Below are 57,671 nucleotides of genomic sequence, written 5' to 3' on the forward strand. Positions count from 1 at the left end.
AGGATTGCCTGCCGGTGTTACCGGAAATTTTGCTGCAGGGGGAGTATACACCATCAGTGGGACACCAACAGCATCGGGCACATTTAACTTTACCGTGACCACTACCGGGGGATGTGCTCCGGCTGCTACCATAAGCGGAAGCATCATAGTTAATCCAACACCAAATGCAGTAGCCACAAACCAATTACAAACTATCTGTACGGGAACAACAATAGCAACAATGACTTTCTCCGGCAGCGTAGCTTTAACAGCGTATAACTGGACCCGAAACAATACTGTGGCTGTAACCGGAATCTTGTCAAGCGGAACAGGAGACATCAGTGGTATTTTAACCAATACAACGACAACGCAACAAACAGTTACCTTCACAATTACACCCATAGCCAATGGATGTCCTGGAGTTCCTATTACAACTTCTGTAATTGTTGAGCCTTTATCACTTGGTGGTGCGGTTACTTATTCACTGCCCGCGGCAACACCTGTCGTAAACACTAACACGACTTGCCATGTAGCCAACGGAACACTTTATTTAAGTGGACACCGTGGCGCTATTTTAAGATGGGAATTTTCTACAACCGGTGGTTCAACCTGGACATCTATTGCTCACACCGGCAATACTTACAATTACAACAATGTGACACAATCCACTATATTCAGAGCTGTTGTTCAAAACAGTCCTTGCGGCATTACCTATTCTACATTGACCATGATTAATGTAATTCCGAATATCAAACCATCTCCCGTTGTCGCGACACCTGCAACAATTTGCGTAGGAGATTCTTCCATATTGACTTCACAAAGTGGATATGCAACCAGTGCCACTTTAGCTACAGGAGGAACATTCGCCAATGCTAACCCTACAGGATGGGAAGTTGATGGTTGCACCAACTGTTTAAGTTCAGGAGGCAGTAATACCGTAGCGACACCATGGAAACTTAGCGCCACAAACGGCGGAACGTATTCGGGAGTAAATTATACCTCATCAGGAAAATTTGCCATAGCACATGGAGAAGGAATGACTTCCTATATGTATACTCCTATTTTCAACACCTTTGGTTTAACTACCGCTACTCTCACCTTTAACCATGCCTATAAATTTTTAACCGGTGCCAAAGGAGAAATCCAAATTTCAGTCAATGGCGGAAGCACATACACTACTATACAAACATACACAGGAACCCTCACTCCTACAGACCCTTTTACAACTGCTGCCAATTCTGTAACCATCGACTTAAATCCTTATTTAGGACAAGGAAATCTAAGAATTCGTTTTTATTATTATGGCATAGATACCGTCCCTGGAAGTGCAAATGCCAGTTCATGGGCTGTAGATAATATTCAGATTCCGGATGCCCCAATGAACCTAAGTATTCAATGGGTTGACCCAATCACAGGAGTTACTGTAAGCAATAGCGGTACAATGACGGTTTCTCCCACAGTAACAACAACCTACGCTATAACTTCCTACCTTAATGGTTGTAACAGTTTTGGGACAAACGGAACGGCTTATGTTACAGTAACTGTGAATCCGAGACCAACATCGGTAATCAGTCAGAATCAGACCGTATGCCTTAGCGCTACGGCAACCTTCAGTGTTGCATTAACAGGATCGAGTCCGTGGAGGCTGACTTATTTTGATGGTACAACCTCAACTACCGTAAATAATATTCTAACAAGCCCTTACACATTCACTGTACCCAATATGACTGTTAATAAAACATATACTGTCACAGCATTAAACGATTCCAAATGTACTGCAATAGCAGGAGATATGACTGGCTCAGCCACTGTAACTGTTCTAAACGGAACAGCCGGACTATGGACAGGATTAATGAGTACAGACTGGTTTGATTGTATGAACTGGGCCGGCGGACTGCCATCCGCTACCATCGATGCCCAAATTCCAACGGGAGTAGCGAGGATGCCTGTTATTGACCCTTTAAGTCCATTTGCAGCTGCCTACAGCTTTATTGCTTCTGCCAGAGATGTGATCATCAATACGAATGCTTCCATCACGATGGCTATCAATTCCAATTTACATGTAAAAAGAGATTGGAGAAACAGCGGCAGTTTCATTCCCGGAACCGGAACCGTAACCTTTAACGGAGCAACCAACAATCAGGTTCATCTAATCAATTCAGGTATTAAACTAAATGAAAGGTTCTACAATTTAACGTTGAATTGCACAAACGGAGCAAAAGGAATAAATGTTGCCGATGCTTTTGAATTAACCGTTGCCAACAACCTGGTTCTGACAAGCGGAGATTTACGCTTAACCGGAGAAGCACAATTAGTTCAAAACGGCACGGCTCCAAATCCTGCTGGCGGAACAGGCATCCTCTTGCGCGACCAGCAGGGAACAAAAAGCAGCTATCATTACAATTTTTGGTCATCACCGGTTAGCGCCGACAATTTAAGCTATACCATAGGCGGCGTATTAAAAGACGGAACCAATGCGGCAATCACCCCTTTCAATAGGGACCCCATAAATTTTGGCTGGGGATATACCTTTTCAGACGGACCACTTACAAGTCCTATAAAAATAAGTAACCGCTGGTTGTACAAATATACCGCCGTCAGCACCAGTTACTGGTCCTGGCAGCTTATCGAGAGCACAGGAAGCGTTAAGGTTGGTGAAGGATTTACGATGAAGGGGGTTACAGGCTTAGAACCGGTTACCAATTACCAAAACTATGTTTTTACCGGAAAACCGAACAACGGAAATATCAACCTGACCATAGCTCCAAACCAGCTTTATTTGGTCGGAAATCCCTATTCGTCTGCCTTAGATGCGGATGAGTTCATAAAAGACAACATTCTGGACAACGGTAGAGCAGCTTCCAACGTGTTTAACGGTGCCTTATATTTTTGGGATCATTTCGGAGCGCAAACACATTATTTGGCACAGTATATCGGAGGATATGCGGTCTATAACTTAATAGGCGGTGTTTTAGCCATATCGAGTGACCCGATGATTAACAATAATATGTCTTCAGGCACAAAAATCCCGAGACGATACGTACCCGTAGGACAAGGATTTTTCATCAGAACAGACATCGCTGGGGCAACGGGAATGACTAACCCAATCGCTGGCGGAACCGTAATGTTCAAAAACAGTCAACGTGCCTTTAAAACAGAAAGTCCTGCAAATTCAGTATTCTTCAGATCCGAAAACAATACCGCGAATGCAGACATTGACAACCGACAAAAAATCAGATTAAGTTTTGAGGCTTCTTCGGGATTACGCCGTCATCTTTTGGTGGGCACCGACAACAATACCACCAACCAGTTTGATCTCGGATACGACGCTCCGATGTTAGATATGCATCCGGATGATATGTATTGGGAGTTCAGTAACAGTAAATTTGTGATTCAGGGAGTACCAGATTTTAATAACACACAAATTATTCCGCTTGGAATCAAGGTTTCGGCTGTCGGCACAACCAAAATTAAAATTGAGGAACTTGAAAACATTCCGACTTCAACAGAAATCTATCTGTTTGACAACACAACCGGAAGCTACCATGACATTAAAAATCAGGAGTTCATAACCAATTTGCCTATAGGAGAACATAGTAACCGATTCTCGATACGTTTTACCAGAGAAACATTAAGCTCGGAAGATGTGATTCTGAATAACGGAATTTTGGTTTTCGCCGATGATAATCATGTCCTGAACATCAAAAACAACCTCTTGGATGCCAATGTAGAACTTGTCCAACTCTACAATATTTTAGGGCAATCAATTGCGAAATGGAATGTAACCGATGAAGAACAGCGAAACATTAAAATTCCGATAGAACACATTCGAACCGGAACCTACATCGTAAAACTAAAAACGTCCAATGGTTCGCTTAGCAAACAACTAGTGATCCGATAACAACAAAAGCCTCGATTTCCGGGGCTTTCTTATTTAACAAACCTTTCAAAAAGCATTTGAAACAAAAAAGGTACCTTTGCGGCCCATCAAATGACAACCATGAAATTTCGTTTTTTATTCATTCTGATACTATTATCCGTAAATACAACTTTCGGGCAATTAAAAACCATTGTAGGTGATACTGATTATCCCTTTTGGATTCAGGTACCCGAAGCTGAAAAAACCGAAAAACAACCGGTTCTGATTTTCCTTCACGGTAAAAGTCTTTCCGGAACCGACATCAACCGGGTAAGACGCTACGGAGTTTTACGCGCCATAGATAAAGGCAGAACTATCCCAGCCATAGTAGTGGCTCCCCAATTGGCTTTCGGATCGTGGAATCCTGATAAAGTACTGCAGGTTTTAGAATATGTTCAGAAAAATTACAATACCGATACATCGCGTGTCTACGTATGCGGAATGAGTTTAGGTTCTTACGGCACCTTACACTTCGCGGGGAAACACGCTGATAAAATCACCGCAGCCGTAGCGATTTGCGGAGGTGGGAATGTAAACGATGCCTGTAAACTGGCAACCCTTCCGTTATGGATTCAGCATGGGAACAAGGATTATATTGTCCGCATGTCGGAATCGAAAAAAGTGGTGGATGCAATTAAGAAATGTGATCCCGATGCCGATGTCACTTTCACAATTATACCGGGAGGCAATCATGGAAACGTAGAACGACTGTTTCATGAAGATGCTTTGTATGACTGGCTTTTCAAACAAAAGAAAACACAAACCCAAAACGATTTCTAAATATCCTTACAAATGACGAATACCACTTTACTCTCTTCTCCTTTACAGGGATTTACCGATTTTCGTTTCCGAAACGCCTTTCATAAGTATTTCGGTGGGATTGACACTTTCTATTCACCCTACATCAAACTGAACGGAAAATTAGTCGTAAAAGGTTCCTACGAACGCGACATACTTGCGGAAAACAACAGCACGTTGCAGGTCATTCCGCAAATCATTACCAATGATGCAGAAGAGTTTTTATTTGTGGCCAACTATGTAAAACAATTAGGCTATAATGAACTGAACTGGAATTTAGGTTGCCCCTATCCGATGGTTGCCAAATGCGGTATGGGGTCCGGTTTAATCAGTAATACCGAACGCATCAATCATATTTTAGAGCGAGTTCATAATGAAACTGATATAATTGTTTCGATGAAAATGCGCATGGGTTATGAAAACCCTTCCGAAATTTTGGATGTGTTTCCGATTTTGGAAAAATACCCCATAAAAAACATCGCCATTCATGCCCGCATCGGAAAACAATTGTACAAAGGCGGCGTTGATCTGGATTCGTTTCAGAAATGTCTTGATGTTTCAAAACACAAATTGTATTATAATGGCGACATCACTTCAGTGGCTAAATTTAAAACCCTTCAGGAACGGTTTCCTTCCATTGATCATTTTATGATAGGCAGAGGTTTGATTGCCGATCCGTTTTTACCGAGCATGATTAAAAACGGAACAACCGAATACCCGAAAAACCGGTTTGAAATTTTTGAGGAATTCCACGACACAATTTACCGTGACTACGATGCTTATTTACAGGGGCCAACCCCCATTAAAATGAAAATGCTGGGCTTTTGGGAGTACTTTTCGGAATCGTTTTCCAACCCGCAAAAAACGTTGAAAAAGATTAAGAAAGCCGGTAACAGCAAGCATTATGAGGAAGCGGTTAAGGAGATTTTTAAATCGGAGAGATAAATACTGAATTTCTACGAGCTACGAAGAATCTTCTCCATTTTCCTTCCCTTCGCCAATTCATCCACCAACTTATCCAAATACCGAGCCTGTTTTGTTAACGGATTCTCGATTTCCTCTATGCGATACCCACAGATTACACCTGTTATAAGGCTAGCATTTGGGTTTAGCGAAGCGCGTTCGAAGAAGGTTTCAAAAGTCACGTTTTCGTTTATCAGTTCCTGCAGCTTGTTGGTATCGAATCCTGTTAACCATTCTATAACCTGATGTAATTCTTCTTTTGTTCTGCCTTTCTTTTCCACTTTTGCGATATACATCGGATAAACCGAGGCAAAGGTCATTTTTGCAATACGCTGATGGTGTGCGTCGGTAATGTTCATATTTTGTATTTTATTATTGCTCTTTACTTCTAAGTCGTGTAGCGGACAGTCCGTAAAGTGTCGTGATTGTAATTTTATCTAACATGGTCGGAACGCACTGGTTAGATTTTGTGGCATTTTGTTCCTTTTATTTACCCTGTCACAAAACCAAATATACAAAAAGGGCTTTAAGTTTTCACCTAAAGCCCCATATGCCCAATAACGCTGGCAGCAGCAGTTACTTATACCAAAATTCATATTCTTTTCCATAGGTGATCCAATCAACGCCCTTTTTTATTCCGTTTTTTTCTTCTTCAACCGAAATTAATTTTACAATGAATCGCGTTACATCACTGCTGGCATATTTCTTAATATCAATTTTAATTTTAGGACTGACTTCAAACTTGTCGTTTTTCAGTTCAATTTTTTTCTGATAACGTGGTGCGTTTTGGACGGTCTTGATTTGCTGCGATTTGGCCGTTCTGATTTCCAGACTCAACTTGCTGATTCTATATTTTACAGCTGCATTTTCATTTGAAATCTGTACCGTAATAACGTCTGATATTTTAACCGACATATCGTCCTTCTGTATTGGCGTTCCGTTCTTCAGTATTACCAATTTTGCTTCCTGTGCCTGAAGCGTAGCTACTTTTGTAAGTATCAGGAAGAATAAGGTGCAGAATAAATTTAGGTTTTTCATTTTTCGATTATTTTATTTAAAGAATTTCTTGAAGCGGAAATTAAATTTAAGAGACCGTCTTCAAGATCCGAATTGGAAGTGGGGGAACCTTTCTGTTTAAAATTATTGACAAGATCATAATATTTTTGAGCCTCATTACTCACTGCAGAATCCTGGACTAACAAAAACTTCCCGAAATAAATTTTTTCAAAATCCTTGTAGTCTCTGTAAAATGATTTTGTAGCTACACTATCCTTTTCATAATGTGCCAATACAGCACATTTTTCGGTAAATTCCTGGTAAATATCAAAGGTTGTATTGTACGTGTTTTTCCGTATTTCTTTATCATAATTACTATTATACTGAAAAGCACCTACGAATACTCCAACTGTCGTGAGTGCTGCAGGAACAAATCTTAAATAACTGCCGGATTGGTTACCTTCGATTGGTTTTTTAAAGTTCATTTCGTATGATTTAATTTCTTATGAATTATAAATCCGTGACAGTACATTTCGTCTTTTTTTTAAGCCATTTACGCTTCTACAGCCCTAACAGAAAAGCAGATAGCTTACTAAGCTACAAAATGTAAGAAAAGAACACAAATTAAGTTGTTAAAGATCATTTTTTCTCGTTATACGACTTTAAAAAAGATAAAGACGACTTTACTCTGTGGGTTATCGTTTACTTCATTTCTTGCGATTAATAAAATATTTTTTTTAAAATTACAAGTAAAAAACATTCCGATTACCTACTCTGCAACAAAAAAAGGCTGTCGTTTCCGACAGCCTTTTTCTATTATTTAAGAAGTTCTTTCAATTCCTCCAGACTCACTTTCTTCTGCTCGCCCGAAGCTAAATCTTTTAATGCATATTGGTTGTTCGCAATTTCATCACCGCCTACTATAACCGCGAACGGGATTCCGCGTTTGTCAGCATGTTGGAATTGTTTCCCGATTTTGGCATTGTCCGGATACATTTCCACTTTAATACCTTCTTTTCGCAATTGCGAGATGGTTTTCATTGAATACAACGCTTCTTCCTGACCGAAGTTTAAGAACAAGGCTTTTGATGTGGAAGTTACTGTTTCGGGGAACAGGTTCAGCTCTTCCAGAACCAGATAGATTCGGTCCAAGCCGAACGAGATTCCGACACCGCTCATATTTTTCAATCCGAAGATACCGGTTAAGTCGTCATAACGACCACCACCACCGATGGAACCCATCGCAACGCCTTTTGGTGCGCTGACTTCAAAAATGGCTCCGGTATAGTAATTCAGTCCACGGGCTAAGGTTACGTCCAGGTCCAATTCGGATTTATCCAAACCTAAAACCTTAATATTGTCGCAGATGAATTGCAGTTCCTCCACCCCTTTCATTCCTTCTGGAGAAGAAGAAAGCAGCGCGGAAAGTTTTTCTATTTTTTCAGCAATGGTTCCGGTGAAATTGAAAAGTGGTTGTACTTTTTCCAGTGCCGCTTCCGAAATCCCTTTTTCCACCATTTCTTTTTTCACGCCGTCTTCACCAATTTTATCCAGCTTATCCAAAGCTACGGTAAAGTCAATCAGTTTATCCGAAGCGCCAATCACCTCAGCGATTCCGGAAAGGATTTTTCGGTTGTTGATTTTGATGGTTACACCTTCCAACTCAAGAGCTGAAAATACGCTGTCATACAATTGTACCAACTCGACTTCTTGCCATAATGAGGTAGAACCCACCACATCGGCATCACACTGATAGAATTCTCTGAAACGCCCTTTTTGCGGTCGGTCAGCTCTCCAAACCGGCTGGATCTGGTAACGCTTGAACGGGAATTCGATTTCGTTCTGGTGTTGTACCACGTAACGCGCAAAGGGAACAGTTAAATCGTAACGCAATGCTTTTTCAGAAATTTTACCCGTAAACTTATTTAGTTCTACCAGTTCGTTAACAGAAATGGTTTCTGCAGAATTTGATTGAAGCACTTCTATCGATTCGGGCAATTCGATCTTATTTTTATTGAAAAAATAATTTCCCGAATTCAGAATCTTGAAAATCAAACGATCGCCTTCCTCACCGTATTTCCCCATTAAGGTTTCGGAGTTTTCGAACGTAGGTGTTTCAATGGGCTGAAACCCGAATTTTTCGAAATTGGATTTGATGATTGAAAAGATATAATTACGCTTCGCTACTTCAGCAGGCGAAAAATCACGGGTTCCTTTGGGTATGCTTGGTTTTTGAGCCATTTTTTTTAGACTTCTTAGAATGTTAGATTATTAGACTTTCTTAGATTGTTAAACTTTCTTAGACTCCTTAGATGGTTAGACTTCTTAGACCTCTCAGAACACAAACAATTCCAATAGTTTCTCTTTTAGCCCCGATTGCAGCAGCTACCTTGTAGTGCGGAAAGCGGGAACTTCGTATCCAGATAAGAAACTGTCGTTTCGCTCCAAAGACTTTGCAAATATCTTACTTTTTAAAGAATTTCGTAAATCTGTTTGGGGAAACTTGTAACAAATTCCCTATTTTGATGACAAATTGCTACTATGATTGGAATTGGTCTTTTTAAGGAAAACACAAAAATTGCGTTGGGCGCGATTAAAAGTCAGCTGCTGCGGACAATTTTAACGGTGATGATTATTGCCATCGGGATAACTGCTTTGGTGGGAATTCTGACGGTAGTTTCTGCATTGGAAAACACCATCATGAAGGATTTCGCTTCGATGGGTGCCAACACATTTTCCATCAGCCAATACGATTTTTCGGAACGAGTAAACCGTAACAATGCCGAACAGAAGATTAATCCGATTATCAGTTATCCGCAGGCAAAGGCGTTTCAGGACAAATACAGTTTCCCCTTCACCACCACTTCACTTTCTTTTACAGCGACTTCGAATGCTGAAGTGAAACACGAATCCCAAAAAACCGATCCCGAAATTACGGTGGTAGGTGTCGATGAAAATTTCCTTCCCAACAAAGGACTGGAAGCCACAAAAGGCCGAAACTTTACGGGTTTTGACGTTTCCAACAACAATTACGTTTGTATTTTGGGTTCCGATTTCGAGAAGGGACTTTTTAAGGATATGAATCCGATTGACAAAACGATTTCGATTCGCGGCGCCAAGTTTAAAGTGATTGGCGTGCTGAAAGAGAAAGGTTCCACCTTTGGTAACAATCAGGATTTAAGGGTTTTGATTCCGATTCAGATTGCGCGTTCGATATTTTCAGCGCCCAATATCAATTACGATATTAATGTAATGGTAAGTCGCAAAGAAACTTTACCCCTGGCATCCGACAATGCGACTATTGCCATGCGTAAAATCAGAAAACTGAGTCCGGTACAGGAAAATAATTTCGGAGTCGAGCGCAGTGACGATTTAATTCAGCGATTGCTTTCCAACACCGAAGTGCTTCGTATCAGTGCCTGGGTTATCGGTATTATTACAGTTTTCGGTTCTTCGATTGCACTGATGAACATCATGTTGGTTTCCGTTACCGAAAGGACACGCGAAATCGGCGTTAGAAAATCACTCGGCGCCAAAAGAAGTACGATTGCGTGGCAGTTTTTTACCGAAACACTGGTTATCGGTCAGATGGGCGGTATCCTGGGAATTATATTTGGAATATTAATCGGTTTCGGAATTGCCAAGGCGATTGAATTCAACTTTGTTATTCCGTGGATGGCGATTATGGCCGCTTTCATTACGACTTTTATCGTTGCTATCGTTTCCGGATTGTATCCTGCGATTAAGGCGTCTAAACTGGATCCTGTTGAGGCGTTGCGATATGAATAAGTAAGTCGCAGTTTACAATCACAGTCGCAGTTTCCTCGCTTGCCGAATACTGTGACTGCGACTAAAAACTACAACTGAAAACTCCCAAAATCATCCTGTCATTTCCGTAAACATCCTTACGTAATTCGACATTCTTAAAACCGTTCTTTTCGAGCAGTTCGATCATTTCCTTTCCAAGGTACTGATTGATTTCGAAATACAGTTGACCGTTTTCGGATAAGTTCTGCGTGGCCAGTTCGGTAATTTTACGGTAAAAAACCAACGCATCATTATCTTCTACGAATAATGCCAAATGCGGTTCGAAATCCAATACATTTTTTCTGATTTCTTTTTTTTCGAGATTTCTCACATACGGCGGATTCGAAACAATGATATCAAACGTCTGATGCAAATCTTCCGTTTCCAAAACACTTTGGTGCAGGAAAGTAACTTCCACGTTATTCCGCGCTGCATTTTTTTTAGCTACAGCCAACGCACTTTCGGAAACATCCATGGCAAAAACCTCCGCCTCGGGAAGATTTTTTGCTATGGATATGGCGATACAGCCGGTTCCGGTTCCAATATCCAAGATTTTGACTTTCGACTTTCGACTTTCGACTTTCGACTCTTTAATAATCCAATCAACCAACTCTTCGGTTTCGGGTCTGGGAATAAGCGTGTTTTCGTTGACATAGAACGGTAATCCGTGAAATTCGGTTTCACCCAAAATATACTGTATCGGACGATGTTCCTTCAGTTGTGCCACTACGTTTTCCCATTGCTGCAGCAATTCGGAACTTAATTCGAATGTGGGATTCAAAGCCAGATCCACCCTTTTCATATGGTGAAAATCTTCCAATATGATATAGAAAAAACTCTCTGTCTCATATTCGTCATATAAAGAAGCCAATTCCTGAGTAAATATATTTCGGTAGTCTTTTAAAAGCATAGTCTGTCGTTGTTCTTTCCTTATGTTGCACCAAACAACAGTACTTCGGAAAATAAAATTCAATTCAAAGATAACTTAAAAATTGCAGCTTTAAAATCCTGAAAAATTATACCCTTCTGAATTTTCGGTCAATCTCTCATAGCTATTCCCCCTACAATGGCTGTTTTTTATTAACAAGGATGGACTTCCGAATTTATTTTTTTTCAGGCCGATTTATTTTTCTCAAACATGATAAATATCATGATAAAAGACCTTTTTGTCTTCTACTTTTACACTATAAAATAAGTTAAACAAAAAACCCATAATCATGAAAACTAAATTAAAAATTGCTGCCGGCGTACTTGCCCTTTCAGCAATCACAGTAGGCTTGTTTTCTTTTGGAGACAGCTCTTCAGGTGACCCTACAAAAATTAAGGTCGAAGGGGAAATGGTAGCAGAACTGACTGCACCTCCATTTGTACCAAAACCTATTGGCAACCGTGCGGCAACAAAACTGATTGTCAACATGGAAATTAAAGAACAGGAAGGCGAAATGGCCGACGGAGTAAAATATACCTATTGGACATTCGGAGGATCGGTACCGGGAAGTTTCATCAGAACCCGAATTGGTGATGAAGTTCAATTTCACCTAAAAAACCACCCGGACAACAAATTACCGCACAACATTGATTTACACGCGGTAACAGGTCCCGGAGGAGGAGCTACTTCATCATTAGTGGCACCCGGACATGAAAAAGTATTCAACTTCAAATGTTTAAATCCAGGACTTTATGTTTACCATTGCGCAACAGCTCCGGTAGGAATGCACATTGCCAACGGAATGTACGGATTAATCCTTGTGGAACCTGAAGGAGGACTACCGCCGGTGGATAAAGAATATTACATCATGCAAGGTGATTTCTATACTAAAGGAGCTTATGGAGATCAGGGCACACAACCTTTTGATATGGAAAAAGCCATTAAAGAACAACCTGATTATGTAGTATTCAACGGGAAAGTCGGTTCGCTAACAGGTGATAAATCAATTACGGCCAAAAAAGGTGAAACGGTACGTATTTACATGGGTAATGGAGGTCCGAACTTAGTATCATCATTCCACGTAATTGGTGAAATCTTTGACAAAGTTCATATTGAAGGTGGAAACCTGATTAATAAAGATGTACAAACAACATTAGTACCTGCGGGCGGTTCAGCCATTGTAGAATTTAAAGTGGATGTACCGGGTACGTTTATACTTGTAGACCACTCTATCTTCAGAGCGTTCAATAAAGGGGCAATAGGAATGCTTAAAGTGGATGGGGAACAAGAGAAAACCATTTACTCAGGAACCGTTCAGGAAGGAATCTATTTACCGGAAGGCGGAACCATCCAAAACATGCCAAAAGAAAAAGGTGTTGCAAAATCAACGGTAGCGAAAACCGTTCCCGAACAAGTTAAAGCCGGTAAGGAAATTTACGGAAGAACTTGTTTTGCCTGCCACCAGTCAGAAGGACAAGGAATCCCGAACGCTTTCCCTCCACTGGCAAAATCAGATTATCTGAATGCTAATCCGAAAAAAGCCATCGATGCGGTATTGCACGGTTTGAGCGGTGAAATCACTGTTAACGGTAAAAAATACAACAGCGTAATGACCAGTCAAAACCTTACCGATGAAGAGATTGCCAATGTTCTTACCTACGTGTACGACAGCTGGGGCAATAACAAAACAAACGTAACCGCTCCGATGGTAAAAGCCCAAAGAGGAAAAGTGGTTGCAAAAGCAAAAGACATACACGAATAACAATAAATTTTTAAATACTTTTGATTATGAAAAAGATAATTTTAGGAGTTGCAGCAATCGCTTTAACTGTAGGACTATATAGTTTTACAACTCCTGTGAAAACGGAAAAAGTAACCAAAATTGCCATTAATGACCCCGCAAAAGGGAAAGAAGTATACGCAAAAACCTGTATCGCCTGCCATCAGGCAAACGGACAGGGAGTACCGAACGCCTTCCCTCCTCTGGCAAAATCAGACTACTTAAACAAGGATGCCAACCGCGCTATCAAAACAGTCCTTAACGGATTAAGCGGACCCATCACTGTGAACGGTAAAAAATTCAACGCGATGATGACACCACAGTCATTATCAGACCAGCAGGTAGCAGACGTATTAACTTATGTTTACAGCAGTTGGGGTAACAACGGAACGAAAGTTACTGCCGCAATGGTAAAAGCGCAAAGAGGTAAAAAATAATTAAAAACACGTTGACCATGATACTCAAATATAAATTAGTTTCGATTTTATATGCTGTTTTGTTTGTGGCAACATCTCTTACTGCACAGGAAAAAGGTATGGTTACCATAAAAAGGGGGACTTATGTTCCCCTTTATGGGACCTCCGATAAGAAACCAGTGGAAGTCAGAACATTCAAAATGGATGTATATCCGGTAACTAACGAAGAATTCTTAAACTTTCTGAAAAAAAATCCACAGTACAGCCGTTCAAAAATTAAAAGGCTATTTGCCGACAAAAGTTATTTATCCCACTGGAAAAGCGACTTTGATTTCGGAGTTGATAAAACCAACTCTCCGGCTACCAACATTTCATGGTTTGCAGCAAAAAAATACTGCGAATGTCAGGGAAAAAGACTACCGACAATGGATGAATGGGAATACGTAGCCATGGCGGATGAAAAACGCATTGATGCCCGAACAAAAGAAGAGTACAATAAATTCATCCTTTCCTGGTATGAAAAATCAAAAACCTACAACAATCCGATAGGAAAAACATTCAGAAACTATTGGGGCGTTTACGACATGCACGGTCTGGTATGGGAATGGACTTCCGATTTCAACAGCATTATGCTCTCCGGAGAATCACGAAAAGACAAGGACTCCGACAAAAACCTATTCTGCGGAAGCGGGTCTGTTAATGCATCCGATTTAATGAACTATGCTGCTTTTATGCGCTATGCTTTCAGAGGAAGCCTGAAGGCCAGTTACACCACACGGAACCTTGGTTTCCGATGTGTCAAAGATCTGCCGAAATAATTACCGCACTTAGGGTAAGACGCCTTTTTCTGAAGAAAAACTCAGACTTAAAAAAACGAAATCGCCATTAACAACAGGTTTGCGTAAGCAAGCAGCAATAAATAAAAGCGACCCTAGTTTGCGAATTGACGAAGCATACCATATGACCTTTAATAAATCAATTTCACATATATGAAAACGATAGTAATGGGATTATTTGTAATCCTGATCGGATTACAGAGTTGTAATTCCCAAAAGAAAAACGAGAATAAATCCGCAACCACAACAACCATTTCAGATTTATCCATCTACAACCTTCCATCTCAGTGGACCACTCAGAATGATAAAAACATTGAGATGAAAGATTTAAAAGGAAAAGTCCTGGTTATGGTGATGATTTATACCTCGTGCAAATCGGCTTGTCCCAGATTAGTCGCGGATATGCGCCACATCGAAGAACGAATCCCCGAAAACCTGAAAGACAAAGTACAACTGGTACTGGTTAGTATCGATCCTACTGTGGACACACCGAAACGCCTCAAAGCATTCTCCATAGAAAACAAAATGGACGGCAATCAATGGCTGTTCCTTCGCTCTTCCGAGGAAAACACCAGAGAATTCGCCGCTGTATTAGCCGTAAACTACAAGAAAATTTCGCCCATGGACTTCTCCCACTCCAACATTATCAGCGTTTTTAATGCTAATGGTGAGTTAGCATTCCAACAGGAAGGCCTGGGAGTAAGCTATGACGAAACCGTAAACAAAATTACTGAAGAAGCTGAAAAGCTAAATTAACCCTACTATGAAATCGCCACTAACAATGAGTTTGTTGCAAACAAATGAAATTCGCTGAACACCTATGAAACATATTAAATCAGTGAAGCAAACACCGAAAAACAAAAGGCGATACCATTTGTGACCTCAGACAAATAAACTTTACTTATATGAAATCACTACAAAAAATAGGCTTATCATTGTTTCTGATGATAGGCACAGGAGCCTTTGCTCAGGAATTAGATGCAAATTTGCAACTGAGACCTCGATATGAATACCGAAACGGATTTAAAGAACTGATGAAAGACGGTTCGCTGCCCACCTCATTCGTATCCCAACGATCCCGACTTAACTTTAACTTCAAACAGGAAAAATTAAAAGCGAAACTGACCTTTCAGAACATCAGAGTCTGGGGAGATGTGCCGACCACGACAACGGCCGACAAAAACGGAATCGCTCTTTTCGAAGCCTGGGCACAATACGACATCAATGCCAAATGGAGCGCAAGACTGGGCAGACAGGTCCTTTCATACGACAACCAAAGAATCATGGGTGAAATCGACTGGGCACAACAGGGACAAAGCCACGATGCGGCGCTGATCTCCTTTAAACAGCCAAACCATCAGCTGGATTTGGGTTTCGCTTTGAATTCGGATTCCGAAAAACTGTACCGCGAACTATACACTACCAGCTACAAACACATGCAACATGCCTGGTATCACACTAATTTTGACAATCTCGGAATGAGTTTACTTTTTCTGAATGTGGGTTTCCAATACCAGGAAGTGCCTGCTAATAATCTGCAGGTGGATAATATGCAGACATTCGGAACCTATCTGACCTACAAAAAAAATAAATTCGACGGTAATTTAGGCGTGTACGGACAAACCGGAAAAGGAAAGTTAGTTACCGAAAACACTTCGATTAGTGCTTTCTATGGCGGATTGATGGCAAACTATGCTTTCACCGATAAAGTTAAAGCCGGCCTGGGTTATGAATTCCTTTCCGGAAAAGATCAGGATGATACCGACAGCAAAATAAAATCATTCAACCCTATTTTCGGAACCAATCATGCCTTCAACGGTTACATGGATTATTTCTATGTGGGCAATTACAAAAACACGGTCGGATTACAGGATATTTTTGCCAAATTCACTTACACGAGCAATAAATGGCAATTCAATGCAATGCCGCATGCCTTTATGACAGCAGCCGATGTAATAGATCCGACGAACACTTCACAAAAAATGGATTGTTATCTGGGTACCGAAATCGATTTAACAGCGAGTTATACCCTTCAGAAAGACATAACCATTGCAGGCGGTTATTCCCAAATGTTCGGGACAGACACCCTGGAAGTGTTAAAAGCAGGCAACAAAGGCTACGACAATAACTGGGCCTGGGTTATGATTACTATCAATCCGAGAATATTCTCAACAGCAAAATAAATACGGTTAGTTAGGTTAATTGGTAAAAAAGCCTGAGTTACAATTGCGTGACTCAGGCTTTTTTTATTGACACTGTTCTGAAGATATAATCCGAAAAATACAGACTTTCCGGGATGACTTTTTATTCCCAGAAAATATCTTTCACGTTTTCAACAAAACGGTCTTCTTTATGGATTTCACTGATCTTTTCCAGTTGTTCGGAGGTGGCACTGTTTTGTATTTCCGGAAACAACACCCGTTCTTCAAACCGTATGTGCGCTTCAAGTTCTTCCTCGATTAACCCTAAATTCAACTCAATGTTTATGCTCTGATTAAAAAGTCGTCTCAGCCTTCTGTGATCGGTCAACGCTTTTCTGATCAGCTCATGATCTTTTTTCAAAACAGGAAAAACATACTCTTCCTCCAGTTCAAAATGAGGGAGCAGGTATTTCATGTAAAACCAATCGGTATATCTTTTCATTCGCACCGGTGATACATTTTTCGCAAATCCGGTTCTTATTTTCCAACACAATAGTAAACCGTGATGGTGTTCACGACTTAACGATTGCAGTTCTTTTACTCTTTTTAAAGGTTGTGTAGCTATCATTGTATTCTAATTTTAAATTCCTCCAAACCGAACAAACGAACCCAAAACAAGCATTACTACCCCGATAACCGTTACCGTGATTATATGAAAACTCATTTCAGACAGTTTATCCGCATTATTTTTTAATTTCGGGATTACCCGAAATTGGGCGCTCAATGCAAAAAGCACCGTAATTAAAAGCAAAGTCAGTTTTACGGAAACCACTTTCTCTACAGATGTTTCAAAATGAAACCAGTTTTCGATGCTTACCCCGTATTTATAAGCCATCATGACTCCCGTAATTACCAATAAAGCCAAAGCAGGCATTCCTACCGGTTCATATTTCTTTTCATATTCCAGAATGATGCGCTGATTTTTTTCCCGTAATGCTTTGGGCAAATAGGCAAACACAAGTAACAGATGCCCTCCTACCCATATTGCGGCGGAAAGTAAATGTACAATCAGTAAGAAGTGATGGTTCATTTTAAACTGTTTTTCAGGTTGGTATTACTAAAAATAATCATTATGATTCCAACAACCAACCAAATGCTGGATATAAACAGATTCTGATGATACATCGGTATTTCACCCCAACTGAAGAACAGATTCAGGCCTTGTCCAAACAACAGGAATTCGGTAAGCACAAAACCCATCAGAAAGATTTTGATACCGTATTCCGAAAACCGGTTTTTCCAACTTATGATGTTACCGTTCAGTAAAAATCCCAACAGAAAACCGGAAATAATGCCCAGCATAATCATGTGAATGAAGCCGATGACAAAGTTTCTGATCTGATGCGAAACCAAAGCCATCTCCGGAAAAATAACCACCAGTTGTATCAGTACTTTCAACCCTAATGAAAACAAAGCGAAGCCGAATACAATTTTTTCAATTTCTTTCAGCTTACCATAAAACTCCGAAAACTGCGGCCGTATCAGTAATGCTAATTTCGCAAAAGCTATCAGTTGAGCCACGACCCCGATTCCGTTAATCCACAATAATATCGGATTGGAAACAAACCAGCTTACCGGCAAGGCAAACGTGAGCAAAGTTCCCGCCATCAGCCATCTGTAAAATGAAAAGAAAGCACCATTTTCAGCCTTAAGTTTCATCTGTCGGAACAATAAAGCCAGAACGGCAATAATGAACCATCCGTTAAACTGAAAATGAAGGAAAAACTGAATGGCGATCTGATAAAAAGCGCTTGTTTTCCCTAACAAACCGACGGCCGGCCCTAAACACCAGATACCGCATGTGGACAGAATCATGAACAACAAAGCGGTTTTGAGCAGATAACGTTCGGCTAAAGATTCGATTCGCTGATGCTTCCACACCAATCGGACAAAATAATAACCGGAAAAAATATGAAGCGTGGAAAAAATGATGGAAAATACGGCATATCCCTGAAGCGGAAAAGCAATCATCATGCCGACAACTGCCAGCTCCGTAATCCAGAAAAGCCTGTTGAATTGTTTCCTTGTTACCTTATCATCAGGAATAAAAAAGTGGTAAATCAAAGCAAAAAGTGCCAGATAAACCCAACCCAGCATGGCAATATGGGAATGACCATGCAACAGGAACTGATAATTTATGCCTCCAACCGGAGCGACAAACTGAAGACGTAACAACAACCCCATTAGGGCAGCCGCCAAAAAGTTTCCAAAACAAACCAGTATCCATTTCTTAAGCATCATCATCCTCTAAAGATTACTTGTATATTTCTTGTGGTGAAAAAACTTCTTCCTATTTCACGCGATGATCGGGGCAAATCCCCAATGGTTTCCACATTATTCACAAAATGCTGAATGTAATATTCTCCGCTGTATTGTTTTCTTTCCAGATAGCTGATCATGGAACGAAGTTCGGTTTCATCAATCAGATCCGAATGAAAAGTGGTGCGTACTTCGAACGCAATTTGACTTTGCAATAATAAATGTAAGGATTTCTCAAACACTGAAAACAAATTGGATTGGGTAACCTGAATGTATTTTGCTTCGGAAGCTTTAAAATCCAATGCCACGTAATCAATCAACTCGCCTTCCATCATTTGTTTCAGAATTTCGGGATTGGATCCGTTTGTATCTACTTTAACAGCGAAACCCAATGCCTTAATCTGTTTCACGAAAGGAATCAGATTTTTATGCATCGTACATTCTCCTCCGCTAAGTACAACGGCATCCAATAAATTTTTTCTTGTCTTCAAAAAGGAAAGTACCTCATCAAACGAGATCTTTCCTTTCCCTAAAACAATTTCGGGATTGTAGCAATACAGACACCGCATATTGCAGCCTGCAAACCAAAGAATACAGGCCGATTTATGCGGATAATCCAGCAAGGTGAAAGGCGTTACGCTAAAAATAGCTTTAGCTGCATTTTCTTTCCGTAAAATGGGTACGTTGTTTGTGTTCACCTTTTTTACCGATATTAAAACTCTCTACGGGTCTGTGGTAACCCATTACGCGTGTATAAACCAAACATTTTGTTCTTAAATGCTGATTTTGTTCCAGGATTTCATTACTGTTTTTCATATAGTTCGCTTTTGTGGTTTTGAAGTAAGGCATCGTCGCATTTCGGACAATATTCGTGTTCACCGGTTAAATAGCCGTGAACAGGACATATGCTGAACACCGGAGTAACAGTGATATACGGCAATTTGAAATTGCTCAGCACTTTTTTCACGAACTGTTTACAGGCTTCCGAGGAACTGATTTTTTCGTTCATATACAGATGCAATACCGTTCCACCCGTGTACTGACACTGCAGATTGTCCTGCATCAATAGCGCTTCAAAAGGATCTTCGGTATAATTTACAGGGATTTGAGAACTGTTGGTGTAATAAATATTGTTACCTTCCCCTGCCTGCAAAATATCCGGAAAACGTTTTTTGTCTTCCTTGGCAAACCTGTATGTGGTTCCTTCCGCCGGAGTAGCTTCCAGATTGTATAAATTTCCGGTTTCTTCCTGAAATTCTTTCATCCGGTTGCGGATATGATCTAAGATTTCCATACAGAAACTTGTTCCGAAATTGGAGGTGATATCCTCTTTATCATTTGTAAAATTCCGGATCATTTCGTTCATTCCGTTCACACCGATAGTGGAAAAATGATTTCTGAAATGTGGCAGATACCGCTTCGTATATGGATACAAACCACGATCGTACATTTCCTGAATGAATTTTCGTTTTTTCTCCAAAGTCGATTTAGACAATTCCATCAATTTGTCTAACTGATGGTACAACGCTTCCTTATCATCTTTGAACAAATAGCCCAAACGTGCCATGTTGATGGTAACCACACCGATACTTCCTGTCATTTCCGCACTTCCGAAAAGTCCGTTGCCGCGTTTAAGCAGTTCTCTCAAATCGAGTTGCAAACGACAGCACATACTTCGAACCGCATTGGGTTTATAGGCATTCGGATTTTCAACCCGGTTGCCGTTTTCATCCAACAGATACTGACTTCCGATAAAATTCTGAAAATAGGAAGAACCTATTTTCGCTGTATTTTCGAAAAGTAAGTCGGTATTTTCACCGTTCCAGTCGAAATCTTCCGTGATGTTAACCGTCGGAATCGGGAAGGTAAACGGTTGTCCGTTCGCATCACCTTCCGTCATAACGGTGTAATATGCCTTATTAATCAGGTTCATTTCCTGCTGAAAATGTTCGTAACGCATTTCGGTTAAAGCAACAACGCCTCGCTCTTTGGCGCGGTTCAGAATACTTTCATCTGTAATTGTATTGAATAAATGCAAATCGTTTTTGGTCGGAATCTGTTCTTTCAAATCGGAAGGAACGACCCAATCAAGCGTGATATTTGTAAATGGTGATTGCCCCCAACGTGCCGGAACATTCAGATTGTATACAAAACTGCGCACCGCTTTGAGTACGTCGTCAAAAGACAGATTGTCCTTGAAAACATACGGCGCCAGATAGGTATCAAACGAACTGAACGCTTGAGCACCGGCCCATTCGCTTTGCAGGATTCCGAGAAAATTCGCCATCTGTCCCAGGGCCTCCCTGAAATGGGATGGCGCTTTGCTTTCCACACGACCGCGAACCCCGTTGAACCCGTCGTTCAGTAAAACCCGCAGGCTCCATCCGGCGCAATAACCGGTAAGGCAATCCAGATCGTGAATATGAACATCACCATTCCGGTGGGCATAGCCCTCTTCTTTGGAATAAACTTTATCTAACCAATAATTCGCTATGATTTTTCCGGCCACATTATTCACCAAACCGGCATTGGAATAGGATGTATTCGCATTGGCATTGATGCGCCAATCCGTCTGACCGATGTATTCTTCAATAGTTTGTGTGCTGTCAACATAGGTGGTATCATCATTTAGTCCCTCAACATGTTCGCGTTGCAGTTTTCGCGTATGACGGAACAACATAAAGGAACGCATCACCGAAAAATACTCTTTCTGAAAGAGCGTTTTTTCAATCATGTCCTGAATTTCTTCGACCGCCCATATTTCCTTGATCTCTATGGCAGTCATCACACTTTCGAAAACACTCACATCGAACGGAATGGCAACACTATTAAAACTTTTTGCAATGGCATCCTTAATTTTAAAACTCTCGAATGGTTTATAATCTCCATTTCTCTTGATGACAAATTTTTCCATAACGTCCGATGTTATTGTGTTTTACCTTAACAGTATAAATAATTAAATAGAAAGTGCTTTCTCTAATTCCTGAGCTTTTGGAAAAAGGATGTTGTTTTCCAGATGGATGTGTTTGTGCAGATCCTGTTCGAACTCCTGCAACATGGAGAATGTTACGCGGTACGTATTACAGGCATCGGCCGGCGGTGTGTAATTCGCTGTTAATTCCACAATTCTTCTGAAACGTTCTCCCTCAGCATCATGTTCATCTTTCATCATGGCGATTGGATTATCAACCGTCCCGAAAGGTGGTATTTCAATTACTTCGTTATTCATGGTAGCTTTCACCAATCTTTTTATAAAAGGGAACAATATGAATTCTTCTTTTTTCATGTGTTGCGCCAATTCACCGGCACATCCCTTAAATAAATCATGGATTTCAAAAAGTTCCGGATGGGAAGCACCATGCACTTTACATAATTTATCCAAAAACTGAAGCAGGGTTGGTGTTTTTTCCTCTACATAACGGTGATGTGTTTTTTCGATGTAGTCGATTAACAGATCCGTTGGCCAGGATTTAAAATCGATACCTCCGTCACCTTTAGTATCCATAACAGCCGAAATTTCATTTTTAATGATGGAAATATCCAATCCTTTCGTAGTACAGACTTCCTCTAAAGTTCTGTGTCCCTTACAACAAAAATCGATTCCGTATTTTGAAAAAACGGCAGCTGTTCTGAAATCTTCCGCCACATATTCTCCTATTGTCTCTTGTTCAATTGCATTCATAATCAATCCATTTTTAGTTTATTTCTAAGACAAATTTACATATATTTTTTTATAAAGGACAAAAATATCTTTTATTATTTTTTCAACATAAAAATTGGATAAAATATTTGGTACCAATACGATACGACAATGAAATTTTTATATTTTATAATAAAACGAAAGAAATAAATCTGAAAATGATATTTATCATATTCTGCTACTAAATCTAAAATGAAATTTGCATAATAAAAGATAAAATAGTCCTTTATCTAAATTAAATTGTTTAACTAACAAATACTAATCATTATGCTTTCAAAATCACAGGCCAGAGCATTCTTTTTAGGCGGAACGGTGGTCACGTTTCTGATTTTTATCGGATTAACCATTTATTCGTTCATGCCTGCTAATGATCAGTCAAATTATTCCAAAATTGACAAAAAAGTTATTAGAGGGAAGGAAATCTGGGAATCGAACAACTGTATGGGTTGCCATACACTCTTAGGAGAAGGTGGTTATTACGCCCCTGAACTGACAAAAGTAATTGACCGTCGCGGAGAAGGTTACGTAAAAGCAGTTTTAATGTCCCCTGTTCCTTGGGCACCAAAAGGAAGAAAAATGGTAAAATATAACATGAACGAAGCGGATGCCGAAGCTGTTATTGCCTTTTTAAAATGGAACGGAAAAATCGACTTAAACGGATTTGACAGAGTTGTATCACCATTATCTAAGGATAATAATTAAATTAAGATGTTATGAAATACAAATCACAAAAAGTAGCCTATTGGTTTTTCGGATTATGCATGCTGCTTTTAACATTACAGATAATCTATGGATTCATCATGGGTTTCGCCAGAATTGGCTTTGACGGACTACATGATTTTATACCGTTTAACACCGCAAGGGCAGTTCATACCAACTTATTGGTCGTTTGGCTATTAACCGGATTTATGGGTGCTGCCTATTACATTATTCCGGAAGAGGCACAACGCGAATTGGTCAGCGTAAAATTAGCCTATGTGCAGTTGATATCGCTAGCACTGGTTGGTGTTGCAGCAGTAGTTGGCTATCACTTCAATCATTGGGAAGGACGAAAATTTCTGGAAATTCCAAGAGAACTTGATTACCTGGTTGTGGTCAACGTACTGTTATTCCTCGGATTGATCCTGGCGACCTTATTCAAAGGAAAACAAAAAACCACGACTGCCATGGTACTGACGATGGGATTGGTTTTCGCCGCTTTACTGTATATTCCGGGAATGATCTGGTTTGACAGTCAGGTAATGGATTCCTTCTTCCGCTGGTGGGTAGTACATCTTTGGGTTGAAGGTGTTTGGGAACTTATCATGGGAGGTATTTTATCTTTCTTGCTGATCAAATTAACAGGCGTAGACCGTGAAGTGATCGAAAAATGGTTGTATGTGATTGTGGGTCTTACTTTTCTTTCCGGATTACTGGGAACCGGTCACCACTACTATTTCATCGGAGTAAACAAAATCTGGTTGGTCGTGGGAGGAATTTTCTCCGCACTTGAACCGTTAGCTTTCCTTGCCATGGCACTATTTGCCGTGAACATGTACCGAAAAGGTGAAAAAAGCCATCCGAACAAAATTGCACTTTACTGGACTATCGGAGCTTCTATCGTTTCTTTCATCGGAGCGGGACTGTTAGGTTTTGCGCACACTTTACCACAAACAAATTTATACACACACGGAACTTTAGTAACAGCAATGCACGGTCACTTGGCTTTCTGGGGCGCTTATGCGATGATTGTTTTGGCAATTATCAGTTATGCGTTACCGAATCTGACCGGACGTAAACGTTACGACAGCTCACATGGCCGAATGGCATTCTGGTTATCCAACATCGGAATGATTGGAATGACGGTAGCCTTTGGTGTTGCAGGTGTTGCTCAGGTATATCTGGAAAGAAAAATGAAAATGGATTTCATGGATGTTCAAAACGAAATCAGTATTCACTTCGTGGTACTTGTCATTTGTGCGACCATGTTTACCGTAGGGATCTCTCTTTTCATTTACGACTTCATTAAGTACGGAAAACCGAGTGATGAAGCCTTAGAGGAAAAGTCCAATAATGTGCTTTCAGGCAAAAGAATAAACAACATTCCTACTGCTAAAGCAGCTTACTCAGAAGAAACAAACTAATCTTTATACTACGTTTCATTCTTGCTAACGAAACTCGTTCTGACTGGTTACAGCAAATGTCACTGCCTGTAGGCACATGAATGAGTTTCGTTTTTTAAAAATATTAATTATGCTACAAACTATCCCATATTATCACGCCACCGGCAGAGAAGAAGAAGTATTTACCCATGCGTTTAAAAACAAAATTCCCTTCTTACTGAAAGGACCAACGGGAACAGGAAAATCGCGCTTCATCGAATACATGTCGCATCAGTTGGATCAACGGATTATCACCATCAGTTGTCATGAGGAAACCTCGGCTACCGATTTAATCGGGCGGTTTATCATCAAAGGTGCCGAAACCGTTTGGCTCGACGGACCGTTAACGACTGCCGTAAAAGAAGGCGCCATCATCTATCTGGACGAAGTCGCCGAAGCCCGACCGGATGTCATCGTGGCCATTCACTCACTTACCGATCACCGACGCGAACTGTTCATCGATAAATTAGGAGAAACCGTAAAAGCACACGACAATTTCATGTTGGTTGCTTCTTTCAATCCGGGATACCAACGCGGATTCAAAGAACTGAAACCCTCTACCCGTCAGCGTTTTATTGCCGTTTCCTTCGAATATCCCGAAACAAGAGTGGAAGTTGAAATTCTGGTAAAAGAAACGCAGGTAGACGCCGATATCGCCAAAAAACTGGTGAACATCGGAAACAAAATCCGAAACCTTACAGAATTAGGCTTAACCGAAACCGTTTCTACCCGTTTGTTAGTAGATGCCGCCAAATTAATCCACAGCGGATTACCCAAACGATTGTCGGTACACGTTGCAGTGGTGGAACCGTTAACCGACGATTTACAAACCTTGGAAGCGTTAAAAGATTTGTGCGATCTTATGATTTAGATGGCAGTCCCGATAGCTATCGGGAGCAGGTTGCAGATGACAAAAGGCAGATGGCTGAAAATTCAGGAGTAATGAAATTTGCCATCCGTAATCAAAAACAGATCCCTAAACACTGACCACTAACTACTAATCACTAACTACTAATTACTTAAGAAATGGGATTAGAATTAGACGAATTCCTCTACGGAAAAATCGTCAAATACTTCAAGAACAATAAAAAAACAGATGCCGAGACACTCAGTAAAACTGTTTTTCTGAATGATATCAAACCTCGGTTGACACTTTTAGCAAGCGCATTAACCGGAAAACCTATTGAAATTTTCCCGGCCGAACGCGAAGGCGGTTATAAAAACAACAACTTTTTCCTTCCCATCTCTTTTTCGGCTTTACGAACTTTTGAAGAGAATCTTTCCTTTTACCTTTTCAGGACACTTTACCTCAGCGAACAGAAAGCACTCGATTTAAATTGGACAATCGAAGAACCTTCATTGGAAGTTTCACAACAAAAAGCGTTGGAAACCGCTCCCGTAGTTTTGGAAAAAATCTTCAACGATTATCCGGTAACGAAAAAAATCCACGAAACGATTGCAACTTGTTTTCAGCAGAAAGCCACTGAAAAAAAACCGGCTGATTTTTCCTGGTTGTACGGAAAATGGATGAAAAACGAACCGGAAGTCAAAACTGACAATCAACTACACAATTTTTCAGACAAAGTAAAAAACGCTGTGGAAAAACAACCAAAAACTGTTATCAAAGCCACTGCCGTAGAAGAAGTCATCACCCTTGAAGTCGACAAAAAACAACAGGAAGATTATGTAATGACGCACAATTTTGAAAAAGTGGAAACAGTGGATGAATTCAGCGGTTCCTGGCGTGATTTTGACGGTTCAGATGAGTTGGAAGACCATCAGGATGCCTTGGAAGAATTGAGCATGAAATTTACCGTTCGGGTGGATGATATCGCCCATTCGGTCTATCAGGCGGAATTTATCGAAAACACCACCATTTCTGAAAGTGCTGAAACCGACGAAAAAGGCTTCCACTTAAAATATGACGAATGGGATTACAGCAAACGCGCCTACAAAGAAAATTACTGCAAGGTATATCCGAAAACACAACTGAAAACGGATACCGATTATTATAAAAACACTATTACCAAAAACGCTTCGACCTTAATGGGTTTGCGAAAAATGCTGACCAACGTAAACAACAAAATGCAGCAGCAACGCAGACAAACACAAGGAGAAGAATTCGACATCGACGCCATCACCGATTTGTTTGTTGACGTTCATTCCAAAAGAACACCATCCGAAAACATCTATATCTCCAACCGGAAAAAAGAAAAAGATTTATCCATTTTACTGCTGTTGGACATCAGTCTTTCGAGTGACAGTTATGCCGCAGGAAACCGTGTTTTGGATGTGGAAAAAGAAGTTTCGATTCTCTTCGGGGAAATCATGAACGAATTCAATATTAATTTTTCCATCGACAGTTTTTATTCCAAAACCCGAAATTATGCTTCTTATCTCACGCTGAAGGATTTTGACGAAAACTGGAATACCGCCAAACATAAAATCGGTGCCGTTTCCCCAAGCGGATATACCCGAATTGGCGCCGCTTTACGTCATGCCGGAGCCCGAATGGATACGCGAAAAACCAAAAACAAATGGATTATCCTGATTTCGGACGGAAAACCCAACGACTTCGACAAATACGAAGGGAAACACGGGATTAACGATGTAAAACAAGCCTTGAGGGAACTCAACGAACGAAATATCAACTCGTATGCTTTGGCGATTGAAGCCCAGGCGAAATATTATCTGCCGCAGATGTTCGGACAAAACCATTATCAGATCCTGACAACACCTGTGGAACTTTTACAGTCGTTGGTAAAACTATATGAAAAAATCAAACATCAAAAATAACACTATCATGAACGATACCCAAAATAACACCGCCATTCCTGAAGGGCACCCGGTTAACACCTATTTTCAGGAAACCGATATCATTCACAAATTGCTGGAAGAATTGGCTGTTACAAATCCGATGACGGAAACTCAGCGATTCTTCAATATTTTCAATGAATTACACACCATTGAAAAACGTTTCCAACGGAAAGAAAACCAATTGTTCCCTTATCTAGAAAAACGAGGTTGGAACGGGCCGTCACAAGGGATGTGGTCTTTTCACGATAATCTGAGAGATCAGTTCCGGATGTTGCGCAAAGACCTCGACAATAAAGACTATGACATCATTAAAACCAACACGCCTTATTTAATCAACGGTATTTACCGTCTGATGCAGGTGGAAGAAACCGTATTGTTTCCCAATGCCCTGGAAATTTTAACCGATACCGATTGGATTGAGATGCGTGCCGGCGAAGAGGAAATCGGCTGGATGTTACCAAAGGCTCCCCTTCCCTACCCTAAAGAGGAATACGTTCATCCGAGTCAGGATTTCACCCAAAGAGAAATGACTTTTTCACTTGAAAACACTACCCATTACGACGAAGGATACATGACCGTGGAACAGGTGAATTTACTTTTAAAGACCATGCCTCTGGATATCACTTATGTGGATGAAAACGACAAAGTGATTTTCTACAATCGCGGCGAAGAACGTGTCTTTCCGAGAAGTGCCGGTATTATCGGTCGGGAAGTACGCTTCTGTCATCCGCCTAAAAGTGTGGGAACCGTGTTGGAAATACTGGATAAATTCCGAAAAGGCGAACAAAACGAATCGTCATTCTGGATCAATTATAAAGAGCGTCTGATTTACATCCGCTATTTCGCGGTTCGTGATGCCGATAAAAATTACAAAGGCGTTATCGAAATGTCGCAGGACATCACGGACATTAAGAATATTGAAGGCGAAAAACGTCTGTTGGATTGGAAGTAACCCAAACCCTGTCATCATGAAAAATCCTAAAAAAATAAATCCTCTAGTTTCCTCCTGGCTTACAAAAATTGCCCTGGTGGCTCTGGCGGTATTCTTCCTGGAATTCAGCGAACGGATCGAAACCAATCCGGAAGTAAATTCTCCTGAAGATGCGCTTAACGAACTTATTTACGGAAACAACCGTTTTCTGGATGGTGAAATGATTTACACCGATTATCATCAGCAAATCCAAAAAACAAAAAACGGACAACATCCGCACAGTTTTATATTGAGCTGCATTGATTCGAGGGTTCCGCCTGAAATCATTTTAGATCAGGGAATCGGGAACTTATTTGTGGCAAGGGTAGCCGGAAACGTGGAAGACGATAATATTTTGGGAAGCATGGAATATGCCGTGGAAGTCAAACACACCAAACTGATAGTGGTTTTGGGACACAGTCACTGCGGTGCGGTTCAGGGCGCTATCGACAATGTCAAACTAGAACATTTAACCCAACTCACCGAACAAATCAAGCCGGCATTCAGCAAACACAATACGTATCCCATACCGGAACATATAGCGGAAGAAACATCCAAACGCAATGTACGATTGACCATGAAACACATTTATGAAAGTAGTGTCACCATAAAACACCTTGTCGATACAGGCGAAGTAAAAATTGTAGGTGCCTATTACGACATTCACACTGGAGAAGTCAACTTCTTTAAAAATTAAATCACATGAATACCCTTAAAATCAATTATAAAAACATCTACTATCCGCCGGGAGGCATTCTGATCTGGATCATTATTTTTCTGGAACTGATAACCTTCGGAATGGCATTAGTCGCGTTTGTTTATGACGGAACAAAAAACCACGAGATCTTCCATCAGTCCAGACTGCAACTGAACGCAACTTTGGGATTGGTCAACACTGTTTTCCTGCTTTCCAGTGGCTATTTTATGGCAAAAGCAGTTCATGAATTTGAGCACAAAAACATTTCTAAAGCCTCTTTATTCCTGAAAATTACCGCTTTGGGCGGATTGCTTTTTATTGTGGTGAAGTTCTTTGAATATTCGGCTAAAATCGAACACGGGTTAACACCGGACACCAATAGTTTTTACATGTATTACTGGCTATTGACGGCATTTCATCTGATTCACGTGATTGTAGGTTTGGTAATCATTCTCTGGACAAACTATTCCATGAAAAAAACGAATACCACCACCGAAGTTGAAGATGTAAAGACCTGTGGCGCCTTTTGGCACATGTGCGATTTAATTTGGCTGCTATTATTCCCCGTCTTGTACCTAATCTTTTAAAAAATGAAAATCTCAAAAGAATATACTTTCATTGCTTTACTGACCCTTACGTTTGTTTCAAGTATCGTAACGCTGAAAACAACAGAAGGCAAAACAGATGTCTATTTTTTACTTTTAATTCTTTGGGCTGTCAAATTTATTTTGGTGGCTTTTGAATTTATGGAATTAAGGAAAGCCAATGTTTTCTGGAAATTGACTCTGGGTTTTGTTTTGGCACTTATTATGACAATAATTCTACTGCTTTTGTGATTTTTTTTCAGAAACCTGATAAATGTCATATTAAAAAAAGACATTTTTATCTTATTTTGTAGTGTTAATTGAAATCTATATATAAGCCAATTTAAAAAGCTGTTAGGGCCGACCCAAATCGGATTTAGAGTACAAAAATTCAGAGAAATAGTTTTATAGTTAAGAAGTAAGCATTTCCAAAGTACTTCTCTGAAAATAAAAAATATGCTGTTTAGTCAGGCGGCATATCGACACTGTAAATCTCAGAAAACCAACACTACTGCAGTTGGGAAAACGGGTAAAATTGGCAGATTAAGCCCTGTTTATCAAAATGGGGCTTATTTTAATAAATTTCAAATAATTTTAGAATTTTACTTAGTTATTAATAACAAATCTGTCTTTTTTATGATTGCAATCATAAAATTTTAATATACGGATTCGTACATTTGAAGAAACCTTAAAATATTCAGAACATGAACAAGTTTTCAATTTTCGCCATCATTATCATCTTTTTCGCCTCATGTGGCGGAGATAAATCAAAAACAGAACAAGACAATTCACAACCTGTTACTGAAGAAACGGATGCCGCAGCTACAGATGCCGCAGCTACAGATCCTTCAACTTACGACCCAAAAAGAGGTGAAGGAAAATACTCTACTGTAGAATTGGGCGCTTCATTGGATCAGGCCCTGGCCACAAAAGGAGAAGAAGTTGCCGGTGTAAAGTGTACTTCATGCCACAAAATGACAGACGAAAAATTAGTCGGTCCGGGATGGAAAGGTGTAACCGAAAGAAGAAAACCGGAATGGATCATGAACTTTATCACCAATCCGGATCCGATGATTGATAAAGATCCTGAAGTACAGGCACAATTGGAGATATGTCTGGTAAGAATGCCAAACCAAGGTCTTTCCGATGATGAAGCCAGAAACATATTGGAATACATGCGCAAAAACGATGGCGTAAAATAAACTCAACACAATCCCAATCCGTTTCCGCAGATTGGGATATTTTTAATCTAATCTTGTGAAAAATGAAAAATAAATTTGTAAAAGCAGTTGCTGTAATTGCTTTAGGAAGCGCCTTTATGACTTCCTGTAAACCAAAAAGCTCCGGAGATGCCGTAAGTGGCGATGCCGCACAAAAAGCATATGTTGCCCCCGGTAAATACGATGAATTCTACAATTTCGTTTCCGGAGGTTTCAGTGGTCAGCTAAGCGTTTACGGACTTCCCAGCGGAAGATTGTTTCGTGTAATACCCGTTTTTTCGGTTGATCCGGAAAAAGGCTGGGGATACAGTGAGGAAACAAAGCCTATGCTTAACACTTCTCAGGGATTCGTACCATGGGATGATTTGCATCACACGGAAATGTCTCAAACCAATGGTGAGGTGGACGGACGCTGGGTATTTGGTAATGCGAACAACACGCCCCGTATTGCTCGTATCGATTTGAAAACATTCAAAACGGCTGAAATTATCGAATTACCAAACAGTGGCGGTAATCACTCCTCTCCTTTTATTACCGAAAACACGGAATATGTAGTAGCAGGAACGCGTTTCAGTGTACCGGCCGACTATTCAAACGGAGATGTGGCAATCAACACTTATAAAGAAAACTTTAAGGGACACATCAGTTTCGTTAAAGTTGGAAAAGAAGGTGAAATGGATTTGGCATTCCAAATCGTAACGCCGGGTGTCAACTTTGACCTTTCCCATGCCGGAAAAGGAAAATCACACGGATGGTTCTTCTTCTCCTGCTACAACACAGAACAGGCAAATACACTGTTAGAAGTTAATGCTTCCCAAAAAGACAAAGACTTTATCATGGCGGTGAACTGGAAAAAAGCCGAAGAATACATTAAAGCCGGCAAAGGAAAAAAACAGTCCGTAAAATATGCTCATAACAAATGGGATGAAAAAACACATACTGCAAAATCGGAAATCAAAACAGAAGTATTGGTTTTGGATTCTGCCGAGTTAAAAGACATTTGTTACATGATTCCGTGTCCGAAATCCCCTCACGGTTGTGATGTAGACCCAAGTGGTGAATACATTGTCGGTTCCGGGAAACTGGCTGCCTTAATTCCTGTATTCAGTTTTGACAAATTACAATCCGCAATCGCAAAAAAACAATTTGAAGGCGATTACGGCGGAATTCCTGTAGTAAAATATGAGGCTGCGCTTCACGGAGAGGTAAAAAAACCGGGATTAGGTCCGTTACACACCGAGTTTGACGGAAAAGGAAATGCCTATACAACCTTCTTCGTTTCTTCTGAAGTGGTGAAATGGGATATCAAATCGTTAAAAGTATTAGACCGCGTACCTACTTACTATTCTGTAGGACATCTTTGTATCCCGGGCGGAGACAGTAAAAAGCCTTTCGGAAAATACCTGATCGCATACAACAAAATCACAAAAGACAGATATCTGCCTACAGGACCGGAATTAGCACAAAGTGCCCAAATTTATGATATCAGCGGTGACAAAATGAAAATGATCCTGGATTTCCCTACCATTGGAGAACCTCATTATGCTCAGGCAGCACCAGCCGATCTGATTAGAAATAACGGACAGCTGAAGTTCTATAAAATTGGAGAAAACAATCACCCTTATGTTACCAAAGGAGAAAAAGAATCCAAAGTAGTAAGAGAAGGCAACAAAGTACACGTTTACATGACATCCATCCGATCCCACTTTGCTCCGGATAATATTGAAGGTATCAAACTGGGTGATGAAGTCTATTTCCACGTAACCAACCTTGAACAGGATTGGGATGTTCCGCACGGATTTGCAATTAAAGGTGCCGATAACGGAGAATTACTCATCATGCCGGGTGAAACTACAACGTTGAAATGGGTTCCTAAGAAAGTCGGAATGTATCCAATGTACTGTACCGATTTCTGTAGTGCCCTACACCAGGAAATGTCGGGTTATGTTCGCGTTTCCCCTGCCGGAAGCAATGTACCGATTACCTATAGTGTAGGTACGAATTTGCCGGCTACCAAATAACTTTAACATCAAAAAGGGGCAACAGATAATTGCCCCTTTTTTTAAATCATTCATCATGACATCAGCAAAAATTTCCTTGTTATCAAAAGTGCTGCTTTTGCTAATTACAGCTTTGTTTATAGGATCATTATTTGTTCCGATGTGGCAAATTGAATTGAATGCCCCTCAATATCCGGAAGGATTGGTTTTGAAATTGCATGCAAATAAAATAGGCGGAGATGTCGATATCATCAATGGGCTTAACCACTATATCGGAATGGCCACATTACACACGGAAAATTTTATCGAATTCAAAATACTGCCTTACATAATAGGCGGATTGGGAGCAATTTCCTTACTTATTATTTTCATTGCAAAACGAAAAGCAGTATTGTTTTTTTTCATAACTTACATCGCATTCGTAGTTCTGGCAGGTGTCGATTTTTACCGTTGGAATTATGAATACGGACACAATCTCGATCCGAATGCTGCCATAAAAGTACCGGGTATGGCTTATCAGCCACCGCTTTTGGGCTACAAACAATTGTTGAATTTCGGAGCTTATTCTATTCCTGACACCGGAGGCTGGATGCTTACCGCCGCGGGACTGTTACTGTTAACAGTTGTTATAAAGGAGTATGATTTGTTTAAGAAAAAAAAATAAATGCCATATATGAAAAGAGTCGTATTTGTTCTGCTTACAATATGCGTTTTGAATTCCTGTAATTCAAACGAACCAAAACCCATAAAACTAAATTCGGACAGTTGTGATAATTGTAAAATGACCATATCCAACGGTAAATTCGGAGCCGAATTAATTACAGAAAAAGGGCGACACTACAAATTTGATGATATTGCCTGTATGGTAAAATTCGCCAAATCGGGAACTACCGTTTCAACAAAGGCGTTCTATGTAAATGACTACCTTCAGGATAACACATTAATTGATGCCAAAAAAGCGTTCTATTTAAAAGACGGAAGCATCAATAGCCCCATGAGAGGAAACAGAGCTGCTTTTTCCACCCAACAGGAAGCGGAACAATACAAAACCAAACTAAATGCTGCTCCATCATCATGGGATGAAATTTTTAATTCATTTCAATGAAAATCATCTTACTAGCATATTTCCTTTCCCTTTCAGTATTGTGCGAGGCCAGAATTATATTGGTTGGAAAAAATCTGCCTTTAAAAACCATCAAAGCGGCTATTGCACAATCAACGGATGGGGACACCATCATTGTAAGCAACGGCATCTATAAGGAAGGGAGAATTTTAATCAACAAAAAAATTGTCCTGATAGGAAAAAATTTCCCGGTTCTCGACGGTCAAAACAAATCGGAAGTCCTGTCTGTAAACGCAGACAATGTTGTAGTTAAAGGTTTTAAAATCATCAATTCAGGACACGCCGCCTTGGAAGATCCTTGCGGAATCAGAGTTTATGATAAAAGCAATGTTATCATTGAAAACAATATCCTGGACAATAATTTCTTTGGCATATACATTCAGAACAGCAAGAACTGCATTATAAAGAACAACACGGTAAAAGCCTACGGTGAAGAAGAACAACTGATAGGAAACGGAATACATTGCTGGAAAAGTGAAAACCTGCAAATTATCGCCAACAAAATATCCGGTCATCGCGATGGGATTTATTTTGAATTTGTGACCAATTCGGTTATTTGGCGAAACGTTTCTTCTGGTAACGTTCGGTACGGATTGCATTTTATGTTTTCCAATGACGATGCTTATATAACGAATATTTTTAAAAATAATGGTGCAGGTGTTGCTGTTATGTTCACCAAAAACGTAAAAATGTTCAATAATTATTTTGAAGAAAACTGGGGTGATTCCGCCTATGGTTTGCTGCTGAAAGAGATTGCGGACAGCTATATTTTCAACAATCGTTTTTCAAGGAACACCTCTGGGATTTACATGGAAGGAACATCACGCATCAAAGTGGAAAAGAACGTTTTTAAATCTAACGGCTGGGGAATGAAAATTCAGGCAAGTTGCATGGACAATGAAATCGTCAACAACAATTACCTTAAAAACACTTTTGACATCAGTACCAACGGAAGTCTGGTTCTAAATACGTTCAACAGCAACTATTGGGACAAGTACGAAGGGTATGATTTGGACAAAAACGGTATCGGCGATGTTCCGTACCATCCGTTGAGTTTATTTGCGGTTTTAACCGAAACAAATCCGTCCGCCATGTTATTGTACCGAAGTTTCATGATTACGCTTTTAGATAAATCCGAAAAAGTACTACCCAGTATAACGCCGGATAATTTTGTAGATAATACGCCATTAATGAAGTCATTGCCCCTATGATAAACATCAACGATATAAATAAAAAATTCGGAAAGCTGGAAGTGCTTAAAAATGTAAATCTTTCTTGTAATAAAGGGGAATGCATCGCGCTTATAGGTCCGAATGGATGCGGAAAAACGACCCTCATAAAGTCTATTCTGGGAATGGTTCTTCCCGACAAAGGTGTGATTACATTTAACGGAAAATCCATTCATCGGGAATATCTGTACCGTGAAAAAATAGGATATATGCCGCAAATCGGACGTTATCCCGACAATATGAGCATCGGTCAGGTTATCGACATGATTAAACAAATCCGAAACACGAATCAGGAGTTAGATGAAGATCTTCTGAAAGCTTTTGAACTTGAAAAAATGGCCGACAAGAAAATGCGGACTTTATCCGGCGGAACCACGCAAAAAGTGAGTGCTACCCTGGCCTTCTTATTCAATCCCGATGTTTTGATTTTAGACGAACCTACTGCCGGACTTGATCCGTTGGCCGCCGAGATTCTGAAAGACAAAATCATAAAGGAAAAGGAAAAAGGAAAGCTGATTTTAATTACTTCACACCTGCTCAGTGAATTGGACGATTTAATTACCGAGCTTATTTTCATGCAGGAAGGAAAGGTACTTTTCCATAAAAAAATTGCCGAACTGAAAGAGGAAACCCACGAGCATAAAATCTCAAAAGCGATTGCTAAAATTTTAAAGAGAACTAAAGATGAACCGGATAATTAAAATCATTTTACTGGATATTATCAAAAACAAAATCGTATTGGCGTATACGTTTATTTTGGCAATACTGTCCTGGAGTTCGTTTGCTTTGGAAGACAATTCTGCAAAAGGGCTGCTTACCATCCTGAATGTGATTTTATTTACGGTGCCTTTAGTTTCCATACTTTTTTCAACCATTTATCTTTACAACAGTTCTGAATTTATTGAACTTTTATTGAGTCAGCCTGTTAAGCGATTGAAAATATGGCTCAGTTTATTCACCGGCTTATCCTCCTCCATGGTTTTTTCCTTTTTTGTGGGAGCGGGAATCCCTTTATTGATCAATTCTCCCGACAACGTTGGCTTTATGATGATAATTGTTGGCTGTTTGATTTCGGTCATTTTTGTGGCGCTGGCTTTTTTGAGTTCCATACTCACGCGCGACAAGGCAAAAGGTATCGGAATCGCTATCATGATTTGGCTGTACTTTGCACTACTGTTTGACGGCATTGTGCTGTTTTTGCTCTTCCAGTTTGCAGACTATCCCATTGAAAATGCAATGATAGGTATCACGGCTTTAAGTCCGATTGACCTGGCACGTATTCAAATATTACTGCATCTTGATGTTTCGGCCATGATGGGGTATACCGGAGCGATTTTTAAAGACTTTTTCGGAACCACAACAGGTTTGATAGTTTCGTTCCTTTTGTTGTGTTTGTGGGCAATTATTCCTTTTTTCATTTCGCTTAAAAAATTCAACCGGAAGGATTTATGATTGCTCAACAAGAATATCTGATTTCTGAAATTTTCTAACCCTTAAACTTTTGAAAATGAAAAAAGACATCAAGAATAGAAAAGACATAGAGAAACTGGTGGATGCTTTTTATGAAAAAGTAAAAACGGATACCGAAATAGGGTATTTATTTAACGATGTGGCACAGGTAAACTGGGATGATCATTTGCCAAAGATGTATGATTTTTGGGAAAACATCCTTTTTTGCAACGGAAATTATAACGGAAACCCAATGGTTGTACATAAAGAACTGCATCAGAAAAGCACAATGACGCAACACCATTTCCACCATTGGACAACCTTGTTTAAAGCTACTGTAGATGAATTATTTGCGGGCAAAAAGTCAGAAGAAATCAAAGAACGGGCTTTTAACATAGCCTATGCTTTGATGGCAAAAACACTTTATCAGTACTGAAACCGTTATCAGCCAAAAAATAAAAAAAGCGTTAATTTTAGAACTAACGCTTTTTTTTATTGGAAACAGATCCGATAAGGAAAACCGAATCAATTTTCTTTTAAAATTATTTTGGTAAAAGAACATCTCCGATTACATGGATTATTCCGTTAGAAGTTTCAATGGAAGCCACAATTTCAGAACCGTTCACATACGTTTTACCGTCTTTTTTTGTGATTTTAACTTTTTGAGGATTGACCATTTCGAATTCCTGACCATCCTGCATGTAGTCGGTTTTTAAAACCCCAACATAGGTGTGGTATTCCAAAATGGATTTCAGATCTTCTTTCTTCTCCGGTTTCAGCAATCCTTCCACTGTCCCGGCCGGCAATTTATCAAAAGCCGCATTGGTGGGAGCAAAAACGGTAAACGGACCGGCATTACTCAACGCATCGACTAATCCTGCCGCTTTAACGGCGGTTACCAAAGTAGAATGATCTTTACTTGCGGAAGCGGTTTGAACAATATTAGGACTTGAAGTCTCATCCACAACTCCGGATTGCCCTACGCTTTCTGTGGCCGTTGCAGACTCCGTAGCATCAGGAGCGGCTTCCTCGGTTTTTTTACATCCAAAGATTGCTAATGTACTCACCAATAAAAATATTTTAATTGATTTTTTCATAATGAACAGTTTTTAAATTTCAGATTATCTACCGCAATTTATAACCTATTTCACAATTATTTTATGAGTGCAATCATAAGAACATCAGTTTTTTAACTTTTTTTAAAAGAATCATACAACAAAAACCCACTACCCGTTACCAACACCAAGGCTACTCCAAAAAGAGACTCATTAACATAAGGAATCAGTGTATAACTGAAAGAAGCTATTCCCTGTACTGCCAATATAATTTCATTTAATAACACCCCGACTGAGAAAAGTAGCAATCCGAAGGTAGCTTTCCCAAATCGCGAAAAAAATGAGAACACATGAATGCGAAACAGTAAAAACAGCGAAATGACAGCCAATAAGACCAAATGCAGATAAGCAATTACGACCGGGCGGAAACCGAAAGCCAATTTGCTTACAAATGGTACAGTCGATCCCAGCTGGAGCAATAATTTTACACTTAATGCGAATCCGACAAAAAGCAAAACGTACCGCAGGGAAGGACTAAGTTTCATTATTTCATCCGACTTCTTTTTAAGGAGACCGTAAAGAAACCGAAACCAGGCATACACCTGAATTATGGCAGCGGCAACCGTCATCAAATAAAGCCAATCTGGTATTTCCAACCACAAAACTGATAAAAAATAAGCCGGTATACAGGAAATAAAAAACAGCCGGAACGAGGTTGAAAAAAAGACATCTTCCGATTTTTTAAGTTCAAAAAAATCAAAAAACAACCCCATACAAGCAAAGAAAAACCAACCGTTATACTGAAAATGAAGGAAATAATAAATCGAAACCAAATACTCTTTCTGATGGATGTTTTTTGTCGCCATCATGTAAGCCAGGGCAAAAGAGCCTAAAGAGGAAATCACGTTAAAAAAAAGAGCCGCTTTGAACCAATTCTTAAAAAGCCATGTATCATCCACTTTTTTTAAATCCCTGAAAAACAAAACCGCAAAATAATAGGATGTGACTATTGACAGCAGAGAAAAAACAGTGCTGATTAACCCATACCCCTGAACAATGAAAAAAACCAACATCCCATAGGAACAAATCAGATTTAAAATTATGGCTTTTTTATATCCTGACGCATTGAAACCTTCAAGTCTGTTTTGGAGCGTATACACCATCAATACCAGTAAGGTATGACTGATCCATCCGGTAAAAGCAAAATTGGAATGGGAAAGTTGAAGATTTTTTTGATCAAAATACGGAAACTCGAATCCGATTTTATAGCGCATTAACAGCCCCAGCAAGGCCACAAGTAACAGATTCAACAAGGAGAATCTCAGCCAAAATCTGATATCAATCTTCATCAATAATATATCTTATGATTAACGATTTCTATTTTATCGGAATCCTTCATTCGGGAAAAAACCCTGATAACGGTTTCAACGCGTAAACCTGTGAAATTGGCAATTTCCTGCCGTGTAAAAGGAACGAGCATCTTTTCATCGCTTCCGCATTTTTTTTGGGAATTTAAAAAAGCCACTATCCTAAACTCCGGTTTTTGATTGATGATATCTTTTGCCAGTTTCGTTTTCTGGTAAATCCGGTTGGCCAATAAATCCAGGAAATGCTTCTGAATAAACGGGTATTCTTCTAAAACCTTTAAAAAACTATCTTTTGGCAATTTGATTATTTTACAATCCCGGAAAGCTACAGCAGTGGCAGGATAATCCTTCCCAATAAGTAATGGGGGTTCCCCAAAACTTTGTCCGCACCAAAAATAGGCCTGTGTAAATTCTTTCCCTTTATCATTAACATTAAACATCCTGACGCATCCTTCCAGAATCTGGTAATAATAACCAGCCGCAGTATCTTCCTGAAAGATTACTTCATTTTTTTTGTACTCCTTTGTGATTGCTCCCCAGGAGTACAGTAAATCCAAGTCTATCTGCATACTTAACGAATGATTGAATTGTGATTATTCCCTTTTTCTGTTTACAGTTTACTTTAGATACTGCAAAACAAATTCCTTAAATTTACTAAAATTAGTACAAAAACAACCAAAAAAGACAAAATTGTTTCCACCGTTATCATGTCAAAATGTTTTACAGCCAAATACACTCTTACCGATTAATACATGATACTTATTTTCGGTAAATGGCAATCCGGGTTTTCCGGATCCGGCGTTCCGATTGGTCACGAAGATACTGATGATGCAATATCCAACCCGCAACGGCGCCAATGATGCTTCCGATAATGATATCCAAGAAACGCGTAGCAATCAATACGTTGGGGTCAATTTTCAATGCACTGCCAACATCAGCCAAAAAGATGGTCAGCGGAGTCATGAATACGATTGCCATGGCATACTGTCTTACGATTAATGTTTCCACGACAAACTGAAGCACCATGATACTGAAGCAAATCCAGAATAAATTCAAATCAAACTCAAGCAGTCCCCAGGTAAGTGAAAGACCGACAAAAGTTCCTAAAATTCGCTGAAAAGTTCTTCTCCAAACCTGCTGCAACGTAACCCCCTGAATTACCGCAGCACAAGAAATAGGTAACCAATATGGATTGTCCAGTTTTAACAACAGCCCCGTCAGTAAAGAAACCGACATGAAAAAACCGATGACAACGGCCTCAAAAATTGTGGCATAACTGCGCTGAACCACCACCACAAACTCCGATTTAAAAACAGCTCCTTTTGTTATCAGAATACTATAGATGAATGCAATCACACAAGCCAGCATGGTCCCCATCGCAATCAGCCCCACTTTAACGGGTATTCCTTCGGGATCAAAGGGCATGCAACTTGCTATGGAAGCAATCATGATAAAGAAAAAATTACCGGGAGGTTTTAACTGATAAAAACGGGAAACCCAATGCACGAAAGCAGCAAAAATCCCCAACACTATAGAAGAGAGATACGGATTGAAACTGAACAAAACCCCAATGGTAAACGCAAAAACAAATCCGAAGGAACAAGCCAGAATAGTGACCATACGCCGCGCCAACGAACTTGAGGGCAGGTACAAAAAAACCAATCCGCCTATACAAGCCGTTATTCCGTAAGTCGATTTACCCAGATAATAGCCAATAAATAAAGGGATCCCAACACAAAGTGACGCCAAAAACGGGACATGCCACGTCCGTTCGCTTTTTTTGAATTGGAAAAGTGATACGATTTCAGATTGAATTTGTTCGAGTGTAATCATGACTACTCAAAATTACTCTTTTAAGAAACAACACACTGATTAATCTTCAAAAAACCGCCACAATTCTTACTGCGCTGCAAAGACTGTTCTACAATCAGTAAGGCAACCTGAATCATGTTCCTCAACTCGCAGAGAGACGTCGTTATTTTATACTGGTTGTACTTTCCTTCCACTTCTTTTTGCAAAAGCAGCAACCTCTTCTTTGCCGAAACCAAATCGGCATCATTACGGACAATTCCCGCATTTTCACGCATCAGCAATTGAAGCTCTTCTTCAGTTTCTTTTACATAAGCGGGGTCAATTTCCCCTTTTTGTATCGGATTCCATTCTGAAAAATCATGACCTACTGTCAAAGAAATCAGCGAAGTTCCTGAGATATATCTGAAAATCCGATCCGAAAACACCAGTGCCTCCAAAAGCGAGTTGGAAGCCAAACGGTTCGCCCCATGCAATCCGGTTCGGGAACACTCCCCGCAGGCAAAAAGATGCCCGATGGAAGTCTTTCCGTTTTTATCCGCCACAATACCGCCACAAAGATAATGCTGGGCCGGAATCACGGGAATCCAGTCTTTGGCTACATCAATTCCGAGGCTTTTACAGTGACTGAATATCATCGGGAAATGTCGGTTAAAACCATCCGGATCCAGATGCGTGCAATCCAGATAGACGCATTTTTCCTGACTTTCCTTCAATTCTTTATAAATACTTTGCGACACGATATCGCGGGAGGCCAACTCTCCCCTTATATCATAATCAAACATAAATCGATGTCCGGTTTTGTTGCGCAAAAAAGCTCCAAAACCACGAACTGCTTCCGAAATCAGAAAAGTTTCCGCAGACAATTCATCATACAAAGCCGTTGGATGGAACTGGATAAACTCCATATCCTTAATTTTACCTTTGGCTCTGTGGACCATTGCGATTCCGTCTCCCGTTGCAATTTCAGGATTCGTCGTATGTCCATACACTTGCCCGATTCCTCCGGTCGCCAAAACCGTATAACCTGCTTTACAGACTTCAATGGTCCCGTCTTTTTCATTCAGCACATAAACCCCGTAGCATCGGTTGTTCTCTATAATCAAATCAAGCACGAAATGATATTCCAAAAGCGTAATATTCCGGGTTCGGTTCACCTGTTTTAAAATCGCGCGTTCGATTTCAAATCCGGTCTGATCTTTATGATGCACTACCCTGTTTTCGGAATGCCCTCCTTCTTTACCCAAATCGAAACCTCCATCGGTATTTTTATCAAATTTCGCACCCCAGGAAACCAATTCCTTAAAACGTCGCGGACCTTCAGTTACTACCATTTCCACAATTTCCTTGTCGCAGATTCCGTCACCGGCGATCAATGTATCCCGGATATGTTTGTCAAACGAATCTTCGATTTCATCAATGACTACAGCAACACCGCCCTGTGCATATTTCGTATTGGACTCTGCTTCTTCCGATTTTGTGATGACAACCACCCTTCTTTCCGGAAAATGATTGGCGATTTTAAGGGCGAAAGTCAGGCCGGCCACGCCCGAACCGATAATTAAATAATCTGCTCTCATCTTATTTTGATAATTCCAACATTCGTTCAATCGGGACTAATGCCTTTTCCCTGATCGTTTCAGGCACCTTGATTTCCGGAGCTTCTGCGACAAGACAATCGTATACTTTTTGTAACGTATTCAGTTTCATAAAGGCACATTCACTGCAGGCACAGGTATTATTTTCGTTTGACGGAGCCGGAATTAGTATTTTTTCCGGAACTTCTTGTTGCATTTTATACAATATTCCCGCTTCGGTGGCAATAATAAATTTTGACTTATCGCTTCGCTTCACATAGTCAATCATTCCCGCTGTCGAACCGATATATCCGGCGGTTTTTAATATATGTGTTTCCGATTCGGGATGCGCAATGATCTCAGCATCGGGATGTTGTTTGTGTAAAGCGATTAACTTATCCAGCGAAAAAGCTTCATGCACCACGCAGGAACCGTCCCACAACAGCATCTTTCGACCTGTTTTTTCAATAATATATTTGCCCAGATTTTTATCCGGCGCAAAAAGAATCGGCACGTCTTCCGGAATGGATTCCACAATTGCAACCGCATTGGAAGAGGTACAGACGATGTCACTCATCGCTTTAATTTCGGCAGAACAATTTACGTAGGTCACCACCATATGGTCCGCATGTTTCAAGGCAAAAGCACCGAAAAGTTCCGGCGGGCAGGATTCGGCCAGTGAACATCCGGCGTTCAGATCGGGGAGAATCACTTTTTTATTCGGATTAAGTATTTTAGCGGTTTCGGCCATGAAATGTACACCGGCAAAAAGAATGATATCCGCATCCGCTTTTGCGGCTTCCTGTGATAATCCGAGGCTGTCACCCACATAATCGGCTATTTCCTGAATATCGGCTTCCTGATAATAGTGCGCCAAAATCACCGCGTTCTTCTTCTTTTTTAATTCGATTATTTTTTCTTTAAGTTCTTTCATTTCTCAATTTCATTTAATCCCTTTGCGTTGCAGGTTGTTGTGATTGTTTTAAGTACAGGCAGTGTTATAAAAAGTAATCCGATAAAAATTCCGGTTCCGAAAAGTAAAAAAGCGATATAAACCCAATGCGACTGCGACTGCATTTCGGAAAACGGTGTTCCTTTCGAAAAATACATCCAATGGCTTCGCTTTACTCCGGCAACAAGCAGACTCAGCCAGAAAAGCAAAAGTGAAACATTGAAAATGCGGAATCCTTTTTTGGCTGATGAAAGATTGAAATCGGACTGGATCTGATTAACGATAAACAGTACCGAAGCCAATAAGATAGTCGTGTTAATACCGATGGTAGTACCCATAGAATGTGCCACGGTGATATGCGTTCCGTGTGTAAAAAAGTTAACGGCCGGTATGGAAAACAGCAACGCTAAAATCAGGTTCAGAAATACCCATACATCGGCCATAACCAAAAATTTATACGGCAACAGATTTTTGATTTTCGTTTCCTCCGGCAGGGATTTTTTCCATTCATAAATCATGTGGAACAGGATAATCCATTCGGTCATACTGATACCGTAAGCGACATAACGGACCCAAGGGGCAGTCGGAACGATATAAATATGGTGCGCCCATCCGAACATTAAATTGGTCAGTCCCAGAAAATAAAAAAAGAATGCTTTGGGGTTTCTTCCGATGCTGTCATCGCCCTTGATTTTTGCCATCACATAAATCGCCGTCCCGTAAACCAACATGTTCCACGAACCCACAAAAGAACCGCCCGCTTTCCATTGGATGGCTAGCGATTTTATGAAATTGTTTTTAATATCGGGGTGCAGCCACAGATACGCTTCACTTAAATGATAGGTCATAAAAAGGATTCCCGTGCCCCACATCCAGTAATAAACGGGCCAGTTCTTCACCTTGCCCACCATCGTTTTATAATAATTGAAACCGAACAGTAACCAACCGAACAATATCGGCAAAATAAGATACGGTGGAAACTCGAGATATTCCTTTCCGCCGAAATTCCCGGTGTAATAGCTGTAATAGATCATAATTCCGATTACCAGAAAAAGGAAATAATGGATTTTCGATAACCGATCGGAATACAAACGGGGCACATCCGAAATGGATAAATAATAATAGATCCCACCTATGGCGCAAAGAATAATCCAGGCAATAACACTCGTTACATGAAAGGGTCTAAGACTATTGAAAGGCAAAATCGCTTTTATGAAATCCGGAAAAACATATTGCAATCCGGACAGAATTCCGAAGACCATGCCTAGTAATAACGCCAGTAAAGCTGTTCCCAGGTATAATAAGGCTACTTTATTTTTCATCTTTATACTCGATATCAACCCATCCGTTCGATTTGATGGTCGCATTATAATTTGGATAATAGCCGGACTGGTCCACTTCTTTGAGAAATGTTACGAGAGCTTCTTTCTCTGCCTCTGAAAAATGAAATTTGGGCATCGTTTTTACACCACTGTTCAGAAAGGCCTTGATGTATTCCGGGCCTTTATTTTCTGCTGAAAAAACATTTGTCAGATCGGGACCGAGATACCCTCCCAAACCGTATAACTGATGACAGGAAAAACAATTATTCTGTTGCCAGAGTTCCTGTCCTTTCAATGCTGCAGGACTTAATCGAACTTCATAGCTCGAATCGTCATTGGTATAAATCGCAAAATTGTATAAACCAAAAACACTCACCAGAGCCGCCATGCAACCGATATAAACTTGTGTTTTCCTTTGTATCATAATATCTCAAACAATAGAAGACAAAAATATCCTTAATAAAAACAGCTAAGTATGATTTTTATCAGTTTTTAGTAAAATTAGAATCTTAATATTTGTAAATTAAATTCAACACAATGAAAAGCACACTCAAAACCAATAACTTACATACTTTCCACATACCTGTTATGGGATTGGCGTATACCATTGACAGTCCGATTCGCGTGGCACAATACGGAATTTCGTCGGTGATTTCCATCATGGATGATGACCTCATTGAAAAAATGAATGCCTTTTACAGTAAAAAGTTTGATTTGCCGTATCAGGAAATTTCACAGAAAATAAGCGATTACAGGGCAAAACGAATCACATCATACCTGAACACCGTTGATAAAATCGTAAAGGAAAAGTTTGAAAATTTCAAAACAGAACTTTCAGAAAGCAAAACAGCTCTTGAAAATTATATCAATATGCTTCCAAACAAATCTGAAATCAGGAAGGGATTGGAAAATTTCATTCAGGAAGGGTGCATCATCAAAGAAAATATAAAAAATTATCTGGAAAAAAATCTTTATCCTGGGGAAATTGACATCAATATCATGACCAAAGTGGACAAGGACAATTTTGAAAAAAACGTACAACTTCCCGTCGAGTTCAACGATGCCCATGCCGCTTTAAGAGGATTTGCCAACAGTACTTTAACTTCGTCCGTGGTATTATCAGCAGGAATGAATCCAAGGTTGTACAGCTACTTTGAAACTTTTCCCGACTTTTTCCCGGACCAAAATGCAGAACTCAGAAAAAAAATCATCCTAAAAGTAAGCGATTTCCGTTCGGCCATGATTCAGGGGAATTTTTTAGCAAAAAAAGGGCTGTGGGTTTCCGAATACCGTATCGAATCGGGATTAAATTGCGGAGGCCACGCTTTTGCTACGGAGGGGTATTTACTCGGACCGATTCTGGACGAATTCAAACAAAAGAAAGAAAGCCTGATCACTTCGGCTCATGAATTGTTGGTGAAAGCACTTCAAACGAAAAATCTACCAATACCAGAAACGCCGTTAGAGTTAAAAATAACCGTACAGGGCGGTGTGGGCACGGCTGAAGAACATGACTTTTTGCTTGAGCATTACAAGACGGATTCTGTTGGCTGGGGTTCCCCTTTCCTTTTGGTTCCTGAAGCAACCTCATCGGATAACGAAACCCGTGAATTGCTGGCAAAAGCCAAAGAAGAAGATCTTTATCTGAGTCATATTTCACCGTTGGGCATACCGTTTAATACCGTTAAAGGCACGACAAATGAGTTATTGAGAGAGAAACGCATCCTTGAAAACAAGCCAGGAAGTTCCTGTCCGAAAAAATATCTGGCGCTGAGCAAAGAGTACGGCGAAAAAGGAATTTGTACCGCATCCCGAAAATATCAGGAAATGAAACTTTCGGAACTGGAAACCGAAAGAGAAAATCTGCCTGAGGCCGAATTCATCAAAAAACAAAATACAATTACAGAGAAATCCTGTCTTTGCATCGGGTTGGCCAATGCCTCGCTATTGGAAAACGATATCAGAATTAAAGGCGAAACACAAGGCGTTGTGGTATGTCCTGGACCCAACATTGCCTATTTTAACCGTCAATATTCTTTATCGGAAATGGTACAGCACATTTACGGATACAAGTCGGTTTTAAACAACGTAACGCGTCCGAATATCTTCGTAAAGGAACTGTCATTGTACATGAATTACTTTAAAAATGAAGTACAGGAATCGTTGGGCAAAGAAAGTACAGCACAGCTAAAGAAACTGGAGAAATTCAGGGAGAATTTAATATCGGGAATTGATTATTACATGAACCTGTTTGCCCTCGGAAAGTATTTTGAGAACGATACCGAAACCATCCAGAACGAACTTTACAGCTTTAAAGCAGAACTCGAAACCATCGAAATCGGGGAATTGGTCTAATAAGGAGAATTGGTTTAATAAAAAGAAAAGAGGCTTGAAAATTCAGGCCTCTTGTGCTTTAGTATCTTAAAAAAGTATTGCCGGATTTAATACCCAACGCAAGTTCCTCCAAGGTGGTATCTTCGAGCATTGTGGCCAACTCACCCCGTATGGATTTGAATTTTTCGTGAACCGGACAGGGATGGTCTTCGGAACAATCGCTTAATCCCAAACCGCAACCTCTGAAAATAGAATCGCCGTCAATGGCCTCAACGATTTCAACCAGTTTGATTTCTTTCAAGCGGAATTTATCAATACTGAAACCTCCGCCAACACCTTTAGCCGAACTCACGATATTGCAATGCACCAACTTCTGCAATATTTTGGCCGTAAAAGCCACCGGGGAATCAATTTCCTCAGCGATTTCTTTTTGACCTACCCTGTTATTTTTTAAGGATTCAGAAGCAATAAAAATTGTAGCTCTGATTCCGTATTCGCATGCTTTAGAAAACATAGTCACTATTTTTGATTAAATGTTGAATAATCTGCCCGAAAAACACAAATTTTGGTTCTTATTCAAAAACGTACTACAAAGTAATCACTATATTTTCATTAAACCTCAAAAAAAAGAGAAAACTATCTTTTTTATAAAAACCTAACATTATACAAAACCATTTGCAAGCTACTTCAATCCTTTAATCATCCAGACCGGGCAGGACGAATGGCCCGTGCAACCCATTGGAGCATCGAGATACGTAAATCCGGATTTCAGGTATAATTTCTGGGCCGCTTCCATGTACGGCATGGTTTCCAGATAACATTGTTTGAATCCGAATGTCTTTGCTTTTTCAAGACAAATTTCCATCATCCTTGCACCTATTCCCAAGCCACGGGTTTCGGGAAGGAAATACATTTTCTGCAATTCGCATACATCGGGTGAACCATTGGCCAAAGGCGCGATTCCTGCACACCCGATAATTTCCCCATCTTTTTCCACCACAAAATAAGCCGATTTGGGTTCGGAATAGGTTTCAAACATGCGATCCAGTTGAGGGTCGGCATAAGCCGTTCCTACTTTCGGCACATTGAATTCTTCCAAAACGGTTCGGATTACTTGGGCAACCGATACATTGTCGGTTTTTTGGATTTCTCTGATTATCACTTCTTCCATTCTTCAGAAATAGCTTATTTTTGCACTGTGAATTTACATCAAACGCTCGTAAAAAAAAAGCAATATTCCAAATTAACAGATAGCGTTCCTGACGACCTTAGACAGAAACTATGAAGACGGAAGAAAAATACATAAAACGCTGCATCGAATTGGCCAAAAATGGTTTGGGAACGACTTACCCGAATCCGTTGGTGGGCAGTGTGATTGTGCATAATGGAAAAATCATTGGGGAAGGTTGGCACCAAAAGGCCGGAGAGCCTCATGCCGAAGTGAATGCCGTAAATTCGGTAAAAGATAAATCGTTGTTATCGAAAGCTACCATTTATGTGAGTCTGGAACCGTGTAGTCACTTCGGAAAAACGCCCCCATGTTGCGATCTGATTATCGCGAATAACATCCCGAATGTAGTTATCGGAACCGTCGATCCTTTTGCGAAAGTAGCTGGAAGCGGGATCAAAAAACTCATGGAAGCCGGAAAAAATGTTACCGTTGGCGTTTTGGAAGACGAATGTAATAAACTCAACAAACGTTTTTTTACGTTTCATCAGCAAAAAAGACCGTATATCATTCTGAAATGGGCGGAAACTGCAGACGGTTTTATTGCCCCGGATGCGATTTTTAGGCAAGGCCAGAACGACAACATAAAAAAACCGGTCTGGATCACCAATCAATACTCCAGGCAATTGGTTCATAAATGGCGCAGTCAGGAGCAGGCAATTCTGGTGGGAACACAGACCGTTTTGGATGACAATCCGAAATTGGATGTGCGCGACTGGGGCGGAAAAAATCCGATCCGGATCGTATTGGACAGAACAGGGAAAATTTCAGAGGCTTATTCCGTAAAAGACAACAAAACGAAGACAATTATCATAACAGAATCTCAAAATTTCAAGAATTCCGAGAATATTTTTTACGAAAATTGTACCTTTGATACTTCTTTAGCGTTCACTGTTGCCGACCTGCTTTTCCGACACGAAATCCAGTCGGTCATTATTGAAGGGGGAAGACAGACATTACAAACATTTATAGATGCCAACCTATGGGACGAAGCTTTGATTTTCAGAGGGAAAGCAACTTTTAAAAAAGGAATATCGGCTCCAAATTTTTCAGAAAACCTAATCAAAAAGCAAACTGTTTTGGATGACGAACTTTTAATTTTCAGGAATGTATGATCGATACAATTATTTTTGATTTTGGGAATATCTTTATCAATTTGAGCCAGGAAGCCCCTTTTGACCACATGCGAAAAATAGGTTTGGCATGTTGGAATGAAGATTTGGACAGCCTGAACAAGCGTTACGAAAAGGGAAAGATTGACGAGTTAGAGTTTTTTACCGGATTTCAACGCTATATTCCCAACAAGGAACTGGATGAAATACGCGAGGCATGGAACGGCATATTGCTTGATTTTCCTTTGTATCGCCTTGAATTTTTACAGCGCTTATCCAGAAAATACCGTTTGTTCCTGTTAAGCAATACCGACCGGACCCATATTGAAAAATTTGAGCACAAAGTAGGTATGACCTTTAGCCGTGAGTTCTATCTGTGTTTTGAAAAAGTGTATTTCTCATACGAAATCGGTTTACGAAAACCCGATCCGGAGGTTTTCAACTACATCATCAACCGACACGATTTAAATCCAAAGAAAACACTTTTCGTAGACGACAACAAACACAACACCGACGTGGCTGCCAACCTGGGTATGCATGTTTGGAATCTTCAGGTAGGACAGGAAGATGTGGTGGATTTGTTTGATAAAACCTGGTAAATTCCATTGGAAACCGACTCGTACAAAACCTTAGCTTCCGCCTCGGAAGAAGTGCTTTATAAAGAAAAAAACAGCAAGTTTTTCGGCTACGCCTTTCCCGTTACCACAGAGGAAGAGGTCAAAATCATTATTGAAGACTTAAAAAAGCAACATTATTCGGCCCGTCATTGGTGTTATGCTTTTCAGTTGGGCACTACTAAAATCCAGTACCGCGCCAACGACGACGGAGAACCCAACAACTCCGCCGGAATGCCCATTTACGGACAGATTCAGTCGTTTGAAGTCACCAACGTACTCGTAGTAGTCGTTCGCTATTTTGGCGGCGTTAAATTAGGTGTTGGCGGATTAATTTCTGCTTACAAAACAGCCGCACAAATGGCATTGGAAGTTTCAGACATCGTAGAGAGAACCATCGACACCCATTACCTGATCCGTTTTGACTACAAGAACATGAACAAGGTCATGCGCATCATCAAAGAAAAAAATCTGGATATCGTTGCCCAAAAAATGGAAATGAGCTGCGAAATTGAGATTTCCATCCGAAAAAAAAATGCCGAAATGGTATTCGACATTTTCTCAAATTTGTTTGAAGTGGATATTGTTGAAAAAGAATAATTTCGATTAAAAACAAATCTGCCTACACAGCCTGAGCGCTTCTGTTTTTCATTTTAATGCGATTTTAGTACCCAATTTTTTTTCTAATTTGCCTGTAAAATCAATTTACAGAGGAATGTTTTATTTGTTAAAAACAACTTTTTTTACTAGATTATCTTCTCATGCTTCGTTTATTTGTAATAAAATACCGAATAAACATGAAACAAATTATATGCATAATCATACTACTGAGTTTAGCTGGCATTCTTACAGCACAAAACCCGTCCATAGTCTGGCAAAAAACCATTGGCGGAAATAATAGGGATGTCTTAGAATGCATTATAAAAACCAATGACAACGGGATGCTTCTTGGTGGCATTTCGTTATCAAACATATCCGGTGAAAAAAACCAATCCTGCAGAGGAAATGATGACTTTTGGGTAGTAAAACTGGACGAACAAAAAAACATGGTTTGGCAGACAACCATTGGAGGAAGCGGAACAGACTATTTATATTCCATTATACAAACTCCAGACGGTGGTTATTTATTAGGCGGTAGCTCTTATTCAAACATTTCAGGTGAAAAAACAGAAAACAGCAGGGGCCTCAACGATATTTGGATAGTAAAACTCAATTCTTCCGGAGCTATTTTATGGCAAAAAACCATTGGAGGGATTGGAGGCGAAAACTTAAATTCTATAGCAAACACAGCTGATGGCGGTTATATTTTGGGCGCCACCGCTTACATGTCTGAAATATCGGGAGAGAAAACCGAGCCCAATTATGGGGAAACAGATTATTGGGTTGTAAAATTAAACAGTACAGGCTCAATAGTCTGGCAGAAAACCTATGGAGGCACAAGTTTTGACGATATCAAGTCGGTTAAGCAAACAGTTGACGGGGGTTACATAATCACAGGCGATTCCCATTCTCCAATTTCCGGTGTAAAAACAGAAAATTCAGTTGCTTGGGACTATTGGATCATAAAAACAGATGCCACAGGCAATATCGAATGGCAGAATACTATTGGTGGAAATCATGCAGACATGTTTCCTCATTTAATCATCTGCGAAGACAATACATACCTTATCGCTGGAACATCATCCTCACCACTTTCCGGTGACAAAACAGAAAACAGTTATGGCGAAAGGGATTATTGGGTCGTAAAACTGGACACAAACGGCCTAATTATATGGGATAAAACATTAGGTGGTTCTGAATTTGAACAAGTAGGAGGTATAATCCAAACCCCCGACGGAAACTACATTATCGGCGGAATGTCCTATTCCTCCATCTCAGGCATTAAAACAGAAAACTCAAGAGGCAGTGCTGATTTTTGGCTGGTCAAATTAAATGCAACCGGCACCAACGTTTTATGGGATAAGACAATTGGCGGAAACCTGAGTGACAGTGTTTACTCTCTTGCTTTATACAACAATGACCTGTTTATAGGCGGAAACTCATGGTCATCCATATCCGGGGAGAAAACACATAATTCCAGAGGAGAAAATGATTACTGGATTGTTCAATTGGGAAATGTTACTTTGGGGACCAACGAATATGCTAACAACACACCTTTCATATATCCAAACCCAACAAACGATGGACATCTAAATATAGATTTATCAAAAACTTACAATCACATCAACACAAAGGTATACAATGTAACCGGGCAGCTGATTTTTGAAAAAAACTATTCGAACATTTCCATTATTTCGGACACTTTTTTAAATCAGTCCGGTATGTATTTTATCCAACTGGAATTAGATTTTACAAAAAAAATAAATTTAAAGGCAATTAAAAATTAGTTTTCTATAAATCAACCAAATGTTTTGAAGTATATTTCAGAAACACAGAATTAGACGGAGGCGGTTTAATTTCCGCATACAAAACCGCGGCGCAAATGGCGTTGGAAGTATCGGACATTGAAAGAAGAACCATCGACATTCATTACCTGATTCGTTTTGACTACAAGAATATGAACAAGGTCATGCGCATCATCAAAGAAAAAAATCTGGATATCGTTGCCCAAAAAATGGAAATGAGCTGCGAAATTGAGATTTCAATCCGAAAAAAAAATACCGAAATGGTATTCGATATTTTTTCCAATTTATTTGAAGTGGATATTATTGAAAAAGAATAACCCCCTCGCCAAAAAAATCAAACTATCAAATACTTTCTCTCCCGAAAATCCAACTTTAAAAACAATCACTGCACCGACGGAATTCAAAACCAAAATTCATGATTCACAGGGAAACAAACCCCTTAAAATAAAGTTGCTTTTTTCATATTTTAATTGTTTTTTTGTTAGCTAAAGGCAGTAAAAAAAGGAGAACGTTGCTATTTTCAGCAAGTAACCCCGTTTTTAATCCAAACAGATTTCAGCATTGCAGTCCACTGCTGTTTCACTTGGCTTTACCATTATCAGGTGTTTTTGATCAGAATGATTATAACGCCAATCTTAATCTATTAAAATAAAATTTGAAAACTAAAACAGCTTTAATTATAGGCGGTGGTCCGGCAGGTTTAACAGCAGCTTACGAATTTTTAAAACACACGGATATTATACCTGTTGTAATAGAAATGAGTTCATTTTGGGGCGGAATTTCAAGGACAGAAGAACATAACGGCAACAGAATTGATATTGGAGGACATCGTTTTTTTTCAAAATCGGATGAAATCATGGAATGGTGGCAGGATATTCTACCGATACATTCCGAGAGTAAAAACCTCACCATTACCTATCACAACCAAAATAAAGACATTGCTGTAAAAAACAGTAAAACCGCTGTTGATTCCAACAATATTCTTTTGATTCGAAAACGTAAATCAAGAATTTATTTCAATAAAACTTTCTTTGACTATCCCATCAGCCTGAATTTTGAAACACTTAAAAACTTAGGAATAATCAACTCGGGTTTAATTGGTTTAAGTTATATCAAAGCTGTTCTTTTTCCAATAAAAAACGTGGAAACATTAGATCACTTTTTCATTAACCGTTTTGGAGAAAGACTTTACAAAACCTTCTTTAAAGATTATACCGAAAAAGTCTGGGGTGTACCCTGCAGCGAGATAAGCGCCGAATGGGGAGCACAACGCATAAAAGGATTATCAATAACGAAATCGGTTCTTAATTTTTTAAAAAAAGCGTTTCGCCTTAATAATGACAACAACATCAGTCAAAAAGACACCGAAACCTCTTTGATTGAGTATTTTTTGTACCCTAAATTCGGCCCCGGACAAATGTGGGAAGTGGTTGCTGAAAAAGTCGGCCAGCAAGACGGAATATTAAAGCAAAATTGCAAGGTAACCAAAATCATAACGAACGGAAGCAAAGTCAACCAGGTTGAAATTCAAAACCGTAGTACCGGAATGACGGAAACCTTGGAATTGGATTACTGCATTTCGACCATGCCTGTAAACGAACTGATAAATGCTATCGACTGTAACATCCCTCAAGACGTAAAGCGCGTTTCGGAAGGATTAATGTACCGCGATTTTATAACCGTAGGACTGTTACTCAACAATATCAACCATGAGTTAGAAGACAATTGGATTTACATTCAGGAAAATTATGTAAAAGTAGGAAGACTCCAGATTTTTAACAATTGGAGCCCTTATATGGTAAACGATTCCAATAAAACATGGGTTGGTTTGGAATACTTCTGCAATGCCGATGACGAAATCTGGAACATGGACGATCGTTCCCTGACTGAGTTAGCTATCAGCGAAATGATCCAATTAGGATTTATCAGTAAAAAAGAAGATGCAGAAGATTCAAAGGTGATTAAGGTTCCAAAAAACTACCCCGCCTACTTCGGCACTTATTCTGAATTTGACACTATTAAAGAATTCACCAACTCGTTTGAAAATCTTTTTCTGATAGGACGAAACGGGATGCACAAATACAACAATCAGGACCACTCGATGCTCACGGCAATAAAAACCGTAGCGAATATTAAGAATAATGTTTTTGAGAAAGAGGACATATGGGCAATAAACACGGAAGAAAGTTACCATGAACAAAAAAAGCATTAAACAAAGCTCAAACAATCTGATTTCTTTTTTCTCCCTTAACAATTTTGAAAAAAGAGAGAAAAAACTCTTCTTTTTACTATGCTTCGTCTGGTTGCTTTTTTATGTTTTCCGGCTGCTGTCGAACTCGTTTTTTCTAACTGATTCTCATGAATATATGGAAATTGCCAGAATCATCGGCAATTGTTCCTATTTTGACAAAAACGCCGACTTCAGACTCCTCACAAAACGACCGTTTGTTTACCCTCTTTTTCTTTCGATACTATCCGATTTAAAACCTTTTGCAATTATTTTCATTCAGAGTTTATTCGGGATTTTAAATACTTTCATCCTATTTAAAACAGTAAAAAAAATAGCCGGCCCTATAAAGAAAGAGGCACTGATGCTATTTATTTTCACACCTTCCATTTTTATTTATACGCATTTACTAATGTCGGAATGGCTGATAATGCTTTTTTTAAACCTGTTGGCATGGCTGCTTATTCAAAAATGGAGTAAAACCAACTTCGCATACATCCAACTCCTAACGCTCTTGTTAGCGTTTACAAAACCTGTTTTTTACCCCTTTATTTATGTAAATTTTTTGTTTTTCGGGATTTACATGATCAGGAAAAGGGTCTTTAGCTTTTGGCTTTTTCTACCTATCCTATGTCTGCAAGGCTATTTAAATTATAATGAAACCCGAACAGGTTACAAGCATTTCTCATCCATTGAAAACATTAACCTGATTAACTATAATTTATATTATTTCAAGTCCTCAACACAATCGAAAGAAAAAGCAGATACCTGGCTTAGTAGTATTTACAACAGTGATAAGTACGAAAACAAGAGCTTTGGAGAACAAAACGACTACCTTAAGGAAGTAGCAACGACTGAAATTAAAAACAATTTTTTATCGTATTCACTGTACCACTTTTTTACAGCCGTCAGAGGCATATTTGATCCCGGAAGGTTTGACTTGATGACTTATTTTGAAAAAGAAGACGGGAAGCAAGGTTTTCTGGAAATTCTGAATGGTCAAAAAACACTGTTTAGTCTATTCAGAAATAAGTACCTGTTGATTTACCTTCTCTTAATCCCTATTTTTATTGTGAATGCATTAAAGTGGTTTTATTTTTCAAAGTTCATTATAAAAAGTAAAACATACACCAAGCACTTCTATCTGATCCTATTGCTGTTTTATTACATTTTAGTGACCGGCCCCGTAAACTGCTCCCGTTACATGATGCCTTTTCAAGGGCTGCTTTTTGTTTTCGCATTAGCCGGCTTTTATGGCAGCACAAAAGCTAAAAACAAGAAGCTGGATTAAAACAAAAAATGTTTTCTTTCATTTTAATCCCAACCCAAAATCCTAAAATTATCTCTACTTTGTTTGAAGTGGATATTTTGCAAAAAGAATAAAATTATTTTGTGATATTTTTAGTTTTTCACAAAATCAACCAAGCGTTCCGAAACGTATTTCGGCGCTAAAGTCGGACGACCCGTTTTCATGTCCACAAACACCAAAACAGAGTTGCCAATTGTTAATAACTCCCCCGCCTCATTGTAAATTTCGTAGTCAAATTCTATCTTAACTGAGGTCTGACTTTTGAAGATTGTTTTCACTGTAAGCAAGTCATCGTAACGCGCCGGTTTTTTGTAATTCATCGAGAGTGAAACTACAGGAAGCATAATTCCGTTTTCTTCCATCCATTTGTATGAAACCCCAAGGTTTCTGAGCCATTCCACGCGTCCCATCTCAAAATATTGAGCATAATTACCGTGATAAACAACCCCCATTTGATCGGTTTCAGCATAACGGACACGGACCTCAAACTGATGTATTTTCATATTAATTTTAATGTTAATTTATTCTAAATAATTACAAAAAAAGGCTTACAATTTTTTTTTTACAAAACCAATATACAAATGATTTTTTTTTGAAAAATTTTGTCCACATATTTGTCTTCCCAATAAAAAAAAAGACAACCTGCGTTAACTTTTTGTCCAACACCTAATTATAAAAAACATGCCTGAATATATGAGTACAACTGCGCAATCAGTATGGGAGAACTGTCTGTCTTTTATAAAAGATAACATTCAAGATCAAGCTTACAAGACTTGGTTTGAACCCATTCGTGCCGTTGAACTTACAGATAACGCATTATACATTCAGGTTCCCAGTAAATTCTTCTACGAATGGCTGGAAGAGCACTATGTTAAATTATTAAAGGTAGCCCTTACCAAAGAGCTGGGACCAAGCGCAAAGTTACTTTATAAAATCAAAATGGAAAATAAACTTGGCAACAAACTTCCGTTCACGGAACAGCTGCCAAGTAACAATCGTTCTGCGGTAAAAACCCAAGAGATCGACGTTCCCATTCACAATAAAAATCCGGAGTTAAAAAATCCGTTCATAATCCCTGGAATCCGCAATGTAAAAATCGAATCGCAATTAAATTCAAATTACAGTTTCGACAATTTCCTTGAAGGCGATTCGAACCGTTTGGCACGTTCTGCCGGTATGGCCGTTGCTAACAAACCCGGAGGAACTTCGTTTAATCCGTTCCTTATTTTCGGAGGTGTGGGATTGGGAAAAACGCACCTGGCGCATGCTATCGGTGTTGAAATTAAAGAAAAATACCCTGAAAAAACCGTTCTATATATTTCGGCTGAAGTGTTCACGCAGCAATATATCGACTCGGTTAAGAAAAATACCCGAAATGATTTCATTCATTTCTACCAACTGATTGATGTTTTAATTATTGATGACGTGCAATTCCTTTCCGGAAAAGCGGGAACACAGGATGTATTCTTCCACATCTTTAATTATCTACACCAAAACGGAAAACAGGTTATCCTTACTTCTGACAAGGCTCCTGTAGACATGCAGGAC

The 57,671-nt window shown here is 39.7% G+C and carries 56 protein-coding genes and 1 pseudogene (1 of these 57 running past the window's edge); 34 read left to right on the forward strand and 23 right to left on the reverse strand.

Features of this window, described 5'->3' with window-relative positions:
* From FLJC2902T_RS02745 to FLJC2902T_RS02755, 3 genes are all read left to right on the forward strand, one after another.
* The coding region (locus FLJC2902T_RS02745; protein ID WP_035676942.1) for a PKD-like domain-containing protein at window positions 1–3,880 on the forward strand (3,880 nt) is incomplete at its 5' end.
* A gap of 99 nt (window positions 3,881–3,979) precedes the next feature.
* On the forward strand, window positions 3,980–4,678 hold the full coding sequence (locus FLJC2902T_RS02750) for a carboxylesterase family protein (RefSeq protein ID WP_023578260.1): 699 nt from the start codon (window positions 3,980–3,982) through the stop codon (window positions 4,676–4,678).
* Window positions 4,679–4,690: 12 nt separating this feature from the next.
* A complete protein-coding gene (locus FLJC2902T_RS02755; protein ID WP_023578261.1) occupies window positions 4,691–5,641 on the forward strand; it encodes a tRNA dihydrouridine synthase in 951 nt (316 codons plus the stop codon).
* An 11-nt stretch (window positions 5,642–5,652) separates the two neighbouring features.
* Here the strand turns inward: FLJC2902T_RS02755 and FLJC2902T_RS02760 are convergent, their stop codons facing one another.
* The 4 genes from FLJC2902T_RS02760 to hisS all read right to left on the reverse strand — a co-directional run bounded on the left by FLJC2902T_RS02760 (window position 5,653) and on the right by hisS (window position 8,896).
* Window positions 5,653–6,018 (reverse strand): DUF2200 domain-containing protein, encoded by a 366-nt coding sequence (locus tag FLJC2902T_RS02760; protein WP_023578262.1) that lies wholly within the window; start codon window positions 6,016–6,018, stop codon window positions 5,653–5,655.
* A 217-nt stretch (window positions 6,019–6,235) separates the two neighbouring features.
* On the reverse strand, window positions 6,236–6,697 hold the full coding sequence (locus tag FLJC2902T_RS02765) for a hypothetical protein (protein WP_023578263.1): 462 nt from the start codon (window positions 6,695–6,697) through the stop codon (window positions 6,236–6,238).
* On the reverse strand, window positions 6,694–7,140 hold the full coding sequence (locus FLJC2902T_RS02770; RefSeq protein WP_035676948.1) for a hypothetical protein: 447 nt from the start codon (window positions 7,138–7,140) through the stop codon (window positions 6,694–6,696). Before FLJC2902T_RS02770 ends, FLJC2902T_RS02765 begins: the two co-directional genes overlap by 4 nt.
* A 331-nt stretch (window positions 7,141–7,471) precedes the next feature.
* On the reverse strand, window positions 7,472–8,896 hold the full coding sequence (gene hisS, locus FLJC2902T_RS02775; protein WP_023578264.1) for a histidine--tRNA ligase: 1,425 nt from the start codon (window positions 8,894–8,896) through the stop codon (window positions 7,472–7,474).
* Window positions 8,897–9,196: 300 nt separating this feature from the next.
* On the opposite strand from hisS, the gene FLJC2902T_RS02780 reads away from it, so the two are divergent.
* Window positions 9,197–10,444, forward strand: a complete 1,248-nt coding sequence (locus FLJC2902T_RS02780) for an ABC transporter permease (RefSeq protein ID WP_023578265.1) — start codon at window positions 9,197–9,199, stop codon at window positions 10,442–10,444.
* Window positions 10,445–10,505: 61 nt separating this feature from the next.
* Here the strand turns inward: FLJC2902T_RS02780 and prmC are convergent, their stop codons facing one another.
* Window positions 10,506–11,372: a peptide chain release factor N(5)-glutamine methyltransferase gene (prmC, locus tag FLJC2902T_RS02785; protein WP_023578266.1), complete on the reverse strand. Its 867-nt coding sequence runs from the start codon at window positions 11,370–11,372 to the stop codon at window positions 10,506–10,508.
* Window positions 11,373–11,679: 307 nt separating this feature from the next.
* On the opposite strand from prmC, the gene nirK reads away from it, so the two are divergent.
* The 5 genes and pseudogenes from nirK to FLJC2902T_RS02810 all read left to right on the forward strand — a co-directional run bounded on the left by nirK (window position 11,680) and on the right by FLJC2902T_RS02810 (window position 16,605).
* Window positions 11,680–13,152, forward strand: a complete 1,473-nt coding sequence (gene nirK / locus FLJC2902T_RS02790; RefSeq protein ID WP_023578267.1) for a copper-containing nitrite reductase — start codon at window positions 11,680–11,682, stop codon at window positions 13,150–13,152.
* A 137-nt stretch (window positions 13,153–13,289) separates the two neighbouring features.
* Window positions 13,290–13,607, forward strand: a pseudogene (locus tag FLJC2902T_RS02795) (c-type cytochrome); the annotation flags it as partial.
* Window positions 13,608–13,705: 98 nt separating this feature from the next.
* Window positions 13,706–14,404 carry a formylglycine-generating enzyme family protein gene (locus tag FLJC2902T_RS02800; protein WP_245594743.1) on the forward strand — a complete coding sequence of 233 codons (699 nt, stop codon included), beginning with the start codon at window positions 13,706–13,708 and terminating at the stop codon, window positions 14,402–14,404.
* A 171-nt stretch (window positions 14,405–14,575) separates the two neighbouring features.
* Window positions 14,576–15,178, forward strand: coding sequence for an SCO family protein (locus tag FLJC2902T_RS02805; protein WP_035676950.1), 603 nt, complete (start codon window positions 14,576–14,578; stop codon window positions 15,176–15,178).
* Between the two features lie 149 nt (window positions 15,179–15,327).
* A complete protein-coding gene (locus FLJC2902T_RS02810) occupies window positions 15,328–16,605 on the forward strand; it encodes an alginate export family protein (RefSeq protein WP_023578271.1) in 1,278 nt (425 codons plus the stop codon).
* A gap of 121 nt (window positions 16,606–16,726) precedes the next feature.
* Here FLJC2902T_RS02810 and FLJC2902T_RS02815 read toward each other — a convergent pair whose 3' ends face one another.
* From FLJC2902T_RS02815 to ric, 7 genes are read right to left on the reverse strand one after another with little or no spacing between them, the layout of a single operon-like run.
* On the reverse strand, window positions 16,727–17,191 hold the full coding sequence (locus tag FLJC2902T_RS02815; RefSeq protein WP_023578272.1) for a hemerythrin domain-containing protein: 465 nt from the start codon (window positions 17,189–17,191) through the stop codon (window positions 16,727–16,729).
* Window positions 17,192–17,203: 12 nt separating this feature from the next.
* On the reverse strand, window positions 17,204–17,653 hold the full coding sequence (locus tag FLJC2902T_RS02820) for a CopD family protein (protein ID WP_023578273.1): 450 nt from the start codon (window positions 17,651–17,653) through the stop codon (window positions 17,204–17,206).
* Window positions 17,650–18,867 (reverse strand): hypothetical protein, encoded by a 1,218-nt coding sequence (locus FLJC2902T_RS02825; protein ID WP_245594739.1) that lies wholly within the window; start codon window positions 18,865–18,867, stop codon window positions 17,650–17,652. The genes FLJC2902T_RS02820 and FLJC2902T_RS02825 overlap by 4 nt, the downstream gene beginning before the upstream one ends.
* Complete coding sequence (locus FLJC2902T_RS02830; RefSeq protein WP_023578274.1) at window positions 18,864–19,580, reverse strand: anaerobic ribonucleoside-triphosphate reductase activating protein; 717 nt, start codon at window positions 19,578–19,580, stop codon at window positions 18,864–18,866. Before FLJC2902T_RS02830 ends, FLJC2902T_RS02825 begins: the two co-directional genes overlap by 4 nt.
* On the reverse strand, window positions 19,534–19,731 hold the full coding sequence (gene nrdD / locus FLJC2902T_RS02835; protein WP_035676955.1) for an anaerobic ribonucleoside-triphosphate reductase: 198 nt from the start codon (window positions 19,729–19,731) through the stop codon (window positions 19,534–19,536). Before nrdD ends, FLJC2902T_RS02830 begins: the two co-directional genes overlap by 47 nt.
* Complete coding sequence (locus FLJC2902T_RS02840; RefSeq protein WP_023578275.1) at window positions 19,685–21,796, reverse strand: ribonucleoside triphosphate reductase; 2,112 nt, start codon at window positions 21,794–21,796, stop codon at window positions 19,685–19,687. Before FLJC2902T_RS02840 ends, nrdD begins: the two co-directional genes overlap by 47 nt.
* A 42-nt stretch (window positions 21,797–21,838) precedes the next feature.
* Window positions 21,839–22,564 (reverse strand): iron-sulfur cluster repair di-iron protein, encoded by a 726-nt coding sequence (gene ric / locus FLJC2902T_RS02845; RefSeq protein WP_023578276.1) that lies wholly within the window; start codon window positions 22,562–22,564, stop codon window positions 21,839–21,841.
* 285 nt (window positions 22,565–22,849) lie between these two features.
* Here ric and FLJC2902T_RS02850 point away from each other — a divergent pair, with 285 nt between their 5' ends.
* The 16 genes from FLJC2902T_RS02850 to FLJC2902T_RS02930 all read left to right on the forward strand — a co-directional run bounded on the left by FLJC2902T_RS02850 (window position 22,850) and on the right by FLJC2902T_RS02930 (window position 37,248).
* On the forward strand, window positions 22,850–23,284 hold the full coding sequence (locus FLJC2902T_RS02850; RefSeq protein WP_023578277.1) for a c-type cytochrome: 435 nt from the start codon (window positions 22,850–22,852) through the stop codon (window positions 23,282–23,284).
* 11 nt (window positions 23,285–23,295) lie between these two features.
* Window positions 23,296–24,705, forward strand: coding sequence for a cbb3-type cytochrome c oxidase subunit I (locus FLJC2902T_RS02855; protein ID WP_023578278.1), 1,410 nt, complete (start codon window positions 23,296–23,298; stop codon window positions 24,703–24,705).
* Between the two features lie 109 nt (window positions 24,706–24,814).
* Window positions 24,815–25,594, forward strand: coding sequence for a CbbQ/NirQ/NorQ/GpvN family protein (locus FLJC2902T_RS02860; RefSeq protein WP_023578279.1), 780 nt, complete (start codon window positions 24,815–24,817; stop codon window positions 25,592–25,594).
* Between the two features lie 155 nt (window positions 25,595–25,749).
* Entirely contained in the window at window positions 25,750–27,519 is a 1,770-nt protein-coding gene (locus FLJC2902T_RS02865) for a nitric oxide reductase activation protein NorD (protein ID WP_023578280.1), read from the forward strand.
* On the forward strand, window positions 27,494–28,492 hold the full coding sequence (locus FLJC2902T_RS02870) for a DUF438 domain-containing protein (protein ID WP_245594740.1): 999 nt from the start codon (window positions 27,494–27,496) through the stop codon (window positions 28,490–28,492). The genes FLJC2902T_RS02865 and FLJC2902T_RS02870 overlap by 26 nt, the downstream gene beginning before the upstream one ends.
* Window positions 28,493–28,508: 16 nt before the next feature.
* Window positions 28,509–29,207: a carbonic anhydrase gene (locus FLJC2902T_RS02875; protein ID WP_023578282.1), complete on the forward strand. Its 699-nt coding sequence runs from the start codon at window positions 28,509–28,511 to the stop codon at window positions 29,205–29,207.
* A 5-nt stretch (window positions 29,208–29,212) separates the two neighbouring features.
* Complete coding sequence (locus FLJC2902T_RS02880) at window positions 29,213–29,794, forward strand: cytochrome c oxidase subunit 3 (protein ID WP_023578283.1); 582 nt, start codon at window positions 29,213–29,215, stop codon at window positions 29,792–29,794.
* 3 nt (window positions 29,795–29,797) lie between these two features.
* Window positions 29,798–30,043 carry a hypothetical protein gene (locus tag FLJC2902T_RS02885; RefSeq protein WP_023578284.1) on the forward strand — a complete coding sequence of 82 codons (246 nt, stop codon included), beginning with the start codon at window positions 29,798–29,800 and terminating at the stop codon, window positions 30,041–30,043.
* A gap of 452 nt (window positions 30,044–30,495) precedes the next feature.
* Window positions 30,496–30,993, forward strand: coding sequence for a c-type cytochrome (locus tag FLJC2902T_RS02895; protein ID WP_023578285.1), 498 nt, complete (start codon window positions 30,496–30,498; stop codon window positions 30,991–30,993).
* 62 nt (window positions 30,994–31,055) lie between these two features.
* Entirely contained in the window at window positions 31,056–33,032 is a 1,977-nt protein-coding gene (nosZ, locus tag FLJC2902T_RS02900) for a Sec-dependent nitrous-oxide reductase (protein ID WP_023578286.1), read from the forward strand.
* Window positions 33,033–33,087: 55 nt separating this feature from the next.
* Entirely contained in the window at window positions 33,088–33,675 is a 588-nt protein-coding gene (locus tag FLJC2902T_RS16410) for a hypothetical protein (protein ID WP_023578287.1), read from the forward strand.
* A gap of 9 nt (window positions 33,676–33,684) precedes the next feature.
* Entirely contained in the window at window positions 33,685–34,116 is a 432-nt protein-coding gene (locus tag FLJC2902T_RS16415) for a nitrous oxide reductase accessory protein NosL (protein ID WP_211233875.1), read from the forward strand.
* Window positions 34,113–35,345 (forward strand): nitrous oxide reductase family maturation protein NosD, encoded by a 1,233-nt coding sequence (locus FLJC2902T_RS02915; RefSeq protein ID WP_035676959.1) that lies wholly within the window; start codon window positions 34,113–34,115, stop codon window positions 35,343–35,345. The genes FLJC2902T_RS16415 and FLJC2902T_RS02915 overlap by 4 nt, the downstream gene beginning before the upstream one ends.
* On the forward strand, window positions 35,342–36,064 hold the full coding sequence (locus FLJC2902T_RS02920; RefSeq protein WP_035676961.1) for an ABC transporter ATP-binding protein: 723 nt from the start codon (window positions 35,342–35,344) through the stop codon (window positions 36,062–36,064). Before FLJC2902T_RS02915 ends, FLJC2902T_RS02920 begins: the two co-directional genes overlap by 4 nt.
* Window positions 36,048–36,815, forward strand: coding sequence for an ABC transporter permease subunit (locus FLJC2902T_RS02925; protein ID WP_035676962.1), 768 nt, complete (start codon window positions 36,048–36,050; stop codon window positions 36,813–36,815). Before FLJC2902T_RS02920 ends, FLJC2902T_RS02925 begins: the two co-directional genes overlap by 17 nt.
* A 55-nt stretch (window positions 36,816–36,870) precedes the next feature.
* On the forward strand, window positions 36,871–37,248 hold the full coding sequence (locus FLJC2902T_RS02930) for a group III truncated hemoglobin (protein WP_035676964.1): 378 nt from the start codon (window positions 36,871–36,873) through the stop codon (window positions 37,246–37,248).
* A gap of 106 nt (window positions 37,249–37,354) precedes the next feature.
* Here FLJC2902T_RS02930 and FLJC2902T_RS02935 read toward each other — a convergent pair whose 3' ends face one another.
* The 8 genes from FLJC2902T_RS02935 to FLJC2902T_RS02970 form a co-directional block, all read right to left on the reverse strand.
* Window positions 37,355–37,909 (reverse strand): fasciclin domain-containing protein, encoded by a 555-nt coding sequence (locus tag FLJC2902T_RS02935; RefSeq protein WP_023578292.1) that lies wholly within the window; start codon window positions 37,907–37,909, stop codon window positions 37,355–37,357.
* A gap of 92 nt (window positions 37,910–38,001) precedes the next feature.
* Window positions 38,002–39,216, reverse strand: a complete 1,215-nt coding sequence (locus FLJC2902T_RS02940) for a hypothetical protein (RefSeq protein ID WP_081712527.1) — start codon at window positions 39,214–39,216, stop codon at window positions 38,002–38,004.
* Complete coding sequence (locus FLJC2902T_RS02945) at window positions 39,216–39,803, reverse strand: Crp/Fnr family transcriptional regulator (RefSeq protein WP_035676965.1); 588 nt, start codon at window positions 39,801–39,803, stop codon at window positions 39,216–39,218. Before FLJC2902T_RS02945 ends, FLJC2902T_RS02940 begins: the two co-directional genes overlap by 1 nt.
* Before the next feature lie 190 nt (window positions 39,804–39,993).
* Window positions 39,994–41,067, reverse strand: a complete 1,074-nt coding sequence (locus FLJC2902T_RS02950) for an FUSC family protein (protein ID WP_023578295.1) — start codon at window positions 41,065–41,067, stop codon at window positions 39,994–39,996.
* Window positions 41,068–41,087: 20 nt separating this feature from the next.
* Window positions 41,088–42,623 (reverse strand): L-aspartate oxidase, encoded by a 1,536-nt coding sequence (nadB, locus tag FLJC2902T_RS02955; protein WP_023578296.1) that lies wholly within the window; start codon window positions 42,621–42,623, stop codon window positions 41,088–41,090.
* A gap of 1 nt (window position 42,624) precedes the next feature.
* Window positions 42,625–43,554 carry a quinolinate synthase NadA gene (gene nadA / locus FLJC2902T_RS02960; RefSeq protein ID WP_035676968.1) on the reverse strand — a complete coding sequence of 310 codons (930 nt, stop codon included), beginning with the start codon at window positions 43,552–43,554 and terminating at the stop codon, window positions 42,625–42,627.
* Complete coding sequence (locus FLJC2902T_RS02965) at window positions 43,551–44,894, reverse strand: cbb3-type cytochrome c oxidase subunit I (RefSeq protein ID WP_023578298.1); 1,344 nt, start codon at window positions 44,892–44,894, stop codon at window positions 43,551–43,553. The genes nadA and FLJC2902T_RS02965 overlap by 4 nt, the downstream gene beginning before the upstream one ends.
* Entirely contained in the window at window positions 44,884–45,318 is a 435-nt protein-coding gene (locus tag FLJC2902T_RS02970) for a c-type cytochrome (RefSeq protein WP_051364229.1), read from the reverse strand. Before FLJC2902T_RS02970 ends, FLJC2902T_RS02965 begins: the two co-directional genes overlap by 11 nt.
* 113 nt (window positions 45,319–45,431) lie before the next feature.
* Between FLJC2902T_RS02970 and FLJC2902T_RS02975 the strand changes: the two genes are divergently transcribed.
* Window positions 45,432–47,249, forward strand: coding sequence for a hypothetical protein (locus FLJC2902T_RS02975; RefSeq protein WP_023578299.1), 1,818 nt, complete (start codon window positions 45,432–45,434; stop codon window positions 47,247–47,249).
* Between the two features lie 58 nt (window positions 47,250–47,307).
* On the opposite strand, the gene FLJC2902T_RS02980 is transcribed toward FLJC2902T_RS02975, so the two are convergent.
* Together FLJC2902T_RS02980 and FLJC2902T_RS02985 are read right to left on the reverse strand one after the other, a co-directional pair.
* Window positions 47,308–47,742: an RrF2 family transcriptional regulator gene (locus FLJC2902T_RS02980; protein ID WP_023578300.1), complete on the reverse strand. Its 435-nt coding sequence runs from the start codon at window positions 47,740–47,742 to the stop codon at window positions 47,308–47,310.
* A gap of 168 nt (window positions 47,743–47,910) precedes the next feature.
* A complete protein-coding gene (locus FLJC2902T_RS02985; RefSeq protein ID WP_023578302.1) occupies window positions 47,911–48,399 on the reverse strand; it encodes a GNAT family N-acetyltransferase in 489 nt (162 codons plus the stop codon).
* Window positions 48,400–48,509: 110 nt separating this feature from the next.
* Here FLJC2902T_RS02985 and ribD point away from each other — a divergent pair, with 110 nt between their 5' ends.
* The 7 genes from ribD to FLJC2902T_RS03025 all read left to right on the forward strand — a co-directional run bounded on the left by ribD (window position 48,510) and on the right by FLJC2902T_RS03025 (window position 56,105).
* The gene (gene ribD, locus FLJC2902T_RS02990) at window positions 48,510–49,571 is read left to right on the forward strand and encodes a bifunctional diaminohydroxyphosphoribosylaminopyrimidine deaminase/5-amino-6-(5-phosphoribosylamino)uracil reductase RibD (protein WP_023578303.1); all 1,062 of its coding nucleotides are present in this window, start codon (window positions 48,510–48,512) and stop codon (window positions 49,569–49,571) included.
* Window positions 49,568–50,167, forward strand: coding sequence for an HAD family hydrolase (locus FLJC2902T_RS02995; RefSeq protein ID WP_035676976.1), 600 nt, complete (start codon window positions 49,568–49,570; stop codon window positions 50,165–50,167). Before ribD ends, FLJC2902T_RS02995 begins: the two co-directional genes overlap by 4 nt.
* A 6-nt stretch (window positions 50,168–50,173) precedes the next feature.
* Window positions 50,174–50,782 carry an IMPACT family protein gene (locus FLJC2902T_RS03000; RefSeq protein WP_023578305.1) on the forward strand — a complete coding sequence of 203 codons (609 nt, stop codon included), beginning with the start codon at window positions 50,174–50,176 and terminating at the stop codon, window positions 50,780–50,782.
* A gap of 197 nt (window positions 50,783–50,979) precedes the next feature.
* The gene (locus FLJC2902T_RS03005; RefSeq protein ID WP_023578306.1) at window positions 50,980–52,569 is read left to right on the forward strand and encodes a T9SS type A sorting domain-containing protein; all 1,590 of its coding nucleotides are present in this window, start codon (window positions 50,980–50,982) and stop codon (window positions 52,567–52,569) included.
* A gap of 95 nt (window positions 52,570–52,664) precedes the next feature.
* Entirely contained in the window at window positions 52,665–52,904 is a 240-nt protein-coding gene (locus FLJC2902T_RS03010; protein WP_023578307.1) for a hypothetical protein, read from the forward strand.
* Between the two features lie 338 nt (window positions 52,905–53,242).
* Complete coding sequence (locus tag FLJC2902T_RS03020; protein WP_023578309.1) at window positions 53,243–54,799, forward strand: NAD(P)/FAD-dependent oxidoreductase; 1,557 nt, start codon at window positions 53,243–53,245, stop codon at window positions 54,797–54,799.
* A gap of 154 nt (window positions 54,800–54,953) precedes the next feature.
* Entirely contained in the window at window positions 54,954–56,105 is a 1,152-nt protein-coding gene (locus tag FLJC2902T_RS03025) for a hypothetical protein (RefSeq protein WP_035676981.1), read from the forward strand.
* A 110-nt stretch (window positions 56,106–56,215) separates the two neighbouring features.
* Here FLJC2902T_RS03025 and FLJC2902T_RS03030 read toward each other — a convergent pair whose 3' ends face one another.
* On the reverse strand, window positions 56,216–56,626 hold the full coding sequence (locus FLJC2902T_RS03030; RefSeq protein WP_023578310.1) for an acyl-CoA thioesterase: 411 nt from the start codon (window positions 56,624–56,626) through the stop codon (window positions 56,216–56,218).
* A gap of 190 nt (window positions 56,627–56,816) precedes the next feature.
* On the opposite strand from FLJC2902T_RS03030, the gene dnaA reads away from it, so the two are divergent.
* On the forward strand, window positions 56,817–57,671 hold the 5' portion of the coding sequence (gene dnaA / locus FLJC2902T_RS03035; protein ID WP_035677173.1) for a chromosomal replication initiator protein DnaA. Its footprint extends 573 nt past the window's final position; 855 of the gene's 1,428 nt are visible here — the first part of the coding sequence; the start codon lies at window positions 56,817–56,819; its stop codon lies off the right edge, out of view.

Origin of the sequence: Flavobacterium limnosediminis JC2902 (assembly GCF_000498535.1) — a bacterium.
GTDB lineage: Bacteria > Bacteroidota > Bacteroidia > Flavobacteriales > Flavobacteriaceae > Flavobacterium > Flavobacterium limnosediminis.

Bases quoted from the DNA above. Each gene is read 5' to 3' on its own strand.
- nosZ (WP_023578286.1), top strand. From the start codon at position 31,056: ATGAAAAATAAATTTGTAAAAGCAGTTGCTGTAATTGCTTTAGGAAGC.
- FLJC2902T_RS02985 (WP_023578302.1), bottom strand. From the start codon at position 48,399: ATGGAAGAAGTGATAATCAGAGAAATCCAAAAAACCGACAATGTATCG.
- prmC (WP_023578266.1), bottom strand. From the start codon at position 11,372: ATGCTTTTAAAAGACTACCGAAATATATTTACTCAGGAATTGGCTTCT.
- FLJC2902T_RS02870 (WP_245594740.1), top strand. From the start codon at position 27,494: ATGAAAAAATCAAACATCAAAAATAACACTATCATGAACGATACCCAA.
- FLJC2902T_RS02970 (WP_051364229.1), bottom strand. From the start codon at position 45,318: ATGATACAAAGGAAAACACAAGTTTATATCGGTTGCATGGCGGCTCTG.
- FLJC2902T_RS02885 (WP_023578284.1), top strand. From the start codon at position 29,798: ATGAAAATCTCAAAAGAATATACTTTCATTGCTTTACTGACCCTTACG.
- FLJC2902T_RS02770 (WP_035676948.1), bottom strand. From the start codon at position 7,140: ATGAACTTTAAAAAACCAATCGAAGGTAACCAATCCGGCAGTTATTTA.
- FLJC2902T_RS03010 (WP_023578307.1), top strand. From the start codon at position 52,665: ATGGCGTTGGAAGTATCGGACATTGAAAGAAGAACCATCGACATTCAT.
- FLJC2902T_RS02880 (WP_023578283.1), top strand. From the start codon at position 29,213: ATGAATACCCTTAAAATCAATTATAAAAACATCTACTATCCGCCGGGA.
- FLJC2902T_RS02820 (WP_023578273.1), bottom strand. From the start codon at position 17,653: ATGAACCATCACTTCTTACTGATTGTACATTTACTTTCCGCCGCAATA.
- FLJC2902T_RS02840 (WP_023578275.1), bottom strand. From the start codon at position 21,796: ATGGAAAAATTTGTCATCAAGAGAAATGGAGATTATAAACCATTCGAG.
- FLJC2902T_RS02810 (WP_023578271.1), top strand. From the start codon at position 15,328: ATGAAATCACTACAAAAAATAGGCTTATCATTGTTTCTGATGATAGGC.
- FLJC2902T_RS02755 (WP_023578261.1), top strand. From the start codon at position 4,691: ATGACGAATACCACTTTACTCTCTTCTCCTTTACAGGGATTTACCGAT.
- FLJC2902T_RS02800 (WP_245594743.1), top strand. From the start codon at position 13,706: ATGGTTACCATAAAAAGGGGGACTTATGTTCCCCTTTATGGGACCTCC.
- FLJC2902T_RS02805 (WP_035676950.1), top strand. From the start codon at position 14,576: ATGAAAACGATAGTAATGGGATTATTTGTAATCCTGATCGGATTACAG.
- FLJC2902T_RS02815 (WP_023578272.1), bottom strand. From the start codon at position 17,191: ATGATAGCTACACAACCTTTAAAAAGAGTAAAAGAACTGCAATCGTTA.
- FLJC2902T_RS02865 (WP_023578280.1), top strand. From the start codon at position 25,750: ATGGGATTAGAATTAGACGAATTCCTCTACGGAAAAATCGTCAAATAC.
- nirK (WP_023578267.1), top strand. From the start codon at position 11,680: ATGAAAACTAAATTAAAAATTGCTGCCGGCGTACTTGCCCTTTCAGCA.
- FLJC2902T_RS03030 (WP_023578310.1), bottom strand. From the start codon at position 56,626: ATGAAAATACATCAGTTTGAGGTCCGTGTCCGTTATGCTGAAACCGAT.
- FLJC2902T_RS02980 (WP_023578300.1), bottom strand. From the start codon at position 47,742: ATGTTTTCTAAAGCATGCGAATACGGAATCAGAGCTACAATTTTTATT.
- FLJC2902T_RS03005 (WP_023578306.1), top strand. From the start codon at position 50,980: ATGAAACAAATTATATGCATAATCATACTACTGAGTTTAGCTGGCATT.
- FLJC2902T_RS02925 (WP_035676962.1), top strand. From the start codon at position 36,048: ATGAACCGGATAATTAAAATCATTTTACTGGATATTATCAAAAACAAA.
- FLJC2902T_RS02965 (WP_023578298.1), bottom strand. From the start codon at position 44,894: ATGAAAAATAAAGTAGCCTTATTATACCTGGGAACAGCTTTACTGGCG.
- FLJC2902T_RS02760 (WP_023578262.1), bottom strand. From the start codon at position 6,018: ATGAACATTACCGACGCACACCATCAGCGTATTGCAAAAATGACCTTT.
- FLJC2902T_RS02945 (WP_035676965.1), bottom strand. From the start codon at position 39,803: ATGCAGATAGACTTGGATTTACTGTACTCCTGGGGAGCAATCACAAAG.
- ribD (WP_023578303.1), top strand. From the start codon at position 48,510: ATGAAGACGGAAGAAAAATACATAAAACGCTGCATCGAATTGGCCAAA.
- FLJC2902T_RS02940 (WP_081712527.1), bottom strand. From the start codon at position 39,216: ATGAAGATTGATATCAGATTTTGGCTGAGATTCTCCTTGTTGAATCTG.
- FLJC2902T_RS02895 (WP_023578285.1), top strand. From the start codon at position 30,496: ATGAACAAGTTTTCAATTTTCGCCATCATTATCATCTTTTTCGCCTCA.
- nadA (WP_035676968.1), bottom strand. From the start codon at position 43,554: ATGAAAGAACTTAAAGAAAAAATAATCGAATTAAAAAAGAAGAAGAAC.
- nadB (WP_023578296.1), bottom strand. From the start codon at position 42,623: ATGAGAGCAGATTATTTAATTATCGGTTCGGGCGTGGCCGGCCTGACT.
- FLJC2902T_RS02935 (WP_023578292.1), bottom strand. From the start codon at position 37,909: ATGAAAAAATCAATTAAAATATTTTTATTGGTGAGTACATTAGCAATC.
- FLJC2902T_RS02860 (WP_023578279.1), top strand. From the start codon at position 24,815: ATGCTACAAACTATCCCATATTATCACGCCACCGGCAGAGAAGAAGAA.
- FLJC2902T_RS02765 (WP_023578263.1), bottom strand. From the start codon at position 6,697: ATGAAAAACCTAAATTTATTCTGCACCTTATTCTTCCTGATACTTACA.
- FLJC2902T_RS02915 (WP_035676959.1), top strand. From the start codon at position 34,113: ATGAAAATCATCTTACTAGCATATTTCCTTTCCCTTTCAGTATTGTGC.
- FLJC2902T_RS02930 (WP_035676964.1), top strand. From the start codon at position 36,871: ATGAAAAAAGACATCAAGAATAGAAAAGACATAGAGAAACTGGTGGAT.
- FLJC2902T_RS02950 (WP_023578295.1), bottom strand. From the start codon at position 41,067: ATGATTACACTCGAACAAATTCAATCTGAAATCGTATCACTTTTCCAA.
- FLJC2902T_RS02850 (WP_023578277.1), top strand. From the start codon at position 22,850: ATGCTTTCAAAATCACAGGCCAGAGCATTCTTTTTAGGCGGAACGGTG.
- ric (WP_023578276.1), bottom strand. From the start codon at position 22,564: ATGAATGCAATTGAACAAGAGACAATAGGAGAATATGTGGCGGAAGAT.
- FLJC2902T_RS02875 (WP_023578282.1), top strand. From the start codon at position 28,509: ATGAAAAATCCTAAAAAAATAAATCCTCTAGTTTCCTCCTGGCTTACA.
- FLJC2902T_RS02825 (WP_245594739.1), bottom strand. From the start codon at position 18,867: ATGATGATGCTTAAGAAATGGATACTGGTTTGTTTTGGAAACTTTTTG.
- FLJC2902T_RS02920 (WP_035676961.1), top strand. From the start codon at position 35,342: ATGATAAACATCAACGATATAAATAAAAAATTCGGAAAGCTGGAAGTG.
- FLJC2902T_RS02855 (WP_023578278.1), top strand. From the start codon at position 23,296: ATGAAATACAAATCACAAAAAGTAGCCTATTGGTTTTTCGGATTATGC.
- FLJC2902T_RS16410 (WP_023578287.1), top strand. From the start codon at position 33,088: ATGACATCAGCAAAAATTTCCTTGTTATCAAAAGTGCTGCTTTTGCTA.
- nrdD (WP_035676955.1), bottom strand. From the start codon at position 19,731: ATGCCTTACTTCAAAACCACAAAAGCGAACTATATGAAAAACAGTAAT.
- hisS (WP_023578264.1), bottom strand. From the start codon at position 8,896: ATGGCTCAAAAACCAAGCATACCCAAAGGAACCCGTGATTTTTCGCCT.
- FLJC2902T_RS02780 (WP_023578265.1), top strand. From the start codon at position 9,197: ATGATTGGAATTGGTCTTTTTAAGGAAAACACAAAAATTGCGTTGGGC.
- FLJC2902T_RS02995 (WP_035676976.1), top strand. From the start codon at position 49,568: ATGATCGATACAATTATTTTTGATTTTGGGAATATCTTTATCAATTTG.
- FLJC2902T_RS16415 (WP_211233875.1), top strand. From the start codon at position 33,685: ATGAAAAGAGTCGTATTTGTTCTGCTTACAATATGCGTTTTGAATTCC.
- FLJC2902T_RS02975 (WP_023578299.1), top strand. From the start codon at position 45,432: ATGAAAAGCACACTCAAAACCAATAACTTACATACTTTCCACATACCT.
- FLJC2902T_RS03025 (WP_035676981.1), top strand. From the start codon at position 54,954: ATGGAAATTGCCAGAATCATCGGCAATTGTTCCTATTTTGACAAAAAC.
- FLJC2902T_RS02750 (WP_023578260.1), top strand. From the start codon at position 3,980: ATGAAATTTCGTTTTTTATTCATTCTGATACTATTATCCGTAAATACA.